Annotated in this window: 48 protein-coding genes (2 of these 48 running past the window's edge); 19 read left to right on the top strand and 29 right to left on the bottom strand. The window is 41.6% G+C overall.

Going from position 1 to position 57671, the window contains the following annotated elements:
• A protein-coding gene (locus K3T81_RS03175) for an AGE family epimerase/isomerase (RefSeq protein WP_238018185.1) crosses the window boundary here: on the top strand, positions 1-151 show its final stretch. It extends 1043 nt beyond the left edge of the window; the window shows 151 of its 1194 coding nt (coding positions 1044-1194); its start codon lies beyond the left edge, outside the window; the stop codon is at positions 149-151.
• A gap of 214 nt (positions 152-365) precedes the next feature.
• Here the strand turns inward: K3T81_RS03175 and K3T81_RS03170 are convergent, their stop codons facing one another.
• From K3T81_RS03170 to K3T81_RS03145, 6 genes are all read right to left on the bottom strand, one after another.
• The gene (locus K3T81_RS03170) at positions 366-1118 is read right to left on the bottom strand and encodes a carbohydrate ABC transporter permease (protein WP_379553672.1); all 753 of its coding nucleotides are present in this window, start codon (positions 1116-1118) and stop codon (positions 366-368) included.
• Positions 1119-1186: 68 nt separating this feature from the next.
• Entirely contained in the window at positions 1187-2125 is a 939-nt protein-coding gene (locus tag K3T81_RS03165) for a carbohydrate ABC transporter permease (protein ID WP_036576003.1), read from the bottom strand.
• A gap of 316 nt (positions 2126-2441) precedes the next feature.
• Positions 2442-3740, bottom strand: coding sequence for an ABC transporter substrate-binding protein (locus K3T81_RS03160; protein ID WP_420830772.1), 1299 nt, complete (start codon positions 3738-3740; stop codon positions 2442-2444).
• Positions 3741-3844: 104 nt separating this feature from the next.
• Positions 3845-5254, bottom strand: a complete 1410-nt coding sequence (locus tag K3T81_RS03155; protein WP_238018183.1) for a response regulator transcription factor — start codon at positions 5252-5254, stop codon at positions 3845-3847.
• The gene (locus tag K3T81_RS03150; protein ID WP_238018181.1) at positions 5235-6680 is read right to left on the bottom strand and encodes a sensor histidine kinase; all 1446 of its coding nucleotides are present in this window, start codon (positions 6678-6680) and stop codon (positions 5235-5237) included. Before K3T81_RS03150 ends, K3T81_RS03155 begins: the two co-directional genes overlap by 20 nt.
• Entirely contained in the window at positions 6677-7657 is a 981-nt protein-coding gene (locus K3T81_RS03145) for a sugar-binding protein (protein ID WP_238018179.1), read from the bottom strand. Before K3T81_RS03145 ends, K3T81_RS03150 begins: the two co-directional genes overlap by 4 nt.
• Positions 7658-7925: 268 nt before the next feature.
• Here K3T81_RS03145 and K3T81_RS03140 point away from each other — a divergent pair, with 268 nt between their 5' ends.
• From K3T81_RS03140 to K3T81_RS03095, 10 genes are all read left to right on the top strand, one after another.
• Positions 7926-8141 carry a DUF4037 domain-containing protein gene (locus K3T81_RS03140; protein ID WP_238018177.1) on the top strand — a complete coding sequence of 72 codons (216 nt, stop codon included), beginning with the start codon at positions 7926-7928 and terminating at the stop codon, positions 8139-8141.
• Between the two features lie 788 nt (positions 8142-8929).
• On the top strand, positions 8930-9439 hold the full coding sequence (locus K3T81_RS03135; protein ID WP_238018175.1) for a GNAT family N-acetyltransferase: 510 nt from the start codon (positions 8930-8932) through the stop codon (positions 9437-9439).
• A gap of 164 nt (positions 9440-9603) precedes the next feature.
• Positions 9604-10083: a YjdJ family protein gene (locus K3T81_RS03130; RefSeq protein WP_238018173.1), complete on the top strand. Its 480-nt coding sequence runs from the start codon at positions 9604-9606 to the stop codon at positions 10081-10083.
• Positions 10084-10340: 257 nt separating this feature from the next.
• A complete protein-coding gene (locus K3T81_RS03125; RefSeq protein ID WP_238018171.1) occupies positions 10341-10547 on the top strand; it encodes a hypothetical protein in 207 nt (68 codons plus the stop codon).
• 233 nt (positions 10548-10780) lie between these two features.
• Positions 10781-11227 carry a GyrI-like domain-containing protein gene (locus K3T81_RS03120; protein WP_238018169.1) on the top strand — a complete coding sequence of 149 codons (447 nt, stop codon included), beginning with the start codon at positions 10781-10783 and terminating at the stop codon, positions 11225-11227.
• Between the two features lie 161 nt (positions 11228-11388).
• Complete coding sequence (locus tag K3T81_RS03115; protein ID WP_238018167.1) at positions 11389-11757, top strand: VOC family protein; 369 nt, start codon at positions 11389-11391, stop codon at positions 11755-11757.
• A gap of 81 nt (positions 11758-11838) precedes the next feature.
• Positions 11839-12012 (top strand): hypothetical protein, encoded by a 174-nt coding sequence (locus K3T81_RS03110; protein WP_238018165.1) that lies wholly within the window; start codon positions 11839-11841, stop codon positions 12010-12012.
• Between the two features lie 13 nt (positions 12013-12025).
• Positions 12026-12331, top strand: a complete 306-nt coding sequence (locus K3T81_RS03105; RefSeq protein WP_238018164.1) for a hypothetical protein — start codon at positions 12026-12028, stop codon at positions 12329-12331.
• A 244-nt stretch (positions 12332-12575) separates the two neighbouring features.
• The gene (locus tag K3T81_RS03100) at positions 12576-13613 is read left to right on the top strand and encodes a serine hydrolase domain-containing protein (RefSeq protein WP_238018162.1); all 1038 of its coding nucleotides are present in this window, start codon (positions 12576-12578) and stop codon (positions 13611-13613) included.
• Positions 13614-13897: 284 nt separating this feature from the next.
• A complete protein-coding gene (locus tag K3T81_RS03095) occupies positions 13898-14773 on the top strand; it encodes an aldose 1-epimerase family protein (protein WP_238018160.1) in 876 nt (291 codons plus the stop codon).
• 99 nt (positions 14774-14872) lie between these two features.
• Here K3T81_RS03095 and K3T81_RS03090 read toward each other — a convergent pair whose 3' ends face one another.
• The 9 genes from K3T81_RS03090 to K3T81_RS03050 form a co-directional block, all read right to left on the bottom strand.
• Entirely contained in the window at positions 14873-19093 is a 4221-nt protein-coding gene (locus tag K3T81_RS03090) for a GH92 family glycosyl hydrolase (RefSeq protein WP_238018158.1), read from the bottom strand.
• 294 nt (positions 19094-19387) lie between these two features.
• Positions 19388-20875 carry a BCCT family transporter gene (locus K3T81_RS03085; protein WP_238018156.1) on the bottom strand — a complete coding sequence of 496 codons (1488 nt, stop codon included), beginning with the start codon at positions 20873-20875 and terminating at the stop codon, positions 19388-19390.
• A gap of 511 nt (positions 20876-21386) precedes the next feature.
• Positions 21387-22361, bottom strand: coding sequence for a LacI family DNA-binding transcriptional regulator (locus K3T81_RS03080; RefSeq protein WP_238018154.1), 975 nt, complete (start codon positions 22359-22361; stop codon positions 21387-21389).
• 50 nt (positions 22362-22411) lie between these two features.
• Positions 22412-24367 (bottom strand): beta-galactosidase, encoded by a 1956-nt coding sequence (locus K3T81_RS03075; RefSeq protein WP_238018153.1) that lies wholly within the window; start codon positions 24365-24367, stop codon positions 22412-22414.
• Complete coding sequence (locus K3T81_RS03070) at positions 24368-26623, bottom strand: alpha-galactosidase (protein WP_238018151.1); 2256 nt, start codon at positions 26621-26623, stop codon at positions 24368-24370.
• An 11-nt stretch (positions 26624-26634) separates the two neighbouring features.
• On the bottom strand, positions 26635-28359 hold the full coding sequence (locus tag K3T81_RS03065) for a glycoside hydrolase family 35 protein (RefSeq protein WP_238018150.1): 1725 nt from the start codon (positions 28357-28359) through the stop codon (positions 26635-26637).
• Positions 28360-28377: 18 nt separating this feature from the next.
• Positions 28378-29214 carry a carbohydrate ABC transporter permease gene (locus K3T81_RS03060; RefSeq protein ID WP_238018149.1) on the bottom strand — a complete coding sequence of 279 codons (837 nt, stop codon included), beginning with the start codon at positions 29212-29214 and terminating at the stop codon, positions 28378-28380.
• Complete coding sequence (locus tag K3T81_RS03055) at positions 29211-30065, bottom strand: carbohydrate ABC transporter permease (RefSeq protein ID WP_058951035.1); 855 nt, start codon at positions 30063-30065, stop codon at positions 29211-29213. Before K3T81_RS03055 ends, K3T81_RS03060 begins: the two co-directional genes overlap by 4 nt.
• A gap of 226 nt (positions 30066-30291) precedes the next feature.
• On the bottom strand, positions 30292-31569 hold the full coding sequence (locus K3T81_RS03050; protein ID WP_238018148.1) for an ABC transporter substrate-binding protein: 1278 nt from the start codon (positions 31567-31569) through the stop codon (positions 30292-30294).
• 560 nt (positions 31570-32129) lie between these two features.
• On the opposite strand from K3T81_RS03050, the gene K3T81_RS03045 reads away from it, so the two are divergent.
• From K3T81_RS03045 to K3T81_RS03030, 4 genes are read left to right on the top strand one after another with little or no spacing between them, the layout of a single operon-like run.
• The gene (locus K3T81_RS03045; protein ID WP_238018147.1) at positions 32130-33305 is read left to right on the top strand and encodes a galactokinase; all 1176 of its coding nucleotides are present in this window, start codon (positions 32130-32132) and stop codon (positions 33303-33305) included.
• A complete protein-coding gene (gene galE, locus K3T81_RS03040) occupies positions 33302-34303 on the top strand; it encodes a UDP-glucose 4-epimerase GalE (RefSeq protein WP_238018146.1) in 1002 nt (333 codons plus the stop codon). Before K3T81_RS03045 ends, galE begins: the two co-directional genes overlap by 4 nt.
• Complete coding sequence (gene galT, locus K3T81_RS03035) at positions 34300-35772, top strand: UDP-glucose--hexose-1-phosphate uridylyltransferase (protein ID WP_238018145.1); 1473 nt, start codon at positions 34300-34302, stop codon at positions 35770-35772. Before galE ends, galT begins: the two co-directional genes overlap by 4 nt.
• A gap of 15 nt (positions 35773-35787) precedes the next feature.
• Entirely contained in the window at positions 35788-36825 is a 1038-nt protein-coding gene (locus K3T81_RS03030; RefSeq protein WP_238018144.1) for an aldose epimerase family protein, read from the top strand.
• A gap of 54 nt (positions 36826-36879) precedes the next feature.
• On the opposite strand, the gene K3T81_RS03025 is transcribed toward K3T81_RS03030, so the two are convergent.
• Together K3T81_RS03025 and K3T81_RS03020 are read right to left on the bottom strand one after the other, a co-directional pair.
• Entirely contained in the window at positions 36880-37242 is a 363-nt protein-coding gene (locus K3T81_RS03025; protein ID WP_238018143.1) for a hypothetical protein, read from the bottom strand.
• A gap of 80 nt (positions 37243-37322) precedes the next feature.
• Positions 37323-38651 carry a 6-phospho-beta-glucosidase gene (locus tag K3T81_RS03020; RefSeq protein WP_238018141.1) on the bottom strand — a complete coding sequence of 443 codons (1329 nt, stop codon included), beginning with the start codon at positions 38649-38651 and terminating at the stop codon, positions 37323-37325.
• Positions 38652-38994: 343 nt separating this feature from the next.
• On the opposite strand from K3T81_RS03020, the gene K3T81_RS03015 reads away from it, so the two are divergent.
• The gene (locus tag K3T81_RS03015; protein ID WP_238018139.1) at positions 38995-39723 is read left to right on the top strand and encodes a MurR/RpiR family transcriptional regulator; all 729 of its coding nucleotides are present in this window, start codon (positions 38995-38997) and stop codon (positions 39721-39723) included.
• Between the two features lie 134 nt (positions 39724-39857).
• On the opposite strand, the gene K3T81_RS03010 is transcribed toward K3T81_RS03015, so the two are convergent.
• Positions 39858-40268 carry an Lrp/AsnC family transcriptional regulator gene (locus K3T81_RS03010; protein ID WP_106897871.1) on the bottom strand — a complete coding sequence of 137 codons (411 nt, stop codon included), beginning with the start codon at positions 40266-40268 and terminating at the stop codon, positions 39858-39860.
• A gap of 128 nt (positions 40269-40396) precedes the next feature.
• Between K3T81_RS03010 and K3T81_RS03005 the strand changes: the two genes are divergently transcribed.
• Positions 40397-41158, top strand: coding sequence for an MBL fold metallo-hydrolase (locus tag K3T81_RS03005; protein WP_238018138.1), 762 nt, complete (start codon positions 40397-40399; stop codon positions 41156-41158).
• Between the two features lie 470 nt (positions 41159-41628).
• Here K3T81_RS03005 and K3T81_RS03000 read toward each other — a convergent pair whose 3' ends face one another.
• Positions 41629-42777 (bottom strand): ROK family transcriptional regulator, encoded by a 1149-nt coding sequence (locus K3T81_RS03000; protein WP_238018137.1) that lies wholly within the window; start codon positions 42775-42777, stop codon positions 41629-41631.
• 255 nt (positions 42778-43032) lie between these two features.
• Here K3T81_RS03000 and K3T81_RS02995 point away from each other — a divergent pair, with 255 nt between their 5' ends.
• On the top strand, positions 43033-43650 hold the full coding sequence (locus tag K3T81_RS02995) for a YesL family protein (protein WP_238018136.1): 618 nt from the start codon (positions 43033-43035) through the stop codon (positions 43648-43650).
• Between the two features lie 372 nt (positions 43651-44022).
• Here the strand turns inward: K3T81_RS02995 and K3T81_RS02990 are convergent, their stop codons facing one another.
• The 3 genes from K3T81_RS02990 to K3T81_RS02980 all read right to left on the bottom strand — a co-directional run bounded on the left by K3T81_RS02990 (position 44023) and on the right by K3T81_RS02980 (position 47119).
• Positions 44023-44844 carry an ABC transporter permease subunit gene (locus K3T81_RS02990; protein WP_161464264.1) on the bottom strand — a complete coding sequence of 274 codons (822 nt, stop codon included), beginning with the start codon at positions 44842-44844 and terminating at the stop codon, positions 44023-44025.
• Between the two features lie 16 nt (positions 44845-44860).
• The gene (locus K3T81_RS02985) at positions 44861-45739 is read right to left on the bottom strand and encodes a carbohydrate ABC transporter permease (RefSeq protein WP_238018135.1); all 879 of its coding nucleotides are present in this window, start codon (positions 45737-45739) and stop codon (positions 44861-44863) included.
• 81 nt (positions 45740-45820) lie between these two features.
• Positions 45821-47119, bottom strand: coding sequence for an extracellular solute-binding protein (locus K3T81_RS02980; protein ID WP_106897877.1), 1299 nt, complete (start codon positions 47117-47119; stop codon positions 45821-45823).
• Positions 47120-47456: 337 nt separating this feature from the next.
• Between K3T81_RS02980 and K3T81_RS02975 the strand changes: the two genes are divergently transcribed.
• Positions 47457-49067 (top strand): glycoside hydrolase family 43 protein, encoded by a 1611-nt coding sequence (locus tag K3T81_RS02975; RefSeq protein WP_238018134.1) that lies wholly within the window; start codon positions 47457-47459, stop codon positions 49065-49067.
• Positions 49068-49143: 76 nt separating this feature from the next.
• On the opposite strand, the gene mmsB is transcribed toward K3T81_RS02975, so the two are convergent.
• The 7 genes from mmsB to araD form a co-directional block, all read right to left on the bottom strand.
• Positions 49144-50256, bottom strand: a complete 1113-nt coding sequence (gene mmsB, locus K3T81_RS02970; protein WP_238018396.1) for a multiple monosaccharide ABC transporter permease — start codon at positions 50254-50256, stop codon at positions 49144-49146.
• Between the two features lie 49 nt (positions 50257-50305).
• Entirely contained in the window at positions 50306-51841 is a 1536-nt protein-coding gene (gene mmsA, locus K3T81_RS02965; protein ID WP_238018133.1) for a multiple monosaccharide ABC transporter ATP-binding protein, read from the bottom strand.
• A gap of 77 nt (positions 51842-51918) precedes the next feature.
• A complete protein-coding gene (gene chvE, locus K3T81_RS02960) occupies positions 51919-52998 on the bottom strand; it encodes a multiple monosaccharide ABC transporter substrate-binding protein (RefSeq protein WP_238018132.1) in 1080 nt (359 codons plus the stop codon).
• A 233-nt stretch (positions 52999-53231) separates the two neighbouring features.
• Positions 53232-54362 (bottom strand): GntR family transcriptional regulator, encoded by a 1131-nt coding sequence (locus K3T81_RS02955; RefSeq protein ID WP_238018131.1) that lies wholly within the window; start codon positions 54360-54362, stop codon positions 53232-53234.
• Positions 54363-54440: 78 nt separating this feature from the next.
• Entirely contained in the window at positions 54441-55925 is a 1485-nt protein-coding gene (gene araA / locus K3T81_RS02950; RefSeq protein ID WP_238018130.1) for an L-arabinose isomerase, read from the bottom strand.
• A gap of 27 nt (positions 55926-55952) precedes the next feature.
• Positions 55953-57656 carry a ribulokinase gene (locus K3T81_RS02945; protein ID WP_238018128.1) on the bottom strand — a complete coding sequence of 568 codons (1704 nt, stop codon included), beginning with the start codon at positions 57654-57656 and terminating at the stop codon, positions 55953-55955.
• On the bottom strand, positions 57653-57671 hold the final stretch of the coding sequence (gene araD / locus K3T81_RS02940; RefSeq protein WP_238018127.1) for an L-ribulose-5-phosphate 4-epimerase. Its footprint extends 698 nt past the window's final position; 19 of the gene's 717 nt are visible here — the last part of the coding sequence; its start codon lies off the right edge, out of view — the gene reads right to left on this strand; it ends in the stop codon at positions 57653-57655. Before araD ends, K3T81_RS02945 begins: the two co-directional genes overlap by 4 nt.

Raw genomic sequence — 57671 nt, 5'->3', positions numbered from 1 at the left:
TTTCATTGATGAGAAGCATGGCGGTGGCTGGTTTAACATGTTGTTCCGTGACAACTTGCGCCAGAGCCCAATAAAAAGTGAAAAAGCAAAAGCCGATTACCATCCGATTGCGAATTATTATGAAACATTACAAGCAATGGATGTGGTTTGATAAGGAGTGGTGCATCACCTTGGGTGGTGCGCTTTTTTTGTGTGTGGTTTCACTTTAGGGTGTTCTGGTTTCACAATGGCGCGCTTTGGTTTCACTCTCAACCGATGTGGTTTCACTTTTAGGTGCTGCGGTTTCACTTTGGTGCCAAACTCAAGCCCCACTGAATGCTCACAACAAAAAACCTTCCTGCCCGAAAGCAGAAAGGTTTTTACTATTACCCTTTAACAGAACCTGCAAGCAATCCTCTTACAAAATATTTTCCAAGGAAAATATAAACGAGTAATGTTGGGAGGGCTGCGAGTAGTGCGCCGGCCATTTGGACGTTCCATTGCACAATTTGGCTACCTGATAAGTTTTGCAATGCTACCATGATCGGCTGTTGGTCGGATGTCGTGATGGTGACGGCGAATAGGAATTCATTCCAGATGTTTGTAAACTGCCAGATTGCCACAACGACAAAGCCAGTAATCGATAACGGGACAATGATATGGCGGAAGATGCCTAGAAAGCTAGCGCCATCTATTTTGGCTGCTTCGATCATTGTATCCGGAATGTTAGCGTAAAAATTACGGAACATCAACGTTGTAATTGGCAGACCATAGACAACATGTACCAATATCAGCCCAGGGATTGTATTATACAAATCTACTGTTCTCAGAAACTGAATTAATGGAATAAGAATACTTTGATAGGGGATAAACATCCCGAATAAGATAAAGGTGAAAATGGTATTGGCACCCCGAAATCTCCACTTAGATAGGACATACCCATTCATTGCTCCAAGCAGTGCTGAGATTAGGGTCGCGGGAATGACCAGATAGATACTGTTCATAAAGTTAGGTGCTAATTGTTGAAATGCCTCCGCGTACGAACTGAAATCGATCGCGGTCGGTAACGCCCACATGCTTTCTAACGATACTTCACTTAGTGGCTTCAGGCTCGTGACAATAATGACGTAAATCGGCATTAAAAATATGATAGCCAGCACGGAAAGGATGAGGTATTTAAATAGTTTTCCAATGTTAAATGTAGCCATTATTGCTCCCCCTTTCGATTGCTCCACAGATACGGAACAATGAATACTGCCACCAATAGAAGCATGATAATCGCAATTGCTGCCCCGTTGGCGTAATAGTTTCCACGGAAGGTTGTTTCAAACATGTAGACACCTGGAACATCTGTTACGAAGTTAGCTCCAGAGCCGGTCATGGCGTAAATCAGGTCAAAGATTTTCAAGGAGATATGTGCCATGATGATAACCACACTCACGGTAATTGGCATCAGCATCGGCAGCACCACTTTTCGATACACCTGAAATTCGCTTGCACCGTCCATGCGGGCCGCTTCTCGCAGTTCATCTGGAATCCCCCGTAAGCCGGCAAGGTACATCGCCAGAGAGAATCCAGTCATTTGCCAGACTGCTGCAATGACAACAGCGATGATGGCAACAGGTAATCCAAATTCAATGCTGCCCCACTCGAACCCGGCAAGAATGTTTGTGTCTGTATACCATTTGGGTTGGATTCCAAACACACTTAAAAATTGGTTGAAACCTGTTGATGGGTTAAGCAGCCATTGCCATACAACCCCTGTTACGACAAAGGATAAGGCCATCGGGAAGAGAAAAATATTTCGGAAGATCGATTCCCCTTTGAGTTTTTGGTCGATAAGGACCGCAATCCCCATACCAAGTACAATTACGAGGCCGATAAATAAAATGGTGAAAAATAAGGTGTTCCGCAGATCTGCCTGAAAACGGAAATCTTGGAACAAATAGATGTAGTTTTTTAATCCTGCGAATGAAAAATCCGGAACGAGTGAATTATAATTGCTTAATGATACATATCCCGTCCAACCGATAAAACCATAAACGAATACGAGAATTAATAGAAATGACGGGATTAGAAATGCAATGGCTGTCCAATGATCCTTGGATAAGCGTTTTTTTGTTCGCACTTGCAGTTCCTTCGCCATAGAAATCCCTCCTTGCGATTAAACAGCAAGAGGCCGCCTGCTTTCCTGAGGCAGCCTCTGCATTATAGTTTGGTGTTGATTAAATTTCTTTTAAGATTGGTGCGTTGAGCTGATGTGATGTGGGGCGGTGGTTTCACTTTGCGCCGCTTTGGTTTCACTTTGCGCCGCTTTGGTTTCACTTTGCGTCACTCTGGTTTCACTTTGCTCCGATTTGGTTTCAACTTGCGTCGCTCTGGTTTCACTTTGCGTCGCGTTGCATGAATCTCGCGCCACTTTGCGTGAAACCCGCGTCACCTCACACCCCACACATCAAATCTTACATCTCACCTGCTGCATTTGTTAAAGCTTGAATGAGGTTGTCGACATCACGTTGGGTTACGAAGATGTTGACTGCTTGATTTGCTTTTGTCAGGAATCCTTCTGATGCTGCAGAACCGTGAGCTAAGCTTGGTACAAGTCTGGAATTTTTGAAGTCTTCCATAGCGTCTGTGCCGTATTCATCATATTTGGATGGGTCTGCATCAACGCGCGCTGGAATGGATCCTTTTAATGGGTTGAATGCATCCTGCCCTTCCACTGAGCCAAGTACTGTTAAAAATTCTTTTACTTCGTCTGTGTTTTCTACACCTTTTGGTAAACCAAAGGTATCGGTGATGATGGTAAAGCTATCATCTGTAGCCGGGAATGGGAAGTACCCGAAGTCTTCGTTTGTTTTAAGATCTAAATCATTCGCAAAGTAACCTTTTGCCCAGTCACCCATATTGATCATAGCCGCTTCGCCATTGGCTACAAGCTGGGCGGAATCCTGCCAGTTACGAGATGCATGATCTTCGTTCACATAATCGAGCATTTTGCCGAAGATTTCAGCTGCTTCTACGACACGATCGTCATCAAAGCCAATTTCTCCTGCGAATAGTTTTTTATAATCATCTGGTCCAAGAACACCTAATAAGATGTTTTCAAAGACTTGCGTTGCTGTCCAAGATTCTTTATCCCCTAAAGCAACTGGTACGACGCCAGCTTCTTGCAGGGCATCTGCTGCTTCAAAGAATTCATCAAAGTTTGTTGGAACCTCGATTCCATGCTCTTCGAATACGGCCATATTATAGAAAAATACGTTACCGCGGTGGATGTTTACCGGTACGGAATAAATATTGTCATCTTGGCTTACAAGGTCAATCAGTTCTTCTGGGAATTTATCCATCCATTCGTTTTCTTCATACAAATCATTTAATGGCTCCATCTTATCGGCAGCCACCCAGCTTTTATTCAATTCTTCCCCGCCATGTACTTGGAATGTAGATGGTGGATCATTCCCTTGCATCCGTGTGGCTAGAACAGCTTTCGCGTTCGTACCTGCTCCGCCAGCAACTGCTGCATTTTCTACTTCAATATCTGGATGTTTTTCTTCAAACAAATCAATTAATGCTAATAAACCATCTTCTTCTCCTGCCCCTGTCCACCAGCTAAAGATTTCGACTTTACCAGCACTCTCCCCGCCGTCATCTCCTGATGAATCGCCGCCTTCTGCTTCGCCTGATGTATCTGAATCTGAATTACAGGCAGCTAGTAAAAGTACAAGTGCTACAAAAAGTAAGTAAAATAATTTCTTCACATGGATTCCCCCTTTATTTTTGTTACCGCTTTCAATGATTAGTATATAGTAGGTTACTGGGTGAATGACTAATCAATTTCTATACTATTTTACGGTTTTCTTCATTATTTACAGATTTGGCGTTGGTACTGGGTAGGAGAAAGGTCGCAGTGTTTTTTAAACACCCTACTGAAATAATTTGGGTCTTTATAACCAATCATGAAACTAATCTCTTTAAGGGTGTACGCATTATCCTTCAGCAACTCTTTCGCTTTTTCCAGTCTTACATGGGTCACATAATCGATAAAGGTCTCGCCTACCTCCTGCTTAAATAAATTGGAGAGGTAATTCGGGCTTAATTGCACGACACCTGCTACTTCCTCTAATGTGAGCGGATCCCGAAAGTGCTCCTGTACATACGCCTTTACCCGCATGATGGTTTGCCTTGAACTAAGATATTCCCCCATTTGCACACAGCAAAGATGGATGAACCGCTGCCAGGCTTCTTCTGTTTTTAATGTGGTGAACGAGCCATGTGGAAGTGGGGTATCGTATTTGGTTAGCAGTTGTTTTACCTGAATGTACAAATCCTCCCTTTCCCCATCAGCCAGGACCTTATTGATCTTTTTGAAAAATAATACCGCCTCTGTTGCGTTTCCTGCTTCAATATGGGACGTAATTTGTTCTACTAATCGTTGATTGGGGATGGCTTTTTGCTCGGCTTGATAAAATCCGTAATGCCTGCCATCTGTCCCTTCTAGCTGCATACACGCCGCATAGGCCTCCTGATAAGCGTCCGGCATTTTTTGTAGTGAAGTGCATGGCTCACTTATCCCGATAAACAGACCGGGCATCGCCTCCTGCAACTGTTTGGCCGCACGTAAAAGCACTGATTTTTCCAAAAGTTTATCTGATATGGCACCCATAATCCAGGCATGCTGCTGTTCTAACAGAATGATTTCACAAGCTAGCAAGTCGGAAAGCTCTTGCTCCACCTCTGTTATGGAGGAGGTCGCTTTTATCACAAAGAAGGCTGCACTTTTCATGGCTGGAAAGCATTGTTTTTGTAGCCGTACGGCATCCTGGGCAATTGGCTGCTGCATCATTTTCATCAGCAACTGTTCTTTCAAAAGCGCATCTTCCCTTGCATGATGCTCCCTTTCTGCCTTAATCTCTTTTGCCACGCGGAGGAGCGTTTTGACGATTTCCTCCTTGCGGCCAGGTTTTAGAATATAATCCTTAATGCCAAATCGCATCGCCTCTTTGGCATAGGCAAACGAGTCATAGGCGGAAACAAGGATAAAACGAATCGCAGGGTTATGTGCTTGAATTTTTTCGATGGCCTCCAGTCCATTAAGGCCGGGCATCTGAATATCAACGAACATAATATCCGGCTGTTTTTCCAAAGCCATCTCCACCGCCATTCGGCCATTTGCCGCCTCCCCCACTACTTCCATGTCCTGAAAATTCTCCTGCAAAAATTTCACCATCGCTTTGCGCTCAATCAATTCATCTTCAGCTAAGAGGATGCGCATTTGCCTCGCCCTCCTTTTTTGGTAATTTCAAACGGATTGTCGTGCCTTCTCCTGGGGTGGATAGAATCTCGACGACATCTTTTTTCTGATAGTACAGTTGTAATCTGCGTATCACGTTCGCTAAGCCAATGCCTGTTGAATGGCCAACATGCTCTTTTTCTGCTTCCATTTCCTCTGTTAGGTCGCGGATTTGCTCCTGGCTCATCCCTACACCATCATCTGTAACTTCGACGATTACCTCTGGGCCTTTATGATAGACGTTTAAGGATATCGTGCCACCTTCTTCCATTGTTTCAATCCCATGTATAAAAGCATTTTCCACAAGCGGCTGGAGCGTTAGGCTCGGTATCCGAATATCTAAGCAGGATTCATCAATCACAGTCTTGAAAGAAATTCGTTCTGAGAAGCGAACCTTTTGAATATGAAAATAATCGCGCACCACCTCTACCTCATCCCGGAGTGCTACCTGCTTATTAAGCTGCCCCAAGCTATGGCGAAGCAGTGTTGCGATCGAATCAATCAATTTCGATGTTGATTTGGCATCCTCTAAATAAGCAAGCTTAGATACAGTGTTTAATGTATTAAATAAAAAATGCGGATTGATTTGGCTTTGCAGATGCTTTAATTCCATATCTTTCACAAGCCGATCAAGCTCAGACTGATCCTTTATTTCCTCTACTAGTCCATGGATGTTGGACCGCATATTATTAAACGCATCCCCCAGCACTTTTAGTTCATCATTGGACTCCACATGTACCGGCTCTCCTGTCAGCTTCCCTTTCGCCACATCCCTTGCTGCATGAGAAAGATGCGCAATTGGCCTTGTAATCCCTTTGGAAAACCACAGCGCAAAAAAAATCGCCAGAAGAATGGTTGTACTAAATAGCAGGAGAATAAACAGGAAAAAATCCTCGTTCCGTTGTTGCATGTCGGTATAAAACGATTGATAATCGGTGAGCTCCACATCTAAAATTTCCAGTGCAGCGGCCTGAATATACTCTGAGGCAACCCTCGCTTCCTCTAAGTGTAACGTGTATTGTTCAATATCATCCTTTATGACAAACCCAGCCGTCAATTCACTCTCATATATGAAAGTATCGATTAAATTGAGGTAATTCTTCATTTCGATTTCATCCGGGTTTTCAAATTTATAGCTAAGGCGTTCCTTTTCATTCTCTAATTTCCGCTTTGCCACATAATATGCCATTCCGTCCTTGGATTTCGTGCCGGATACAAGGGCCTTTGTTTCGGTATAAAGCACTTCGGATTGATGGGAGATCGAATTTAATAATAAAAAGCGTTCAAAGCTATCGTGATAAATGGTGGTGAGCTGGTTTGAACTGACGAAAATAGAGATGGCGGTTATTTGAAATAACAGGACAAACACGAAGAAATAGATTAGTAGCTTTCCCCTGATCGTTTTCATGGTTGCCCCTCCCGAAATGCAGGAAGATTATCCTTGTCGATGATCCCTGTCTCCGTGTAAATTAAATTTTCCAGTAAGTCCTTCTCTTGCAGCCGAAGCAGCGATATTACGGACTCCTTCCCCATTTCCTCAGGGAACTGAGCAATCGTAGCATGGATCTTCCCCTCTTCAATGGCGTCCAATGTCTCGGGAATGAGGTCAAATGCGGTGATATACACATCCTTATTCGGGGCGATTTCCTCCAGCCCTTCTACCATCCCTATACCATCAAGCGCACTTGTCCCGACCAGTGCGGTAATTTGAGGGTATTCTTTTAAAAGGGAATACGTTGCCTGGGTTGCACCAATTTCCGTGATACCGGATTCTTTCACACCGACAATCTGGATGCGCGGATGTCCTTCGAGTATATGTTTTAACCCAGCGATTCTTTCCTGCTGGTTAATCGCATCAAACCGCCCCGTTACGATGCCGACAAACTGCTCTCCCTCGGTATTTTCCAAAATACTCTTGCCCGCAAGCTCCCCGGCATGATGATTATCCGTCCCAACATAAGCCTTTCGCTCACTACTTTTCACATCGGTATCGACCGTGACTACTGGAATTCTCCGTTCTGTTGCTTTATGTACCAGGTCAACAAACCGCTTGCCTTCAATGCCCTGGACAATAATTCCATCCACCTTTGCGGCTATCATTCTATCAAACAGCTTGAGCAGCTCATCATTATCCGCTCTCTGTGGCGCAACATATTCCAAGTAAACATCCTGCTTGGCCGCTTCTTTCCTGGCCCCCTCCTCAATCAGACGCCAGTACTCGTTATCTGTCTCCTCCGCTATTAAAGCAAAATGATAACGATATTCCTCAGAGGCAGCCAGCTCTTTTTCTATGTAGAAGGTCTTGTACCCATAGATCAGCATGCCAATGAAACTAGTGAGAAATAGTAGTATGGCTGCACCATATAAATATTTCCTTTTAATCATGACCGTCGCCCCTTTGTTTGTAAGCGCTTTATAGTATTGTAGCATGAACAGTTAGGTTGCGTAGATTTTTTTGGGCATAAGAAGGGCGCGGTGGCACGCGACTTTAATTAACTTCTTAAACTATCAAGTATGGACAACCAAACAAGAAGGAAATTGGCTATCCATGTCGAATTAATTATTAATGATTTTCTATAAAACCAATTATAATATTCTTTTAGATTAATTGTGATAAAGCAGTACACCTGACTAGAGAAAGAGGGAAATTAACTTGTTATTAGCAACGATACATAATGGGGTTACGCTTAGTGGTGATTCGATTATTAAAAGGATGAAAGAATCGGTAAATAAATATCCTAACGAATTAAGTGTAGCAATGATTAAAGAAAATATTTACTTAGGAAACAGGTGGAATAATCGTGAAGCGCTACTTAACCGCAAGGACTGGTTAATGCTCTATAAAGTAGGTGATCGATGTTCAAACTAAAATGGTGGGAATATTGTTTGGCTTGAACCGTCAGTACGTTCATCACCCTGCTTTCAAGTGACAAAAATACACACTACAATCAATGGCTATTATTCCAGAAAATTTTGATGATCGTTTAGAATCTATTTTTCTAGAGAATCCATCAACTTCCATAGGAGAATTAGAATTAATCATTCAAGAAGTATATGAACTCATACAACGCGAGCATCCTCAAATAGATTTATCTTCCGTTATTGAGAAATCAATATTTGTAAGATCGAAAAATATAATTAAATAGACTCTTCGTGAAGTATAAAGTGTAAGAGTTAATCAAGGCGAAGAAGATATAAAAAAGGAATGATAAAAATATTAGGAGTGATACAGTTAAGTAAGAAGGCATTTCATATTTATAACTTTTTTATTTTTCCTTTTGGTTTGTCGTTTAACGCATTAACCCTGTTTGAAGCTGGAATGAGTGAAGGTGGCGTACATCCATACATGTGGTTTGGCGTCGGGGCTTCGTTTGTGATTTTATACAGCCCAACAAGGCTCTACTAATTTCTAGGTTCCTCATTATGGTAATATTAATGTTTTTTTGGGAAACAGGCCTTGGTTCAACTATTGGTTTAATGTTAGTTGATTAAATTAGGATTCATTTATTAAAGGTGAAGAAATGTACTTAAAGTATCGGGGCAGGATTGTTTAATAAGAAAAGGTATTGTTAGGTATTTTGTCTAATTAGTTCGCTAATCGAATACATAGGTTTCTATTAAATTAAGTAAGTTAATATATTTAGTGAGGTGATTCTGTTGGTTAATAATGTGCAGATTGAACAAGTGAAAATAATTGATAAACACGTTGATGAACTTTCCGAACTTCTAGTAAAGGTAGTAGAAGATGACGCATCCATTGGCTTTTTACCACCACTGCAATTTTCAGATGCTAATAGATATTGGTTGAATGTCTTAAATTCCGAAGTGCTTTTATTTGTAGCAAAAATAAACAATCAGATTGTTGGAAGCGTACAATTACAGCTATGTACTAATCAGAATGGTGGTCATAGAGCTGAAATTGCAAAGCTAATGACAGATCCTAATTATCGACGTAATGGCATTGGTCGTTATCTTATGAACAAAGCTGAAGAACAAGCCAAGCAGGAGGGCAGGTCATTATTAATTCTCGATACAAGAGAAGGAGACCCTTCTAATCTTCTTTATTCTTCTATTGGTTATATTCAGGCTGGTAAAATCCCTTATTATGCTAAATCGGCAAATGGACAACTACATTCTACCGTTCTCTATTATAAACGCTTAATATAAGCAGAGCCATTTTCAATTAAGTAGATACCTTTTTCTAATTCAGTAACGGGTGCTTTAACACATCTATAAGGTGGTCTAATTTAATGAAAACAGAATATTTTAATTGTTTAAAACTATCTCCAGCAACTTTCTATTTAACATGGCTATCCGTTGGAGGGATGAATATGAAATATATTGTACAGTATCTAGTGGCATTAATGGTACTGGTTATTTCAACATTTGCTGCGTGGTATGAGGGCAGTGCTATTAGAGAAAACTTTTTTGAATGGAAGTACTCAGCATTCTTTTCAAAATGGTTTAATGGCGAAATCAGAAGTGTTGCCGATATCTCACAACTGGACCATTTCATTTATGCAGCGAAATTCACCCCTGTCTTTCCTGTGCTAATGGTATGTAGCGTGTCCTATCTTATAATTCTTGGCCTCTACACCTTATTTAGAAAGAACTCAAAGGCTATGATTATTTTATCGTTAGTGTTAGCCACGTTGTATGTATTCTTGGGAATTCTCATTTCAAAATCACCAACAATAGGAGGTTCTGTTTTCACCATTGTCTTTACAGTTATTGGTGCTCTTCACCTTATTCTCTCGCTTCTATTCTTCATTAAAATTTGTAAAGAGAAAGAAATAGTAGAATCCTTTTAGGCTATTAGATGCGGTATTAAAAAAGTGAGGAGGGCCTAATTTTCTTACTTCATACTAGTTATTTCACACCAATGAAAACAATCTCCCCTCCCCCTACTCGCCAACTAGGTTAAAACATCATTTCAAATAAGGGTTTAATACACGTCCCTTCTATCCTTTATCTCACCCCTAGATTATTTCAGATAGCAACTCAAATGAATTGGATAGTGTTTTGAACTACTAGAGTAAATTAATAAAGTATGAAATGGGGATTAACAATGAAATTGAAGAACCATACGACGTTTGGGAAGATACTTGGTTGGTTAGGTTTTTTATTTTTTATTTCTGGATTGTTATTTTTTAATAAGAGTGGGCTGATGGCAGAAGATATCCCAGCTGCCCTCTACCCTTTTTCCTTACCAGCAACCATTATAGGGATAATCCTCATGCTTAGTTCTCATTTCTTTAAAAAGAAGAACGTTTAGTTATTTTCACTACTAACCACCCCGTAAACATTTAATAGTTGTTACGTTAGGAATGGAAGAAATAGGTCCTGAACTGGATGGGAAAGTTATTAGAATGAAAGAAAATCTGTGAAATTCTTCTTTTGCTAACGGGGAGGTTTGTTTTAAAAAAAGAATGCGTCAGGAAGGAATTCTCTTATTTGAAGAGAATTAATAATATTAAAATCTAATTAATCTAATTTGGGGGGATAATGATGGAGTGTTATAAGGTTAATACAATATTTAGAGTGGTATGTCTAAAAGGTGTTGGTGCTTATGCTGATTTTGGCACCGATGTTCCAAAACTTGCTCAACAATTTCTCACTCGTGTAGATGAAATTGAAAATCATTCGGGTACTGAAATAGCTCTTTTCGAACCTAAAAGAGATACTAACCATCTGGAAGGTCACTATTATGTAGGATTAATTGTTAATGAGACCTCAATAAACGTCCCAGTTGGGATGGAGTTTATCGAAACAGCTCAGGTCTATGTCACAACTAGGGGGAATATACTTCATATCGAAAACCTACATAAAGATTTATTAAAGTGGTCAGATGATCAGGGTTATAAAAGGGATTTAGAATCTCATATTGTCGAAACCTATCACCCACTGGAAAATGGTGAAGAGGAAGTAGAGATTTATTTGCCAATCCATATATAAAATCCGTTACATTAATCCCCAAATTAGAAACATATAGTGGCTTTTCATGAACGGGCGAGTATGTACTTATGGTGTTTTCTAGGAGCTGTAATTTATCATAAAAGAGGATGGAGTATTTTAAACTCCGAGCATCAGTCGTTATTTCCAAGGAGAAGAAAAAAATGAAACTAAGAATAGAATTGTTCGTGGAAAACTTAGAAAGGTCAATGGAATTCTATAGTGACGTGTTAGGTTTTAGCTTGCCTAACGATACAAATAATAGTTACATACCTGTTAGAAAAGGTAATGTGGTTTTTGGCTTGGGTGAAATGAAAGAATTACCCGAAAGTCACCCTCTTAAAGGTTCTGATGATCAAAGAATAGGTTTAGGCGTTGAAATAGTCTTAGAAGTGGAAGATGTAAAAGCTATTTATAATAAAGTAGTTGCAAAAGCGTATCCAATTCAGGCCGAATTGACAAAAAGACCTTGGGGGTTGGAGGACTTTAGGATAGTTGACCCAGACGGATACTATCTAAGAATAACCTCATAAACGGCAAATGACTAGAATCCAATGTTGGGCTAATAGGGCAATTAGTAGATCATTAAAAAGATATGAATATATGCAAGAGTAATGTCATCATTATCAGCTGCTCCTTACGTGAAAGATATATTAGGACATACAGTCGACCAAACTTCACTTGAAGGAACGATTAATTTTATTGAATTTGTTATCGAACAAGAAAAATTAGGAAAGCAATATTCAAGAGTCGTTCTGAATGAAAATGATGTCCTTTTCTTGAAGTAGAGGAGATATTTATATGGAGAATATAGTAAAACAGGGAATGGCAAATCTATTTAAAGGAAAGGAAGGCGTTGGAGGCAAGCTGTACTTAACTGATCAGCAATTAATACATAAGGCCCACAAGGCAAATATACAACGCGGGAAAGTTGAAATTAATTTAATTGATATTGATCATTTGGAATTATATACGAATAAAATTTTTGGGATTTCGCTGATAAAAAACGGTTTAATGGTTGTGGCCAAAGACGGTAAGCAATATAAATTTGTTGTGAATAAAAGAGAAGATTGGAAAAGGGAGATTGAGAGATTACTAGAAAATTAGTTTGATATAAATAAATGGAAACAAGGGCTGTATGGACAACCCTTGTTTTTATTTGCTCTTATGGAAAGTTAGAGGTTTCTCTTTCGTTTCCTTCCTTTTGTTTCACTTTGCCCTCCCCTCTTTTCGCATTCTTCCAGCACACTCCTCGCTTGGCTTGCCCCACATTATATTTTACCTCGTAACAGAACGCACATTCGTGTTATAATTATTTTAATATTATAACATCAATCATCGGGGGATTTATATGAATTTAAAAGATATAGACATTCCAAAACAAATGAAGCACTATAACGTGCCGGGTTTAAGTCTGACCTTAATTGAAAATAACCAAATTAGTATCACAGAAAATTACGGTGTCTTGGAGGCAAGAGAGAATAAAAATGTAACTACAGACTCTATTTTTAGTGCCTGTTCCATTAATAAATTCCTTACAGCAATGCTTGTGGTAAAATTAACGGAACAAGGTCTCCTTGATCTAGATGAGGATGTAAACGAAAAACTAGTATCATGGAAAGTACCTCGTAATGCGTTTTCTAAAAATAAAAAAGTTACATTACGAAACTTGCTTAGCCATCAATCAGGGATTATCGACCCTAAAGGTAGTTTTACAGAACTTGATTCAACTATAGGATCTCCTTCGATGTTTGATCTATTAGCGGGGAACACTCCTTGTTGTAAAGAATCTATCGAAGTGACTTACGAACCTGAAAGTGAATTCCACTATTCAGATGCAGGTTACTGTATCATCCAGCAACTAGTAGAGGATGTAACGAAAAAATCCTTTCAGCAAGTTGTTAACGAATTCCTGTTTAAACCATTAGCAATGGAAAACAGCACATTAGACATGAAACGAATAGCAACGAACAGTGAAGATTTTTCTTGCGGACATTACAAATACGGCGAAGTAGTAGAAGGAAAATATCCTATATATCCTTACCCAGCCGCTTCAGGACTATGGACAAATTCTATCGATTTAGCAAAGTTGGCGATTGAATTAATGAATGCACTAAAGGGTGAAAGTAAAATCGGAATTTCTGCAAGGAGAGCAAAAGAAATAATCTCTCCACAGGGAGGAAAAGCTTGGAGTGGACTTGGTGTATTTTTGGAAGGATCGGAAAAAGAATTTGAAATAACATCACTCGGTTGGGGAATAGGCTTTCAATGTATGATGGTACTTTTTCCAAATATGGAGAAGGGCGCGGTCATCATGACAAATGCAGAATTAGGTGTTCATCAAATGGAAGGCATTATTGGGGAAATATATACATCTCTGAAAATATAACACTGTTAATATGGTCGTGCAAAGGCGCTTAGGCTGAGGGGCGGGAGTTAGTGGGATTGGTGCGTCACTTCTAATAACCGAGGCGCCACTTTCCTGGAGTGGTGCCTCACTCTGTGTGGCTCCTCGCGCGACTTTGTGTGACTTTCACGCGACTCCCCCGAGATACCCACGCGACTTCAAATGGTTCACTTTCCATTGCCCTCCATTCAATCTCCCTCAACAGCTTGCTGGGCGAAACTTTGCTATAATGTAAGCCATGACAACAACGGAAATGAGGTATAGCCATGCAAGTAATTGAAAATGAACACCTGAAAGTGAGCATCAGCCCTGAAGGTGCGGAGCTTCGGGAAGTATGGAGCAAACAAGAGGAAATGCAATATATGTGGGAGGGCGATCCTGCCTATTGGGGGCGCGTTTCGCCTGTGCTTTTTCCTATTGTGGGACGGTTGAAAGATGATCGCTATTTTGTTGACGGCAAGGAATATGCCATGAATCAGCACGGCTTTCTACGTGACATGACGTTCGAGCTTCATGACCATCGCGCAGACCACGTAAGCTTTTCCTTTTCATCAAATGGGCAGTTTACGGCTCAATATCCTTATGAATTTCAGGCAATCATCTCCTATACGTTAAAGAAGGACAAACTCTCTGTCAGCTGGAAAATCATCAATGAAAATGAGGAGAGCATGTACTTTTCCATTGGAGGGCATCCCGCTTTCCAGGTTCCTTTACTTGAAGGGGAGACACTTGCTGATTATCGTTTGGAACTCGTAGGTGATGGCAATGTGAAGCAGTATGAACTGGAAAATGCGCTGATACATGTGAAAGAAAGCAATCTGGAAACTCCAATCACCCCTGTTCTTTCGGATAATCTATTCAAAAATGATGCGCTCATCTATAGTAATATCAAGCAAGTGAAGCTCCAATCAACAAAGTCCGGAAAAGGTATCCAAGTTGACTGTGCGGGGTTCCCGTATCTCGGTATCTGGAGTAAATTCAATGAAGAAACTGGCAAGATCGCCCCGTTCCTCTGCATTGAACCATGGCATGGTATTGCTGATATGCATGACACAACAGGTGAACTTAAAGAAAAAGCTGGGATAAACAAGCTGCCTGCTGGGGAAGCATTTGAAAGTACGTACGAGATTACGTTTAAATAAAGCCAGTTAGACAAGCTGACTCGCAACGTCGTTTTCACTCGTCTACAAACAACAAAAAACCTAAATTGGTGCACGCGCACCAATTTAGGTTTTTTCACTTTATTCCCAGCGTTGTAACATATAAGCTGCATTGCCTTTTAGTAGCTTGTAAGCATCCTCTGAGATCAATGCCGTTTTATGTTGCTGGTCAAGCAACTTTTGGAAGCCTTCCATATGTTTTACAACCTTGTCTTCATCTCCCTTTTCTTCAAATCGTTCGACTGCTGTTAGGTGCATCAATAGGGAACGACTTGCCCCATTATTTTTAAATTCCCCTTCTTCAGCTAGTTGGTCCACGACATCTTGCATGCCAGCAGCCAGGCCAATAAGCTGTTCGCCATATCCTAGCAATTCTACTTCAGCCAAGGCTGTTGTTTGGTGGCCAGCGTTATCGGTTATTTCTAACTGATAGTAGGAGTAGGCTTCAGGCTCCGCAATTTCAAATGCGCGGGTGTATTTTCTCCATTTGAAGGATTCATTTTCCCGTTCATCCAGTACTGTCCAATTTTCTCCGTCATCAGATCCTTTCAGCACCCAGCTTTTCGGGTCGGCCGCTTGCGGATCTGAGCCATCCGGTGCGCTTGCTGAGGTTAGGGTGTACATGTTTGCTTTCTTCTTTTCTTCTGTAAACTGATACTGAATCCAAGGTGTTTTCCCTTCTAACTCCAGTTGTGTTCGCGACGTGTTATCAAACAGTTTACTTGTATCGCTGCCATCACTATCCGTCGCGATGCCTGCATCCTCTTCTACTGCCTGATCTGTCACATCGCCTAATGATTCTGGTGCAAAGAGTCCATCGGTTGCAGCAGGGGTAATCGATTCAGGTAAATCAGTTAGCTTACTGCCCCAATCTGAAGGCTCTGGCCCCATGTCAAAGTCCAGTGTGCCTCCTTCGGCTATGTCTTCATGTGTGATGTAATTTTTCGTATAAGCTTCTCCATTCACTTGAAGACCTTGGACATATTTATTCTCTTTACTATTATTTGGTGCGTTAATGACAAGATCTTTTCCATTTTCTAAATGAATTGTTGCCTTTTCAAATAATGGTGCGCCAATTGCGTATTCTGGGCTGCCCATTTTAAGTGGATAAAATCCTAGCGCACTGAAAATGTACCAGGCAGACATCTCACCATTATCTTCATCACCTGCATAGCCCTGGCCAATCTCACTGCCAATATACAGTCTGTCTAAAACCTCACGCACTTTTTCCTGTGTCTTCCAAGGCTCGCCCGCATAATTATACATATATGCGATATGGTGGGCCGGTTGATTACTATGTCCGTACATTCCCATTCGGACATCTCTGGCTTCCCGCATTTCATGAATCAGTCCGCCATAACTACCTGGGTAAGCTGCCTTTTCTGGTGTGGTAAAGAAGGTATCAAGCTTTTCAGAAAGCCCTTCTTTTCCACCATATAGGTTTGCTAGTCCTTGCCCATCCTGTGGCGCGTGGAATGCCATGTTCCATGCATTTGTTTCGGTATAGTCATGTCCCCATTCAGCTGGGTTGAAATTCTCTAACGTTGAGCGCCATTCTCCGTCTGGTGTTTTTCCATTAAAGAACCCAAACTCAGAATTAAACATGTTGTCATAATGCTGTGCGCGGCTTAAATAATAGTTATAGTCCGAACTGTACTCGGATTGATAAGGGTCGTCTTTGTTTTCTTTTTCAGCGAGTGCTTTCGCCAAATTCGCAATTCCATAATCATTGATATACCCATCAAGTGCCCATGACATTCCTTCATGAGTCGATGTGTTCGTATAGCCATCAAAGACGGACGTTTCCGTTCCCTTTCTGCCCACATTCGCATTTGGTGGCACGACGGAAGCATCCTTCACGGCAGATTGGTAAAAGCTTTCGACATCAAAGTTGGTAACCCCTTTTAAATAGGCGTCAGAAAACGCAACATTGGCACTCGTCCCTGCCATTAAATTCGCATAGCCTGGGGATGACCATCTGGCAATCCAGCCTCCATCCTTATAATGCTGGACAAAGCCATCAATCATGTCCCCAGCTTTAGAAGGCGTTAACAGAGCATATGCCGGCCACGTTGTTCTGTAAGTATCCCAGAACCCATTATTTACATAGATTTCGCCGTCTTCTATTGAGGCACATGTTTCAGTCGCGGTACTATTCGTACATGGCGATATTTCTAGTTGGCTTGCATATTTATATTCCGGTTCTTCCACTGTACCAACATTTTCATAAGCCGAATTTGGGTATAAGAATAAGCGGTACATATTGGAATAAAGGGTTGTGAGTTGATCATCTGAAGCCCCCTCCACTTCAATAATTCCTAGCTTCTCATTCCATGCATTTTCTGCTCGGTTTTTTACCGATTCAAATGTGTCGTCAGCATTGATCTCTTGCTCCAAGTTTTTCTTGGCTTGGTCTACACTGATGAGGGACGTGGCCATTTTCATCGTAACTTCCTTCGTGTCTTCTGTATCAAACTTGTAATAAGCAGAAACGTTATCTCTGCCTTCTCCTGTTAACATGCCACTATCTATAACAGGCTTATCAAACGTGGCATACACAAACATACGGGTAGCCCCTGTTGATAGGCCGCTTTTTTGATCGGTATAGCCTGAAATGATCCCATTTTCCGCATCAAGCGTAATACCGCCATTGTTACTGACATTGTCAAAAATAATATTCGCATTCTCGTCATCAAATGTGAAGCGCATCATCGAAGCATGATCTGTTGGTGTCATTTCTGTTTTGATGCCATTTTCAAACTCCACACCATAGTAATGTGCTTTTGCCACTTCATTATCATGGTTGAAGGCTAATGCACGTTCGTTACGATCTGCACTCGGTTCCGCTTCTGCATTGGATGGCATGACTTGGAATGTCTGTCTATCTCCCATCCATGGACTCGGTTCATGGCTTAAAGAGAAAGCCTGAAGCTCAGGGAGGTTCTCCTCGTTATTGCTTTCATTATAGGAATATAACCAATTCGAACCGGCATTGGTTACAGGTGCCCAAAAGTTAAATCCATGCGGAACAGCAACTGCCGGGAAATTATTCCCCCTGGAAAAGCTACCATTTGATTGTGTACCGCGTAGGATGTTTACGTAATCAGACGGATTTGTAAAGGTACTCTCCTCTGTCTGTTCTTTAATTTGAATATCATCAATATGCCCCGTAAAGGTTGCTGGGCCAGTTGGATTGTCATAGGCAATCAAAATTCGTTCAATCGTTTTTCCTTCTGCCACATCGCCAATTGCTGCTTTTTTAAGATTCCATTGATTAGCATAGAGTGTCTTTGAATCACCTTGCGCTTGTGGATCCAGTTTGATACCATGCTGGTCATATGCTTCAAGGTCATGTAGATAGGTACCATCCGAAAATGCTAAATCAACTGATGCATATGTGCTGGCATAATTCGTATGGTCTTTGTCTGTAAATGCTGGAAAAATATAATAGGATAGTTCCGTATGCTCTGTTACATCAATATCCACATCAAGAATTTTATTATAGGAATATGCCCTTCCCTCTTCAAGGTGAGAGCCTAAATAGGTTACCGTATTCAGTCCAGACCAGCCGACATTTGTTTTTGACGTGTACGCACTTGTCGGTCCGTTCGTTACGGTTGTTTTCATATCGGATGCGGGCGGGGCTGGCTTGTCAATTCCATTGGAAATCGCAAGCTCTGCAAGTTGGATAATGGATTCCCCATGGTTCTTCGTTATATTGAGGCGATAATACTGATAAGCTGTGTCGTTATCAAACTCGTACAGCTTTCTTTCATAACGGTCCTCAAATGATTGCTCACTCCTATTGTCCAAGGCTGTCCAGTTCTCTCCATCATTGGAGCCAAGTAACTCCCAATCCTGTGGGTCCCTGCCAGCATAATCATTCGCTGAGGTTAGCGCATATTTTACAACAGTATCTGCCTCTTCCAGCTCGAACTCAATAAAAGCCGTATCTTCAAAGGTTAGCCATTTTGAAGTCGAATCGCGGTCAATGAGCTTGTTTTTTGTCTCACTTGGCGGATTTTCACCTGACACCTCAATATTTACTATTCTTTCGGTAATATCACCTTGAATTCCGTCAAAGGGGATATTCCCATCAATACCGGAGGACATCTTATTTCCATCAGCATCTGTTTCCACTGTGTTTTCCCAATCAAGATCTGGATCATTCTCTTCAAAAGAGGTAGAAAAATCCTTTGCAGCGGCTGATACGGTTTGTTGCGGTGGGATTTTTACAAATGTCCCGATTAGCGCAACACAGCATAGAATAGGAAAAACCTTTTTCCATCGTTTTCTATTCACCAATTAAACCCTCCTTGTTTACTGTTTTTTGGTAAGGAAAGCTGCCGTTCCTCATCCTATCCCCCCTTCTCTTCTGCACATAAAAATACAGTACAGCACCTCCCCAACCTAGCAAACGCTTACATGCAGTATATAAAATATATTCTGATAATAATAACAGCAAATACAGCATTTGTTTACGATTTTCTGCATTATTTACAGATGTTTTTTTCATAACAAAAAAACTGTAGAAAAAGCACTAATACTCTTTTCCTACAGTTTTCATATACGCATTTTTAGGGGGGACCTTTTCTCCTAGTGCACTTTATCTTTTCTCAAGGCTTTGTAAAAGGACAAGCACATTAAAATCAAAATGATGGAAAATGGAAATGCTGCCGATATGAGCACATTTTGTAATGCCTGTAATCCACCAGTGTAAAGTAAAACTGCTGCAATTAACGATTGCGCAATCCCCCATGTAAACTTAACCACCGTGGATGGTGACAAAGATCCGTTCGTTGTTTGCATTCCTAACACAAACGTTGCGGAATCCGCCGAGGTAATAAAGAAAGTGGAGATCAATAAAATCCCTAATATGGAAAGAATAATTCCCATAGGAAGTTGATCGAACATACCGAATAATACCTGCTCGTCCGGCAATCCAGCTAAATCCGCACCACTATTTTGAATGTCAATACCAGACATACCGAATGTTGCAAACCACAGGAAGCACACAATAGTTGGAACAAATAGCACACCTGAGAGAAATTCTCTTATCGTTCTTCCACGAGAGATACGGGCGATAAATATCCCCACAAATGGTGACCACGCGATCCACCAGGCCCAGAAGAACACGGTCCAATCCATAACCCATTGTCTCTCGGACTCACTATTAGGCGCAATTCGTAAAGCTTCAATAGGCAGACTCATCACATAAGTTCCGACCGTATTTGTGAAGGAGTTGAGAATATACAGGGTTGGCCCAAGTATCAATGTTCCTAAAAATAAGATCCCTGCCACACCCATGTTTGTATTACTTAAATATTTAATTCCTTTTCCTAGACCAGAGTATGTGGAAAGCATAAATAAAATAGTTACAATAACAATGATTAAGAGTTGGACCCAAAAACCACTGGCCACTCCAAACAGGTACGTAAGACCACCATTGATTTGCGTCGCACCAAAACCTAATGTTGTAGCGACCCCAATAATCGTTGCAAACACGGCAATTACATCGACCGCCTTGCCCCAGCCTTTTTTCATATGGTGTCCAAATAGCGGCTCTAATGTTGCACTGACTAAAGCCGGTTTTCCATGGCGGAAAGTAAAATATGCCAGTATTAGGGCGATGGTAGCGTAAATTGCCCATGCGTGAACTCCATAATGGAAAAATGTGATACGTAGTGCATCCTCTAATGCCGCCACCGAACCTGGCTCTGCAGTAGGCGGTGTTTTAATATAATGGGACACTGGCGAAGCTACCCCATAAAACACAAGTCCTATTCCCATTCCGGCACTAAACAACATAGCAAACCAGGAAGCATAACTAAACTCGGGACGTTCATTTGGCTTACCAAGCCTTATTTTGCCAAAGCGGCTAAATATTAAATAAATACAAAAGAGCACAAAAAACGTTACCGCAAGTAAATAATACCAGCCAAAATGCACGGATATAAAATTCATTAAAACTCCTGAATATCTTTCAAATAAACCAGGAGCCACCGATCCCCAAATTGACATAGCTATTGTTATTGCTAGTGTAATCCAAAATACGGATGTTACCTCAGCTGTAACTTTCTTCATTTTTCTCTTCCTTTCCACTTCCGCTAGTTCAATACAATACTCTAGTTGTCCTTTTAGTATTTAAACTGCGGCTTAAAATATACAGGGTTATAATTTTACTTTCTGGTGGTGAGATGGGGCTTGGGTTTGTGAGGAGCTGGTGCGTCTCTTCTTGGGACTGGTGCGTCACTTCGGTTGGTTGGTGCGTCTCTTCTTAGGGTGCTCGCGTCTCTTGGGATGCGGGGCGCGCCACTTTTGGTGGATCCTGCGTCACTTCGTAAGGTTGGCGCGTTTCTTTTTGTAGCTGGCATGCAACTTTACGTGGTCCGCACGCGACCTTGTGGAGCTGGCACGCGTCCTCGGTTGGATCCCACGCGACTTCACGGAGCTTACACGCGACTTTTCGAAGTTGACACGCGACCTCGCGAAGCTGGCACGCGACTGCCCACAGCTCACATTCTCTACATAAACGCCCGCTACTTATCAGAAACAGAAAAGCAGCTATTCACAATGAATAGCTGCCTTCCAGGTCTTATGTTTGTCGTATAATTAATTTATTTGATAAATATACTTTCTTTGGCACTTCTCGTTTGTCGTCAATTCGCTCTAAAATCAGGTCTACTGCTGTTTCTCCCATTAATTCGGTATAAATTTTAACCGTGCTTAGAGAGGGGTAAACATACTTGGAAACACTGATATCATTGACACCGATGACGCTCACTCTGCCAGGTACAGGGATTCCTTCCTCATGAAGCGCTCGCAGGCCGCCGATTGCAAGGGGGTCATTTGCCATATAAAAGGCTGTCGGCAATTCCTCGCCCAGGTCGTGAATCGCTTGCTTCATGAGTTCATAACCATCGTTCACTGCAAAGCTATCGAGAAAAATAAACCGCTCATCAAGCATATTTCTTTCTTGTAAGTAGTTACGATAATGCTTTTCGCGCATGTCCTGAATAGGAGCAATCTTTTCTTTAAATGTTTCATACCCACCAATAAATCCAATCGATGTATGCCCTTTTGCAATAAAATGGTTCATTACGAGTTGGGTGACCCGTTCGAAATCGACTAGAACGGCATCAAACGCTGCTTCGTTTGGATTAGAATCGACGAATACAATCTGCGGAGAAATAGCTTTTAACTGACGTACTTGTTTTTCACTAAAGCGACCAACAGCTATAATCCCATCGATATTTGTATCAATCGTTTCCCCTTCGACGTATTTTACAAGCTCAACGTCTAACGCCTCAGCACGCCGCTCAATCCCATAACGTATGCCCATATAATAAATATCATCTAATTCTTCTGCTTCTGTGACCCAATGCAGAAAGGCAATCTTTCTACTAATTGGTTTTCGGTGACGTCGCTTGTAGGATAGTTCTTCTGCGACTTCAAATATTTTCTTTTTTGTATCAGCTGCAACGGAAAGGCTTTGATCGTAATTTAATACCCTTGAAACGGTTGCGGCCGAAACGCCTGCTTTATCAGCAATGTCCTTTATTGTTGCCAACATGGCCACCTCTACTTTTTTCAATCATCTCTTTTAACTATACCATTTTCTTAGGCATTTTCATCACTCTTACGTACAATTTTACAAGCGTATGGCGCAAGCTGTACATCATTATAATGGCCTTCCTGACCGTTATGGTTCATGATGAATAAATAACTGCTTCCATCCTCTGTTGTTCGTTCCATGATTTCAATTCCAGCACTTGTTTGTGTAGTATTTAGTTCCCTTTCATCTGCCACACGATTTGCGATTTCCTGCATGACCTCTTTATCTGCACCTGTACCGATATAGTAGGCATTGCCTTTCCCAAATGTATTGACTGTCACTGCAGCATAGTCGCGATATGCGTCTGTATAATGGTAAAGCCCTGTAGCATCAAAAGGCTTGATCAGGTCCCGCCAAACCTTGCTCGATCCCTTTTTCCCTTTATCGGTTTGAAGTTCGATTTCTATGCCATCAGGCAGAGATTCCACCTCTTCCACCTTGACACCAAGTAACGGACTTAGCTTACCTGGTTGCTGTTCTCCTAGCACTAGATTGTTGTTACGGTCGCGAACGCCAGCCCGATAAGAGAAAATAACAGTCCCTCCGTTTGCTGTGAATGCTTCTAAGCGTTCCACCAGCTGCTCATCTATTATTTTCATTACAGGAAGCAGCAGCACACGATAGTTCCCGAAGTCCACATCCGCTCGTATAACATCGATCGATTGATTCTGGTTATAGAACGGTTCATACAAGCGCATTACTTCCTCTGTAAAGTCAAAGGCTGCACTTTCTTGTTGTATTTGCCACGACCAGATCGTATCAAAATCATAGACCAGTGCAATATCCGATTTAATTGGAAAATCAACGACCTCTTTATAATTGGAAATGTCCTTAAAAAAGGACTGTACTTCCTTGTATTTACGGGTTAAACGGTTATCTGTATCCAGAATGCCCAGACAGTTCTGCTCTGCTCCATGTGTCACGCCACGCCAGCGAAAGAATAGCATATCCGTTGTACCATGAGCAAAGGCGTGATATGCCCAGAGTTTTGCCTGATTTGGCCTTGGTAAATAACCGATGACATCATGCCCCTGCGCTCCCATCAGTTGTTCCACAATCCAGAAGTTTTCCTGCTTCAGTCCCCGAACGAAATCAAGAGTCATAGAAAGCATTGCTGGCGACACCGGTTCAGCTAAACCGCCCCATACTGGGTAATTATCATAGGAAACAAAATCAAGGTCTCTTGAAAATTCATTATGGTCAAACTTCTTCTCGAAGAATCCACCAGGAATATTGGTGGTAACCGTTTGGTGTTCGCCTTTAAACTTTCTTATCTGTTCCATGTGCTTTTTTGCAAATTGACTAAGGGAGTAAGAACGAAACCGGAGCCATTCCAGTCGCATGCTCGGATTGTGAACCGTGATCGTGCGGGTTGGCATCGGGATCTGATCAAAGGATTGATAGGTTTGCCCCCAAAAAATGGTGCCCCACACCTCATTTAGTTCATCAATTGAGTCGTAGCGATGCTTTAAGTATGTCGAAAAAGCCTCCTTGCAATTGGAACAATAACAATCATCGCTTCCCTCATGACCTAGTTCGTTATCCACTTGCCAAGCGAACACTTGGGTTTCCTCCCTATAGTGCTGCACCAACTCTTTTACAATCCTTAACGAATAATCCAAATATGTAGCGGAATTATAACAGTATTGTCTTCTGCCACCGAAGGAAATCCGTTGTCCATCTTCCGCCACATTAAAAATGTCAGGCTGTTTCGTTGCAAGCCAAGCAGGAAATGTGGCTGTCGGTGTCCCAAACATGACTGATAGCCCGTATTCCTTACACTTTTCAATCACCCTATCAAAAAAGGAAAAATCGAATTCTCCTTCTTCCTTCTCCATCAGGTTCCATGCGAACTCGCCAATTCTTACAGTGTTGACTCCCATTTCCTTCATTCTCGTCAAATCTTCGTCAATTAAGCTAATATTCCAATGTTCCGGGTAATAATCTACACCAAGATGCATTTAAACCTCTCCCTCTTCCTTGGAAATATAAAAAATCTCGGATTGAAAATCTCCTATTTGCATCGGGATCGAGAGCCCACCATTTGCTCCATTAAATTCGGCTTTAAGTGGGATCCCTCTATACATCAATTCACTCCCATAGTAATGACGCACAACACCTTCTGTATCCTGACAACGATAATACGCATCCGTTTCCAGTCCCTTAAGGCGAAGGAATTTCATCTTACCAGGATTCGATTCAGCTAAAATTCGATAATGACTGACAAGCGCTTCCTCTCCTGTCTCACTCACCATCATCCAGGCAGCCTCATTCCCATCAGCAGGGTTTTTCAATCGAATGAAGTCCCCTGTCAGCATGAGATGCTGATGTTGTTTGTAAAGCGCAACCTGCTTGCGTATTTCCACTTTCTCTTCGGCCGAAAAGCCCAGTGGATTTAGTTCATATCCAAACGTGCCGAACAAGGCAACATGCGCCCGGAAGCTTAACGAGGTTGTTCTTCCTGTCTGATGATTCGGTGTTGCCGATACATGGGTACCAAAACTGCTTATCGGGTAGGCAATCGAGGATCCATATTGGATATGTAGGCGTTCGACTGGATCGGTATTATCGCTAATCCATCCTTGTGGTGCATAGAAAAGCATCCCAGGGTCAAAGCGTCCGCCCCCACCTGCACAGGATTCAAACAGTACATCCGGAAATTCACTTGTTAATTTTTCATAGAGCTGGTATACCCCGAGAATATAGCGATGATAAAATTCCCCCTGCTGCGCTGCAGGCAATGTGGATGAATATGCTTCTGTTATGTTTCGGTTCATATCCCACTTTATATAGGAAAGCTGTGTTTCTTCGATCAATACGCACATCCGCTCATATAAATAAGTCACGACCTCTTTATTACTGAAATCTAATACCCATTGGTTACGGCCATACGAAGCTGACCTTCCAGGAGTTTTCACCACCCACTCTGGGTGTTCACGATAAAGGTCACTGTCTGGACTGACCATTTCTGGTTCAAACCAAAGGCCAAAATCAAGTCCAATCTCCCGTATGTTTTGTGCGAGTTTCCCAAGTCCATTCGGCAGTTTTTCCTTGTTGACGAACCAGTCTCCCAGTGATGTCGTGTCACTGTTCCGTTTGCCAAACCAGCCATCATCAAGCACAAACAGATCTAGGTCCAAGTCTACAGCTTCTTTCGCAATTGCTAGTATTATTTCTTCATTAAAATCATGGTAGGTCGCTTCCCAGTTATTGAGCATGACAGGGCGTGGTGTATCAAGCCATTTTTGATTAATTAAATGGTTGCGGTATACATCATGGAATTGCTTACTCAATCCATTCAGGCCGTTCGGTGAAAACGCCATGACAACTTCAGGCGCTTGGAACGACTCTCCTGGTTCAAGCTTCCATTGAAAGCCAAATGGGTGAATCCCCATGGACACTCTTGTTTGCTCATAATGGTCGACCTCCACCTGTGCCAAAAAGTTGCTGCTATACACAAGATTAAAACCATACACATCCCCTGTGAATTCTGTCGCATCTGGTTCTTTTAATGCTAGAAATGGATTCTGACTATGAGAGCTGGAACCTCGTAAGCTAGAGATAGACTGGATTCCACTTTCAAGCTTACGTTCTTTTAGATGCCTTTCCCGTGACCATGCCCCTGAAAGCTGGAGCATGTCAAAATCAGCGTGCGGGAAATCAATGCTGCCACTCAGCAATCGATCCAATATCAAGGTGGCCTCTCCCCTGTTCGTAACCCGCGCATGACGGGTAATTACCGCTACATCTTTGAAAATCGTGTAGCTTAGTAAAAGTTCCATATCGGTTATCGCATCATACAGAGTAATTTCTACTGTTTCGGCTTCTTCTTCGCTCGTAACATAGGTAGCTGGCAAGCCTTCCAGCATCGGTTTACCTTTCACTACACGGTATGAGTTAAACACGAAATTGCTTATATGACTCCCATTAGCCTGATGAATTCCGAGAGCTGGTTCGCGAAAATCTGTTGAGCCAAAGACAGGGAATTCCTGCCTCGTTGTTTCCATTGTAAATGCCGGATCGTTTGCCTCAAGATGGGTCGTATTTGGTGTCGGAATATCATAGCGTTGGAAGTCGGCTGTCTGCCCTGCTGTCTTAATTGCTTTTCCGTAATACAGATGACCAAGCTGTCCATTTTTCATCACATGGAATAGGTAGCTTATTTTTCCGTTTGTTAAATGAAATTGTTTTCTGTTGTCGTCAATTGTAATCATCATCATAATCCTTCCTATCCCAAGTCAGGCTTATTGGCAAATAGAACTTCCTGCTGTTTCGTTCCTTCAAGTTCTAGAATTTGGATCGTGTTTTCTCCTACATTTAAAAAGGGTGCAGGCAGGTATAGCGTTTTCTGTGGTCCAATCTCCCAATATCGTCCCAGGTTAAATCCATTGATAAACACATTGCCTTTTTTCCAGCCTTCCATGTTAAGAAAGGTGTCCCCTGTTTCAGCTAATTCAAATGTACCTTCATAAAACTGCGGAAAACGCTCTGTAGTTGCCCTTGAAAAGTCTAGGACTACTTCCTCAAGCTCGATACTGAACATCTCCCAATGGAACATATATTGATTATCAATCCATAGATTTTCGATTATTCCTTTGCGATCCCTCAAATGCTTCCCATAATTAACCCGGCCCATATTTTCTACGAATATTTCAAGCGTGTTTATCTCTTCAGGGAAGGAGAGGGTAATTTCTTTTTTCTCATCATTTCGGTAAACGGTTTGGACATATTCTCCGTTAATATATAAGAAAGCTCTATCACGGATCATAGAGGTATCCATTTCCATATCGGCTTTTCGGTCAATCGTCGTGCGATACAGGACATAGCCATATGCTTGATCCATTTCCTCCATGGACATCGGAACCACATGCTTATGATAGTTGGCTATCGTCGTTAACGTATCAAACAAGCTAACAGAGCGATCGAGCTGCACCTTTTGCTCTGGCAGAATTGGTATATTCGGAGGCTCAACTGGCTCTGGGATAGTCCCGAATTCCTTGAGGACCTTTTGGACTTCTTTGTATTTTTCCGTTATCTCACCAGACTCTGTTAGCAAGGAATCATAATCATAGCTGGTAATGGTTGGATCATATGTCTCGTATTGATTGGCACCATTATAAAACGCGAAATTCGTTCCACCATGGAACATATAGAAATTGACGGATCCACCCTTTTCTAGCATGACACGCAGTGTAGCTGCTGCATCTTTAGGATCTCTTGTGTGATGTTCCTTTCCCCAACTATCAAACCAACCAATCCAAAATTCCGCACACAGCTTCGGACTATCTGGCTTGTATGCATCCAGCATCGCATAAGAATCTTCCACACGAGAACCAAAGTTTAAGGTTGTAAGAACATCTGGTAAGGAGCCATCTTCAATCATATCTGGGCCATCTGAAGTGAAAAGTAACACATCAATGCCTTTTTCTTTATATATCTCTCTGGTTCGCTCCAAGTATTGCTTGTCATTCCCGTATGCACCATACTCATTTTCAATTTGCAGGGCAAAGACGTTTCCACCATTCGTTATTAAATGCGGTACGAGCTTAGGAAGGAGCACATCATAGTAATCTTCTATATGTTTAAGAAAGTTCGGATCTGCACAACGCAGCGCCATATTACGATCTTTAAGCAACCATGCCGGTAACCCACCAAACTCCCACTCTGCACAAATATACGGAGCTGGCCTGAGGATGATATACAATCCTAGACTTTCTGCTGTTGCAATAAACTGCTCAATGTCTGCCATGCCTTCAAAATGAAATTGCCCTTTTTTCGGTTCATGAAAGTTCCATGGAATGTATGTCTCTACTGTGTTGAATCCACAGTTTTTTAATTTAATTAAGCGATCCTCCCAATATTCTTGGGGGACACGGAAGTAATGGATACTCCCTGATAAAATTTGAAACGGCTGTCCGTTTAACATAAATTGGTCGTCTTTCACTGTAAGCATATCGTTCACGCACCTTTTCTATTTTATTGCACTGCCAAGCATTCCCGAGATGAAGTGGCGTTGTAAGACCAAGAAAAAGATCATAATTGGAATAGTTGCGATCGTAATTCCTACCATTACTTGACCATAATCTGTAAAGGAAACGCCGTTTAAAGTAGATAATGCAACCGGGAAGGTATACATATCCTGTGATGTAATGGCAACTAGAGGCCACATAAAGTTATTCCATTGGAACATAAACAAAAAGATGGATGTTGCAGCTAGTGCAGGTTTCATAGAAGGGAGCACTATTTTCATGAAAATTTTCAGTTCACTTGCACCATCCAGTCTTGCAGATTCCATTAACTCTGTAGGAAATGCTGCAAAGTTTTGCCGCATCAAGAAAATGGCAAAGGGATAACAAAGCTGTGGTGCGATTAACGCAAAATATGTGTTTAATAGATTGTAACTAGACATCATTTGGAATAAAGGGATCAATGTCGCTTGATAGGGAATCATCATCGACAGAATGAAAATCGTGAAAATTACATTTTTCCCTTTAAAGTCATATTTGGCAAAGGCATAGGCAGACGTCGCACTCACTGCCAAAGCAATCACGACATATACTCCTGAAACAAGCAAGGAGTTAAACAACACCCGCCAAATCCCTACTGTCGCATCAAGATTGTTTAAGTTCGTCATAAACTCAGACCCTGGAAGCAAGGTTGGTGGGCTCGTAAACATCTTGTCAGAAGTGTTGGTTGACCCAACTAACATCCAATAAAAAGGAAAAATGGAGATAACTAAAAACAGAAGCAACAACGCATACATGCCAACTTTGCCGAGTCCACGTTTCGATTTGTTTGTATTCATCATGATTTTTCCCCCGTAACCTTAAATTGAAAGTAAGATAGTATAGCCACAAGTACAACGACTACATAAGCAACCGCACTTCCGTAGCTAAAGTCAAAGTACTCAAACCCATTTTCATAAATGTATAATCCTAGTGTCATCGTAGAATCTGCGGGCCCGCCCTGCGTCAGGTTAAATGGCTCATCAAACAACTGTAAGGTACCAATCGTTGATAGAATTCCGGCAAATAGAATAATAGGCTTCAAGTTTGGAATCGTAATGGAAAAGAACTGTCGTATCTTTCCTGCACCATCGATCGAAGCCGCTTCATACATGTGATCCGGGATGTTCTGCAATGCAGCAAGGAAAATGATCATGTTGTATCCTGTCCATCTCCACATCATCGCCATTACAATCGATATTTTTGCCCAAAATGGGTCGGAAAGCCAAGGAATATTCTCGATCCCAATCGCGTTTAATAACGTATTTAAAATTCCATTGTCCTGTAAAATAATCGAAAAAAGCAGGGAATAGGCAACAAGGGATGTTACCGCTGGTAAAAAGAAAGATACCCTAAAGAAGCCTTTTAATTTAAGCAATTGACTGTTCAATACGCTTGCAAGTGCCATCGCCATCAATAACATAATCGGGACCTGCAAAATGAAAATGATAAACGTGTTCCCTAACGCTTTCCAGAAAATCGAATCCTCTAGTAAACGCGTATAATTACTTAACCCAGCAAAAGAATAACTTCCTCCTTCATAGGTCTGGAAGCTTAAATAGAGGGAAGCAATAATGGGGTAGGCCGTAAAAACAATAAATAGAATAACGGCTGGGGCTATGAATAAATAAGGAAATTTTTTAGACTGCTTCATGCGTTTTCCATCCTCTCTCCAGAATAGAGTGATTCTCTAAAATGACAGAATAAAGGGTGCATATTTCCCCCCTTTATTCTTCATTTGTTTAAACTATTTGTTTACTAGTACGTCGAGCTGTATGGACTCCTCATGGGAGATGCCTTCGCAAAATTAAAACAGGGGCGCTTCCCATGATGATAAATCTATTAGACTAAAATCTATACTTCTCCAACGTTCATATTGTTTACTTATTTAATCTGTTTTCTAATTGTTTTGCGGCTTCTTCTAATGCCTCTGCTGGGTCGTTCCCATCAGCTGCTCGTGATTGCGCCTTAGTCGCTTCGTCTCTAGCAAGAGAATAATCTCCCGTATAGTTAGCATACGGAACGTCCTCAATTAGGTCTGCAAACATCGTCCAGATAGGCTGATCATTAAAATAAGCTACTTCTTCACTAAACACGTCTTCCGTGTAGATAGTATTTAATGATGGAAAAAGTCCATTTTCCATCGCATAAAGCTGGACCTCATCAGATGTTGAGAAAAACTCCATAAATTCATAAGCAAGGTCAACCTTCTCGGAGTTAGAAGAGATCATGTAGTTACTTCCCCCAAGGTTCGCTGCTCTGTTGCCGCCCTCTTCCATGGCAGGAAGTGGAAATACGCCCCATTGTCCTTCCATATCAGGAGCCTGCCCAGTTAATGAACCAGAAAGCCACGCACCAGATGGAGCAGTTGCTACTGTACCGTTGGCCAGACCACCAATCCAAGCATCCCATCCAACAAGATTTTCATTTAATCCTTCTTCGCTCAATTGTTGGATTACATTCATCGCTTTCACAGATTCTTCAGAAGTAAGGTCAACGTTTCCTTCCTCATCAAAGTAGAACGTACCTTGTTGGTTTAACATTAAACGGTATACTCCATCATCGTTATTAATGTCGATTCCAGTTAAGGCAACATCCAATTCATCTCTAAGTACTTTTCCTGCCTCAATAAAGTCGTCCCATGTTTCAATTGCGTTAGCATCGATTCCTGCTTCCTCAAATAAATCAACACGGTAAAACACGCCTGCAGGACCTGAATCAAATGGGAAGCCATACATATCGCCATCTTTAGATAATAATTCCGTCTTGTACTCTGGGAATTTATCCATATGGTCGTCGGCAAATCCTTTTTCAGATAAGTTTACGAATGCTTCAGGGAACGAGTTAAGATAACCTTGAAGTCGATCATCTTCCACAAGCATGACATCTGGTAATCCTTCCCCATTTGCTTGTAATCCTGTAGTAATTTTTTGATATACATCCGGTGTTCCAGTTTCCACTATATTAAGTTCAAATCCAGGGTGATCCTCTGCAAACATTTCCGCAGCCTTTTCAATAACAGGCACATTAATATTCCATGCCCATACCGACAATGTATTATTGTCACCGCTTTCATTTTGTTCACTACTTCCGTCATTTCCACTACATGCAGCTAAAGCAAAAAGTAATAATGCAAAGATAATTGAAGCTCTTTTCATTCTCTTTCCCCCTAAAAAATTGGTTTTGAAAGCCTTACCAATACCATAGCTTGATTTTAAATAATTAGCAATAGTTTTAGTAAATATTTTAGTAAATATATTTAGTTAATAGGGTTGGAGGCTTTCGTGGCGCAGGTTTGGGAGTTAGGTGGGTCTCTTTGTGGGGGTGTTGCGTCGCTTCGTGGGAGGACTGCGTCAGTTCTGGGGAGTGGTGCGTCTCTTCTTGAGGTGCTTGCGTCACTTTTGTTGGTTGACGCGTCACTTTTTGAGATGCTCGCGTCACTTCTTAAGATTCTCGTTTCACTTTTGGGGTTTTCGATTCACTTCTCTGGTTCTCGCTTCACTTCTTGAGGTTTTCGATTCACTTCTTGGGGTTCTCGATTCACTTCTTGGGGTTCTCGATTCACTTTTGAGATTCTCGTTTCACTTTTTGAGGTGTACTCGTGTCCTCCAAAACCTCCTTCATTTTATTCAAGAAAGCGCTTGAAAGATTACGAGAAACAAGGTAAGCTTAACTTAATTAATTAAATTAATAAACTAAAAAAAACAAGGAGGATATCATGAATTTAGTTACGGATTTTAAAAGGGTTTTTCCTACATCAAGCCAGCCACGTATGTTCTTCGCCCCGGGGCGTATCAATTTGATTGGGGAGCATACGGATTATAATGGCGGGCATGTTTTCCCTGCTGCCATCTCGTTTGGTACGTATGCGGTTGCCAGCAAGCGTACGGATCAAAAGCTACGTTTTTACTCGATAAATTTCCCAGAAGCTGGGGTGATTGAATCTGATATCCATGCCCTTGATTACAATGAGGCTGACAGCTGGGCCAACTATCCAAAAGGCATGATCCGCGCCATCATCGAAAAAGGTCACCAACTAGAAACAGGGGCTGATATCCTATTTTACGGAAACATCCCGAATGGAGCGGGATTGTCTTCCTCAGCCTCGATCGAAATGGTGACAGGTGTGCTTGTTGAGGAGTTATTCGACGTAACACTTGACCGAATTGACATGGTAAAGCTCGGACAGCATGTAGAAAATAACTACATTGGAGTAAACAGTGGCATTATGGATCAATTTGCTATCGGCATGGGCAAGCAGGATCATGCGATTCTATTAAACTGCCAAACGTTGGAATATCACTATGCCCCGCTCGTACTGGAAAACCATTCCATCTTAATCATTAATACGAACAAACAACGTACATTGGCCGGTTCAAAATATAATGAGCGCCGCAGTCAATGTGAAACAGCACTTGCTGACTTGCAGGAGGAGCTTGACATCACAAGTTTAGGAGAACTTTCCAAAGAAGCATTTGAGCAAAACAAACACCTTATTAAAGACCCGATTCATGCAAAGCGTGCAAAGCATGCCGTTTATGAAAATGCGCGTACTTTAGAGGCAAAAGCAAAGCTAGAAGAAAACGACATACAAGCTTTCGGTAAGTTGATGAACGCTTCCCATGTCTCCTTAAAAGAGGATTATGCGGTGACCGGGGAAGAACTCGATACGATTGTGGAGACAGCATGGGAATTAGATGGCGTTGTTGGCGCAAGAATGACAGGGGCAGGATTTGGTGGATGTGCGATTGCGATTGTTGAAAACGGGAAGCTAGATACTGTAAAAGAACAAATCCAGTCCACCTATAAAAAGAAAATCGGCTATGAAGCCACATTTTATACTGCAAACATTGGTGACGGGGCAAAGGAAATAACGGAAGGAGTGATGAGATGAGCATTCTTGTGTTAGGTGGAGCGGGATATATCGGTTCCCATGCGGTCTATCAATTAATTGAAAGTGGTAAGGACGTAGTGGTTGTAGATAATTTACTGACAGGTCATAGGGCTGCTGTCCATCCGAAAGCTACCTTTTACAAGGGGGATATCCGCGAGCGCGACTTTTTACACGAGGTTTTTTCCAAGGAATCAGTTGAATCTGTTATTCATTTTGCCGCAAGCTCACTTGTCGGAGAATCGATGGATAAACCATTACAGTACTTTGATAACAATGTGTATGGCACCCAGATCTTACTCGAGGAAATGGTCGAGCATGGTGTAAAAGAGATTGTCTTCTCCTCTACTGCTGCGACATACGGAGAACCAGAAGCCGTCCCGATTACCGAGGCAATGCCGACGAACCCAGCAAGCACGTATGGCGAGACGAAACTAACGATGGAAAAAATGATGCGCTGGGCTGCTCAGGCTCATGATATCCGCTATGTCTCCTTGCGCTACTTTAATGTAGCTGGCGCCCGCGCGTCAGGGGAAATCGGCGAAGATCATCGTCCGGAAACACATCTCGTTCCAATCATCTTACAAGTCGCCCTTGGCCAGCGCGACCATATTACCATCTTTGGTGAAGATTATGACACTGATGATGGTACGTGTGTCCGCGATTATGTGCATGTCGAGGACTTAATCGATGCCCACCTGCTTGCACTGGAGTATTTAAAAAAAGGCGGAAGTAGTGACATTTTTAACCTTGGCAGCAGTCAGGGCTTTTCCGTCAAAGAAATGATTGAGGCTGCACGTAAGGTAACAGGGAAAAAGATCCCAACCCAGTCTGGCCCACGCCGTGCTGGAGATCCAGCTGTTTTAATCGCGAGTCCAGAAAAAGCCAAGCGCATCCTAGGCTGGAACCCAACACGCACTGCCATCCATACTATTATGCAGGATGCCTGGAACTGGCATACATCACGCCCAAACGGGTACGAGGAGGCTGACAGCAAATGATTTATGAAGACATCGCTGCCCTCGTTCAGCAAGCCATCAGCGAAAAATTAATCGAGCCTGCTGACGAGATTTATGCACAAAATCAAGTGATGCAGCTTTTGCAGCTCCCATCCTTTCCGGAAATAGAGGCAGTAGCTACAGAACGCACCATACCCGATATCCTGGAGAACATCACTTCCTACACCATAAAGGAAGGCATCATTGCCGATGTGCTAGAGGAAAAAGAAATGCTATCCGCCAACATCATGAATTGTTTTATCGCGCGCCCCTCTGTGGTGAATGAACAGTTTTATAAAAAATATAATGTCTCTCCAGTTGAGGCGACCGACTATTTTTATAAGCTCAGTAAAGACAGCAACTATATTCAAATGAATCGGATAAAGAAGAACGTTCATTTTAAAACCGTAACCAAATACGGGAACTTGGATATTACGATTAATTTGTCCAAACCAGAAAAAGACCCTGAACAAATTAGGCGCGAGCGGGAAATGAAGCAGGCGCTCGATTATCCAAAATGTGTGCTTTGTATCGAAAACGAAGGCTATGCAGGACGTACAGGGCACCCGGCAAGGGCTAACCACCGGATGATTCGGGTGCCCCTTGGCGGAGAAACATGGTATTTCCAATATTCTCCTTATGTTTACTATAACGAGCACAGCATTTTACTTGCAGAAGAACATCGTGACATGAAAATTAGCAAGGAAGCCTTCGCCCGCTTGCTCGCATTCACGGATATTTTTCCGCACTATTTTATTGGTTCCAATGCAGACCTGCCGATTGTTGGCGGTTCAATTCTTAGCCACGATCATTACCAGGCAGGGCGTTATGAGTTTGCGATGAGCAATGCGGCAGAAGCATTCCCTGTTACGCTCGGCGATTTTCCAGATGTTCATGCAGCGGTCCTAAAATGGCCCCTATCCGTAATTCGCTTAAAAAGTGAGCAAAAAGCACAGCTGCTAGATGCTGCTGATCACGTTCTCCAAACATGGAGCGGGTATTCCGATGAGCGTGCAGCCATTCAAGCTTTTTCTGGTGATGATGCCCATAACACCATCACCCCGATTGCGCGCATGCGTGATGGCAAATACGAGCTAGATCTTGTCTTGCGCAATAATCGAACGTCAGCGGAACATCCAATGGGAATTTTTCATCCCCATGCTGATGTTCACCATATTAAAAAGGAAAACATTGGCCTAATTGAAGTAATGGGTCTTGCCGTTCTCCCTGCACGTTTGAAAGAAGAGATTGTTGAACTAGAAAAAGAACTGTTGGGACAGGATGCTATAGTTAACCCGATTCATCAGCATTGGGCAGCGGAGTTAAAAGAATCATATGGTACGATAGAGTCAGCATCAGAAGCGAAAAACATCATCCAGCACGAGCTTGGTAAAAAATTCGTCCGGGTTCTCGAGGATGCCGGCGTCTTTAAAGAGAAGGATGCTTTTCAGCGCTTCCTTCACACATTATAGAAAGGTGGGATCAAGTTGAAAATAGAAGTTAGGGATTTGGAGAAATCATGGAAGGAATATACCCTTACGAATGATAATGGGATGCAAGTTAACGCACTAAACTTTGGTGGCATTATTACAAAAATGCTCGTTCCTGATAAAGCTGGCAACCTAGAAAACGTTGTGCTTGGCTATGCCGATTATAAGGAGTATCAAACCAACCCCAATTACTTCGGTGCCATAATCGGACCAGTGGCAGGGAGAATTGCGAACAGCCAATTTGTGCTGGATGGCCTGGCATATAAGCTGGAAAATAATGAGGGCGTACATCACCTGCATGGTGGCTCAACAGGATTTCATCAGGTTATTTGGGATGTAGAGCCCTTTGAAAAGGCCGATGCTGTGGGACTTGTTCTTTCTTATACAAGAGCCGACGGGGAAGGTGGCTATCCGGGAAAGGTAGACGTTCAGGTCACCTACACCCTTCATCAAAGCAATCAATTTGAGATCAACTATACGGCGTCAACTGACAAGACAACACCGCTCACGCTGACGAACCATTCTTATTTTAACTTGAGCGGGGATTTACGGCATACCTTGCATGAGCAACATGTATCAATCGATAGCGATTATTTTGTAGAGCTTGATGAAAAGCTTATCCCGACAGGTGAGCTGCTTTCCGTAGATGGAACGACCTTTGACTTTCGTAAAGCCCGTGCCCTACAGGATGGTTTTAATGGAGATACGGAACAAAATCGTGTCGCTGGGCAGGGCATTGATCACTATTTTATTTTTAACGAAAATAATAAGGAAACAAAAGCAACAGCAGCTGACCCGGTCTCTGGCAGAAAAATGACGGTGCAAACAGACCAGCCCGGCATGGTGATGTATACATCGAATAATTTGCCTGAAGGATTGCAGCTACAGGAAGGGATTTCACGGCAGTATCTTGGTGTCTGCTTTGAAACGCAAGCCTCCCCCGCTTCCTTGCATCACGAAGGATTTCCGGGAGTAGTGTTGAAGCCAGGAGAAGTTTATCAGACTAGGACGTTGTTTGATTTTGGAGTTTTGTAAGAAGGATTAGTTAAAAGTAAACACCAGCTCTCCATGTAGAAGCTGGTGTTTTTATTATATGCTTGTCTCATGGCTAATATGGACGGAGTAGTCGAAGAGAAGTTCTTCTAATTGATTGGAGAGCGTTCGTGATTGATTGGAACACTCTTCTGTTTGATTGGAGAGCGTTTGTGATTGATTGGAACACTCTTCTGATTGATTGGTGGGCGTTCGTGATTGATTGGAACACTCTTCTGATTGATTGGCGGGCGTTCGTGATCGATTGGAACACTCCTCTGATTGATTGGCGGGCGTTCGTGATCGATTGGAACACTCCTCTGATTGATTGAACCGCTTTTCTGATTGATTGGCCTCATTAATTGATAACCTTGCTATTATCAAATAGAACCCCGCCTTTATGGTCAATACAGTAGTCATTAAAAATATATAATCTCCTCATCACCAATATCCAATCCGAAAAAGGAGTAGCAATATAATATCACTACTCCCTTCACTACCTATTTTCCAACAGCTTGGAAAAACTGTGGCAAATGTTCTTTATGTGCTTCCAGCATTTCGTCCAAGATTACCTTTCCTACTTTGTCAGACGGAACGAGTGGGTTGATTGTCATAGCAAGTAACGCTGTATCATAGTTACCCGTTACGGCGGCCTCTGCCCCTACACGTTCAAATGATTTAATTTGTTGTACTAAACCTCTAACTGCAACTGGAAGGTCCCCATTTACAATCGGCTTAGGCCCTTCTTTGGTAATGACACAGCTCACTTCCACTGCTGAGTCATTCGGGATGCTTGCGATCGATCCATTATTTTTTGTGTTAACCGGTTGAATATCTCGCTTATCATTATACATAGATGAAATCAATCGAACTGCTGCATCACTGTAATACGCCCCGCCTCGCTCTTCTAACTGTGGTGGTTTGATGGAGATGTTAGGATCTTTGTATAGCTCAAATAATTCCGCTTCTAATTTTTTCACTACTTCTGCTCTTGTCGTACCCTCTTTAAAGTTTTTCAGCTCTTTTTCCAGCATTTCATTACGCTTATAGTAGTAAAGATGATAAGGACAAGTTAGAGCATTTAACGCACGAATAAATTCTGGCTCCCATCCTAGTCCGTCTATATTCTTCACAAAACTACTATTCTCTGGAGCAGCTAACAATTCTATAACACGATCTTTGACACTTACACCGTCCAAATACACGTCTAATCCGTATACCATGTGATTTAAACCAGCGAAATCAATTCGAATACGGGAGTGATCTACATCCAATAGCTTTGCTGTTCCCATTTCCATTCCAATTGGCACATTACATAAACCAACTACTTTTTCGTGATCTGTATAGCGAAGAATGGCTTCTGTTACCATACCAGCAGGGTTGGTGAAGTTAATTAACCAAGCATCTGGGCAAAGCTCTTTCATGTCTTTTACAATGTCTAAAATAACGGGGATCGTACGCAATCCTTTAAAAAGTCCACCAGGGCCATTCGTTTCCTGACCTAACACACCATGCTTTAACGGGATTCTTTCATCTTTAGCACGTGCGTCCAACTGGCCGACACGAAACTGGGTTGTAACAAAGTCTGCGTCCTTTAATGCGGCTTTTCTATCTAATGTTAAATGAACTTCAATTGGCAGTCCTGCTTTTTCAATCATTCGTTTTGCAAGGTTTCCAACTATTTCTAGCTTTTCCTTCCCTGCTTCTATATCCACCAGCCATAATTCACGTACTGGTAACTCATCGTATCGTTTTATAAAGCCTTCTACTAGTTCTGGCGTATAGCTTGAGCCTCCACCGATCGTCGCAATCTTCAATCCTTTGCTCATAATTCATCCTCCTAAATAGATAATGAACGTACAAACCCAATTCTATAGAAGAATAAAAGATTCTGATAGGCTTATGAAAGCGTTAGATTTTTGTTTCAACGAAAGCAATTTGTTTCGCATTCGTCACACAGTGTTTCCTATTTAGTTTATCCCGGTGCAAACGTCCGTAAGACTTCCACTTCATAACATGAAGTGAAACAATGATGTTCAAGTGGAAGTAAACGGACGCTAACACCCCGATTGGTTCAACTAACAATCAGTGGGGAAGAATGAAAACCCCCACTGATTGCAGTTTTACTTTATACTAAACAAATAGACTACTATTTCGGGAGGAGCTGAGCCTTTGTTTACAAATGAGGTTATTGCATCGTTTAATGATCTAGAAATGCTTCTATATAAATATGTCATGCAGCATAAAGAAAAAGTCGTTTATATGCGCATACGCGATCTTGCGGATGAATCACATGTTTCCACTTCTACTATTATGCGTTTCTGTAGAAAATTACATTGTGATGGTTTCTCAGAGTTTAAAGTAAAGTTAAAGCTCTTACTTGATGAAAAACCTAACATGAAGGTTAAAAGCGGCCAACACGTGTTAGCGGAGTTTTTTGAGCGCACCCAAAATGAGCGCTTTACTTCCAAGCTAGAGGATGCTGCAGAAGCTATTTCTAAAGCGAATCATGTATATTTCATAGGGATTGGCAGTTCAGGGGCACTTGCAGAATATGGGGCTAGGTATCTATCGAGCTTAGGAACCTTCTCTACGTATTTAAAAGACTGGTATTTTCCAATTCACGCCGACTTACATGACTGCGTTACCGTTGCTTTGTCCGTTTCTGGTGAAAGCGGGATTACCTTATCTCACATTCATAAGCTTAAAGAAAAAGGTAGTGAAATTTTAAGTATCACGAATAACATGCAATCCACGATCGCAAAAGCCTCTGATAACAATGTATCCTATTATGTGACGGAGGAATTTTTTGCAGAGTCCAATGTGACGACACAAATCCCTGTTATTTATATATTAGAAGAGTTAGCAAGAAAAGTGTATGAAATACGAACTAGGAAGTAAATTTGAGTTTATGGGCTTCCTTTTAGCAATTGATGCTACTCTTATAATAAAACCTTTCAACTTATGACCAATAGAGGATTTTTGGTATGGAAATTATCGATTTTTACATATGTGCCGTTCCTCTCTAATGCCCGCTACTTCCCAATAACAATTGATAATTTGTAGTTTGCGTGCTCGTTTAACTCTTCCAAAAAAGTATTTAGTATTTCATTCGAAGGGAACTTACATTCAAGAAGGTAACAGCCATCCCCACTAATTTTATAGTTACGGACTATGTTACCTTCTTGTGTTTTGAGGAACGATAAATACGGAGCATGGTGAGTACTTTTCGTAATGATTGTTATAAATGCATGTACAAAATATCCTAGCTTAGCTTGATTCAACTTAATAGAATATCCCTCAATTACACCCTCATCCTCTAGCTTCATTACCCTGGCTGATACAGCAGGCCCAGTCAAATGGACTTTTGCACCTAGTTCCTTCATGGAAAGTCTACTATTATTACTTAATTCCTCCAAAATACGCATATCGGTATGATCCAGCATTTATTGAACTCCTTTCAAAAATAAAGCGAAAGAGGCAAAAGACTTTATTTTATCTGTTTATCTATAAGTTCGTTCTATTATAAACTATACAGGCTTACTAATAATCTCAAAATAAGGGAGTTCAAAACATGGATATAAAGTTAATTCGTAATGCAACCCTCGTGGTAGAATATGCAGGGAAAAAGTTTTTAATCGACCCGTATTTAGGGGAAAAAGGCGCTTATGCTCCTCTGCCGAATTCACCTAGACAGGATCAAAACAATCCTTTGGTAGCCTTGCCGGTATCTGTGGAAGAGATTGTTAAAGATGTAGACGCTGTGATTGTCACACACCTGCACCCTGATCACTGGGACGAAGAGGCAGTAAAACTATTGCCGAAAGGAATCAAATTATTTACCCAAAATGAAGAAGATGCCAAAGAAGTTAGAAACAGCAATTTCCATAATGTCGAGGTATTACGAGAGGACACTGTTTTTGGAGGAATCCAATTAAGTAAGACCAAAGGCGAGCATGGGCGCGGAGAAATTTTAAAACTTTCTGGTCTCGTTTGTGGCATTGTTTTCAAGCATAGTTCAGAAAAGACATTATATGTAGCTGGAGATACGGTTTGGTATGAAGGGGTTCAGGAGGCAATCGACACGCATAACCCTGACATTATTGTCGTCAATGGCGGTGATAACCAATTTTATGAAGGCGGTTCTTTAGTAATGGGGAAAGAGGATATTTACGAGGTACACAAGGCAGCACCTAATGCTCAAATTGTTTCTGTTCATATGGAAGCAGTAAATCATTGGACATTGTCGAGAGAAGAATTAAAGAGCTTTGCGAAGGAAAAAGGTATCGCATCTCATGTATTAGTGCCAAATGACGGGGAAAGTTACACAGTTTAATAAACAAGGACTGCTTGCCGTTTTATGGCACGAAGCTTTCTCATTTAAATGATTTTTAATGAGGCTGGGACAAAATTATATTATTGCTGTTTAAACACGAATAATACTTTCTAGCGTCGCTTGGCAGAACACTTCGCTTTCCACGGGCACGGCCTCGGGCCAACAGGATGTTGGTCACGAAGGCGTTGCCACAGGACGTGGCGCTCTTAGCCTTTGTTACTCTCCCAAAACTGTGGGGTCTTCGGACTCGCGCTATTCCCGTTGGACAAGAAAGGCTACGTCAGCAACACGTCGCACGCAGAAAATGTTATAGCATTTTCAAGGAGTCTCCGCATTCTGCCTACGCTAAAACAAGAAAACCCGAACTAGGCAAACCTTTATACAAGGAGTTGCATGATAGTTCGGGTTTTCAATTGTTTAGAGAACTTTTGTCCCAACCCCTACATTTTTTCTTATAATTTTTGCTTTTCTCACCCTACCGGATCAAACAACTCCACAAGCAAAAGTGCTACAGCTCCCAGTAATGTTGCATGATCACCAAGCTTTGTAACAGATACGTTGGTTTCTTTGGCATCTTGAGTAAGGCCTCTGGCTGAAATGGTTTCTTTAATCGCTGGCAGGATGAACTTCTCGCTTTTCATCACCCCTCCACCAAGTACAATCTTCTCTGGGTTAACCAAATGAATGAGGTTAACTAATCCAATACCGATCAGCTTGCCCGTTTCCTCTAGGAGGGAAGTTGCTTCCTGGTCCCCACTCTTGGCCAGTTTGGCAATGTCCTCACCAGTTAGTCCTTCCTTTTGGGCCCTGGCTGCTATAGCAGGTCCTGATACAAAAGCCTGTAAGCATCCGGTATTCCCACATGTACATGTAGGGCCATGCAAATCGATCGTCATATGGCCGATTTCCCCCGCGATATCCCGATCACCGTGGTATAATTTTTCATTTATTACGAGCCCTGCACCGACCCCATGGCCAATATTTACGGCAACCATACTGGCTGAACCATGCCCACCAAACCATGATTCGCCTAATGCCATGGCCCGCGCGTCGTTTTCTACTTTTACATCAAGCTCGAATTCTTTCTCTAATTCTTCTTTGATCGGAATGTTTTTCAGGTTTAAGTTCGGCGCAATGAGCGAGGTGCCTGTTTCCACATTGACTACCCCATGCATGGCAACACCAATACCGACCATTTCGCGTTTTTCCCTGTTCGAGGCTTCAATTGTTTCGCTTATCGTATCCTTTAAAACTCCCATGAATTGCTCATTTGTTATAGGTGTAAACAGCTCCTTATCAGCACGGTGGATGATATTCCCAGCCAGATCTGTCAATATACTTGTTACCCTCTGTGGCCCAGCGTCCACCCCAATGACATAAAAAGCATCTAAATTAATATGTAGCATGGTTGGCTTCCGGCCACCTTGTGATTCTCCAAGACTGCTTTCTCTAATAATTCCCTCTTCCAGTAGTTCCTTCACAATACTGCTGACAGTGGGAGGTGTAAGCTTTGTCTCTTTCGCAATTTGCGCACGTGAGATTGGCTCGGCTGTTCGTACTTTATTTAAAATGATCGATTTATTTACGGATTTCATTAATTGGAAGGTACCGCGTTGCATTTTACCGCTCCTGTTCTCTATGAATTCTATCAAATTTTATAAGAATATATACCGTTAAGTATATCATATACAAGATGTGCGGAGGCTCTGTTCACACACTAGTTTTGGTGGTGAATAGAGAGGTTAAACAGTTAGGATGATTAATCAAAGTCTTCTTTTACTAACTTGTAAGTCCAACTACCTTTTTGCAGAATGTATTCGCTTTCAGTTATAATAGAGACAGGTAACGTGATACATACTTTGGGGGCCAGAATGATGAATAATGCAGGAAATGTTCTATATACGATAATGGAATGGATTACTAGATTTGCTTATGTTCAACTTCTCTGGATCTTCTTTTCCTTGATAGGCGGAATCTTCCTCGGTTTTTTCCCGTCGACAGTAGCTATGTTTGCTATTATGAGAGATTGGTTGAGAGGGAAAACAGAGCAGCCACTCTTTAAGACATACTTAAGCTATTATAAAAAAGACTTTTGGAAAAGTAACCTTTTCGGAATGCTGCTTATGGGAGTGGTAGTATTAATTGGTGCTGATATTTGGTTCGTTCGTTTTTATGGAAGCATTTTGCCCACATGGACTTTCTCCCCCTTATTTGCATTTATACTCTTGTTTTCTATCTATCTTTGCTATCTTTTCCCTGCATTTGTACATTATGATTTAAATCTTGGTAATCTATTTAAAAATGCCTTCCTCATTATGCTCATTCATCCATTACATAGCCTGCTTATGGCAGTATGTTTTCTTTCCCTTTACTTTGTAATGGATTTTCTTCCAGCATTAGCCTTCCTCTTTGGAGCACCCTCCTCCGCTTTTATTACAATGTGGCTTTGCCTTCATGCATTTGATAGAATCAAAAAAAAGCAACGTGTTTAAGAACAAAGGCGGAAGCGCCCGTTCAGTAACGTACAAGCTGGAGCACTTCGCAATGAGATAAAGGAAACATGCCCCTGCAAAAGGGGTATGTCGACGTTGGCCGACAAGGCCGGTTTTAGTCGACCAACAATATTTCTAGGAAATCGATGTTGACTTTCACCACAAGGGTATAAGGGAGGCTAGGCCTCTGGTTTAACCCAGTCGGCAAGTCTGCTTTATCGTATTGGAGAAGTGTGAAGCTTTCTAGTTGCTGGGCGCTGGAGCCGGACGTGGCTGTTCAAGTACACTAAGTTACCCACAGCTAAATAATTTATAGTTTCCTAGAAATTAAAAAAACATCCCCTTGTGTCATTGAAACCAAGGGGACGTTGCTTATCCTTTTATTGCACTCGAAGAGATCCCTTCCACCACTTTATTACTGAAAAAGAGGAAGGCGAGTAAAATGGGAACGACACTTATAATTAAGGTTGCGCCAATCGCCCCCCAATCTGTCATATATTGGCCAATAAAGTTCTGAATCCCTACAGTAAGGGTTTTGTACTTATCAGAGCTGATAAAGGTATTCACAAACACAAACTCATTCCAGTTATAAATCATGTTAATAATGACGGTAGTAGACATAACCGGCATCGTCATCGGAAGAATGATTCTAAAAAACATGCGATGAATGGAACAACCATCAATAATAGCTGCCTCCTCTATTTCACGTGGTAGTGTGTAATAGAATCCTAGCAAGATCATCATGGTTATGGGTAGATTGTATGCCGTGTATGTAATGACAATTGACCATGGATTATCAATTAACTCGACATTTAAAAACATACTGAATAAAGGGATAATCGCCGAATGGATTGGGATCATTAAACCAATCATAAACAAACCTAATACCAGTTTACTAAGCTTCCAGTGCATTCTTGTAATAACAAAGGTAGCCATGCTTGCCAGTAATACAGTTAAAATAATCGCAATCCCTGTAATCCAAATGCTATTCCAGAAGTAAAGTCCAATCCCGCCTTCCCAAACCTTCACGTAGTTTTCCCAGCGAAATTCTGCTGGCAACGCAAAAGGTGATCCGGAGAATATTTCTTTATTATCTTTTAAAGAAAATAAGAATAACCAGATGATCGGGAATATCTGAAATAATGCAACAAGCCCTAAGCAAAAGTAAAGTATAATATAACCAATTCGCCCCACTATATAACCCCCTTTTTTAATATTGGATTTCTTCTTTTGTTGCTGTAGCTTTTCGCACAATAACCGTTACAATCAGGGTGATGATGAGTAACAAAAAGCCGATTGCACTCCCGTAGCCGAATTCATTACTAGAAAATGCAAGTTTGTACATATAGGATGCCATTACTTCACTAGCACCATTTGGTCCCCCACCTGTCATAACATAAATAAGATCAAAATATTTTAAAGACCCGACAATCGCTAACACAATGGTTACTTTAAATACAGACATAATCAATGGTAATTTAATTTTGTAGGCTATTTGCAGTGGTGTCGCACCATCGATTCTAGCCGCTTCTACTAAAGGTTCTGGGATATTTTTTAAAGCCGCGTAGTAGATCAAAATGTAAAACCCTGCATACTGCCACAAAATTGGGATAAAAATTGCGTACAATACAATAGAAGGTTCTGCCAGCCAGGCGGGAGGATTATCTACACCCAATGCCATTAAAATACTGTTTAACATTCCATTTGAAGGATTAAACACTTTTATCCATAGTTGCGCAATTGCAACAGATGAGAGAAGCATTGGAATGAGATAAATTTTCCTCAACAGATCAGATCCCTTAATTTTTGAGGCTAATATTAACGAGATTGCTAGATAAACAAGTAAACTGAGCGTGGAAAATAAAGCGAGTAAGAAAGAATGTAAGGCGCTTTCCCAGAATTTCGCATCCTGGATCGCGTTAATATAATTTTCAAGCCCAATAAACTCCATAGTGGCAATGCCATTCCAATCCATCAACCCATAGTATCCAGTCAAAATGAGTGGAATAAAAATGAGCACAGCAATTAACAAGAGCGCTGGGAGAACATACAGTGCTATTATCCATTTGTTGGACATTACTTTATTCATACCATTCAACCCCATATCTATTATGTAGAAAAGGACATTCCACTTGATGGAGATGCCCTTTTCTTTTATTAAATCAATCTATTACTCTGCTGAAAGTGCTTCCTCATGCTCTTTAGCGAAATCTTCAGGAGATATCTCCGTGCCGAAAAGTGATTGGATCATGTCCAAATGAACCTGCGCTACATCCGCGCTCATCTGTACATCGGCAAACAATGTGATATTAGTAGCCTCATTTAGGTCATCCAGCACATCAACATACATATCAGGCAAATCCAATGACCCAGCATCTACCTTAGTAGCCGGAATAACACCCGCCTCTGTCACAGACTTTTCTCCCCATTCCTGAACAAAGAAGGATGCAAACTCTTTCGCCTCTTCTTTCACCTCAGAATCTTCAGCGACAAACAATCCTACACCAGGTCCACCAACAAAGCTGTTCATGTCTCCTTCACCTTCCACTGTTGGGAAAGGAAAATATCCTACAGAATCTCTAAATTCCTGTGGAACATCTTCATTTGTTGTATAATTCGGTAAATCCCATGTGGCGATAAGGTACATGGCAGCCTGCTCGTTCATAAACATGCTTTTGGCTTCCTCATCTGAAAGGCCGTTAAAGCCCTTTACAAAACTATCCATGTCTACTAATTCCTGTACTTTATCAGCAGCTTCTACAAGAGCTGGATCTTCAAAAGAACCGGAGCGATTAATAGCATTTGTTAAAACTTCAGCCCCTCCGATACGATCTGCCAAGTACATATACCATAAGGAACCAGTCCAGCGGTCTTTATTTCCAAGGGCTATTGGAGCAACATCATTTTCATTCAACGTCTTCACGACTTGTTGGAGTTCCTCATATGTCGCAGGGGCTTCTAGTCCATACTGATCAAATATAGCTTTATTATAAAAAACCGTAGCAATATTTAATTCCAATGGAAGCCCGTATGTGCTACCGTCTATTTCATAAGCTTCTGCTGTTCCGGAAACGAAGCTATCATTTAAGTCTCCTTCTAGTAGATCATCTAGCGGGGTAAACATCTCCCCGTCCACATATGGCTCTAAAAATCCTGCCGCCCATGTCATTCCCACATCTGGTAGTTCATTAGATGTAGATAATACCTTTAATTTGTCCTTGTACTGCTCATTACTCAGAACTTCCAAATCAATGGTTACACCGTCATGCTCACTCTCAAAATCTTTAATGATATCGCTTACAATTTTGTTGTGCTGTGCAGAACTACCTTCCGGCCATAAGTGCATAAACTCGATCGTCTTGTCACCACCAGAACTTGAATTTGCCTCTTCATCAGAAGAGCACCCCACCATGACCAAAACAGAAAGGAAAATAACAAAGACACCTGCAAACGCTTTCCTTTTAAGCATGTGTTAACCCCCATTAGTTTATTTTAAAAAATTTTCCTGTCAAAGCTTACACATAGAATAACACGTGCTACATCGTTTGTCTAGCGGATAAACAAAGATTTTTTTGAGGCTTTTTTTCGGAAATATAGCGGGTAGCATCCCATTTTGCTACTTCCCAACTTCTATTTCCTATGTTATGCTCCTAAATAATAAATGAGGATTCGTCGTTTATCGGCCCCTTAGACAAAGTTGTTGCTGACCATTTATTTTGTAAGCGCATACTAGCAGATGTTCTCCTCGTTAATGTCAGCTCTTTATCTTTGTAAAATCTATGAAAATACTAAAGGAGTGAGTAACATTGTCAACAATTCAAAACCCTATTTTAACAGGCTTTAACCCGGACCCAAGCATATGTCGGGCTGGTGAAGACTACTACATTGCCGTTTCGACCTTCGAATGGTTTCCAGGTGTAGGTATTTATCATTCTAAGGACCTTAAAAATTGGCGGCTTATCTCAAGACCGCTCCAGCGCGTTAGCCAATTGAATATGCTTGGAAACCCTGACTCGGGCGGTGTCTGGGCACCAGCGCTCTCTTACAGTGATGGGAAGTTCTGGCTCATTTATACGGACGTAAAAGTAGTAGATGGCAGTTGGAAGGATTGCCACAATTACTTAGTAACCTGTGACACAATTGATGGGGAATGGTCTGAGCCAATCCATATGAACAGTTCGGGATTTGATCCCTCCCTTTTCCATGATGAGGATGGCAAGAAATACTTTGTTAATATGGTGTGGGATCATCGGGCACATAATCATAGTTTTTACGGCATAGTCCTACAGGAGTATGATCCTGAACAGCAAAAGCTTGTTGGAAAAAGAGAGATTATCTTTAAAGGGACAGATGTGAAATTAACAGAAGCCCCCCATCTGTATAAAAGTAAAGGGTATTATTATCTTCTCACTGCAGAGGGGGGAACGAAATACGACCATCAGGCAACGATCGCTCGATCTCGAAACATCAACGGTCCATATGAAGTCCATCCAGACAATCCGCTCATTACATCGTTTCCATATCCAAGAAATCCGCTACAAAAAGCGGGGCATGCCTCTATTGTTCATACCCATACCGATGAATGGTTTCTTGTGCATCTGACAGGGCGGCCCCTGCATGAAGAAAATAAGCCATTGTTGGATCCACGTGGGTATTGTCCACTTGGAAGGGAAACCGCTATACAACGTCTGGAATGGAAAAAGGACTGGCCGTATGTCGTAGACGGAAATGAGCCTTCGCTTCATATTGAAGGACCAAACATACCAGAGGTCACATGGGATAAAGATTTTGACGAAAAGGACGATTTTAACAAAGAAACGTTAAATCACCATTTTCAATCCCTGCGCATTCCTTTAGGTGATTCCATTCTTTCTCTGAAAGAGAATCCAGGGCATTTACGGCTCTACGGAAAAGAATCATTAACATCCAAATTCATCCAAGCACACGTAGCACGACGCTGGCAAAATTTTGAGTTTACTGCAGAGACGAAGGTAGCCTTTCAGCCCACCTCTTTTCAGCAAGCAGCAGGACTGGTGAATTACTATAACACGGAAAATTGGACAGCATTACAGCTAACACACGATGAAGAGAAAGGGAAAATACTAGACTTAACCATTTATGATAATCAACAAATGGAGCAGCCTTTACTGGGGAATGAGATTACCGTACCTGAAGAGTTAGAGGCTGTATATCTACGAGTCAACGTTCGTACCAATACCTATGAATATGCCTATTCCTTCGACGGGGAAACATGGACAACGATTCCGGTTACATTACCATCGCATAAACTTTCAGATGATTATATTAAGGGAGGCGGCTTCTTTACGGGAGCTTTTGTAGGCATGCAGTGTCAGGATACTTCTGGCCAGAATCTTCATGCAGATTTTGACTATTTTCTTTATCGGAGTGAAAGCTGAAGAGTGAGGTGAGAGCACGAGTGGATTTATAAAAAAACCGGTTACGCCTTTAATTCGCGTAACCGGTTTTTCATCCCTACTTATTTTTATTCAATACATCAAAGGCAACAGCTGCTAGTAGTACAAGCCCTTTAATCGCTTGCTGCCAGTCGATGCCGATTCCCATTAAGGACATTCCGTTATTCAGAACACCCATAACGAGTGCACCGATTACGGCACCAAATACGGTTCCGACTCCTCCTGTGAAAGATGCACCACCAATTACTGCTGCTGCGATGGCATCTAATTCGAAAAGGTTACCTGCTTGTGGTGTTGCTGCATTCAATCTTCCTGCAAAAATCATTCCACAAAGTGCAGCAAGAACACCCATGTTTACAAATACCCAAAACTTCATTTTCTTCGTTTTGATACCGGAAAGCTGTGCGGCATTAGCATTACCACCTACTGCGTAGATATGCCTTCCAATTACCGTTTTGTTCATCACAAACGTATATCCAATAATAAGAACAAACAATACAATCAGCACATACGGTATTCCTTCGTATTGCGCCAGTACGTATGTAAACAGATTGATAACGATGGTAAAGAGAACAAGTTTTACGATAAATAACGGAAAAGATATGGTTTTGAAATCATACTTTAAATCCGTTCTTCTAATCTTTAACTCTGATAAAATATAAACAACCGAAAGAACAATTCCCACTACTACTGTAAATAATTGAATTTCTCCCTCTCCACCAAACACATCTGGAACAAAGGCTGAGCTTAAACCTCGAAACCCATCTGGGAACGGTGCAATGGTCTGCCCTTGCAGAACGACTAAGGTTAATCCTCTGAAAATAAGCATTCCTGCAAGTGTAACAATAAAGGAAGGAATATTCACATAAGCCACCCAGAAACCTTGCCATGCTCCAATAATTGCTCCAATCGCAAGACAAATTAAAATGCCAGCAAACACCGGGAAGTCCATGGTAACCATTAAGACTCCGGCGACAGCCCCAACAAAGGCTGCTACGGAACCAACAGATAAGTCAATTTCTCCCGTAATAATGATAAGCATCATCCCAATAGCGAGGACGATAATATAACTATTTTGCATGATAATATTCGTAACATTTAGGGGGGTTAGCAAGATCCCGTCTGTTAGGATTTGGAATAATAAGGCGATACCTATAAGTGCGATAATCATTCCAAACTTTCTTACGTTGTTGCTAAGAAGCTGTTTTAATCCCTCCACGTTAAGACCTCCCTTTCTGTGTCATATAGGTCATTAATGTTTCTTGTGTCGCATCTTTGGCAGCGATATCTCCTGTGATTTCTCCCTCACACAATGTGTAAATTCTGTCACACATACCCACCAATTCCGGTAACTCTGAGGAAATCATAATAATGCTTTTTCCTTTTTCCGCTAGATCATTAATAATCTTATAGATTTCAAATTTGGCCCCCACATCAATTCCTCTTGTTGGCTCATCCAAAATAAGGACGTCAGGATCGGTAAAGATCCATTTTCCTAGTACCACTTTTTGTTGGTTTCCACCACTTAGATTCACTACTTTTTGCTGAATAGACGGGGTTTTAACGTTCATCCTTTGCTTCATGTTTTCTGCTTCAACCACTTCTTTACTCGTGTTCAAGACATTGTGTTTAGAGATTCTATCCAAGTTCGCTAACGTCAAGTTGTTCTTCACATCATCTATTAAAATGAGCCCAAATTCTTTTCGATTTTCCGAAACGTAGGCAACACCATTTTTTATAGCTTGATCTACTGTCTTAAAGGAAACTTCCTTACCATTTTTAATTATGGTTCCGGTAATTTTTTTACCATAAGACTTTCCAAATAAACTCATTGCAAGCTCTGTTCTGCCAGCCCCCATTAATCCCGCAATCCCGATTATTTCGCCTTCTTTAACGTGGAGGTTCACATTATGAAGTATTTGCCTTTCCACATCCAGAGGATGATACGCCGACCAATCTTTCACCTCGAACACGACTTTGTCCTTCACGTTATAAACTCTATCTGGAAATAACTCTGTAAGATCTCGTCCTACCATTTCCTTTATAATCATAGACTCGGTAACTTCTTCTTCTGTTCGACGATATGTACGTATCGTCTGTCCGTCACGTAGAACCGTGATGCTATCGGATACTTTAAGAAGTTCCTTTAATTTATGGGAAATTAAAATAGAGGTCATGCCCTGTTCCCTAAACTCTTTCAATAATTGTAAAAGGTTTTCACTATCTTCTTCATTTAAGGCTGCTGTCGGTTCATCCAGAATAAGCAGCTTTACCTTTTTAGATAAGGCCTTCGCAATTTCTACTAATTGCTGTTGACCTACCCCAAGGTTCTTAATTTTTTCCTCGGGATCTACGTTAAGGCGCACCTTTTTCAGTAATGCTCGCGTCTCGATAATGGTTTTGTTCCAATTAATAACACCTTTTGTAGCCTGTTCATTGCCTAGGAAGATGTTTTCCGCAATCGATAGTTCTGGAATCAACGCTAATTCTTGGTGAATAATAACGATGCCTAGTTCTTCACTTTGGTTAATGTTTTTAAATTCACAGCGGTTATCTTGAAATAGAATGTCTCCCTCGTACGTACCATAGGGATGCACGCCACTCAACACTTTCATTAGCGTTGATTTTCCTGCCCCATTTTCTCCAATCAGTGCATGTATTTCACCTTTTCTTACATCCAAATTGACGTCATCTAATGCCTTCACGCCGGGAAAAGTCTTTGTAATACTGTTCATTTCTAGTATTCTTTCAGACATTCTGAGACCGCCCCTTTCCTTTAAACAAACAAGGTCGTTTGGCAGCACCACATGTAACGTGCTGCCAAACGGAATGATTAGTTAAGTTCTTCTTCGGTATAATACTCCGTATCTACTAATTCTTCCTTGTAATTATCAGCATCAACAGAAATTGGTGCTAGCAAGTAAGATGGTACTACTTTAGCTCCGTTATCATATGTCTCTTCATCGTTCACTTCTGGCTCTTCCCCACTCAAAACAGCTTCTGCCATGTTAACTGCCTGCTTCGCCAGCTCTCTTGTATCCTTAAAGATTGTTTGCGTCTGCTCTCCGGCAATAATTGATTTAACAGAAGCAAGCTCTGCATCCTGGCCAGTTACCAATGGCATTGGCTTGTCACCAGAACCATAACCTACCGCTTTTAATGAAGAAATGACTCCTCTACTAATTCCGTCAAATGGCGAAAGGACTGCATCCACCTGCTCACCGGAATAGTGGGCACTAAGTAGATTATCCATACGTTCTTGCGCTTTCGCTCCATCCCATCTTAATGTTGCTCCTTGTTCAAACGTTTCTTGGCCACTTTGAACAACAAGGGTTCCTTCATCAATATAAGGATGAAGTACTGACATTGCCCCATCCCAGAAGAAGTAAGCATTGTTATCATCTGGAGATCCTGCAAATAGCTCGATGTTTAAAGGCTCTTCTGCATTGTCTAAATCAAGCTTCTCGACCATATATTCTCCTTGCAATACTCCAACCTGAAAATTATCGAAAGTTGCATAATAACTTACATGATCACTGTTCATAATTAAACGATCATATGCAATAACCGGGATTTTCTGATTTTTTGCTTTTTCAAGAACATCAGATAACGCTTCTCCATCAATGGAGGCGATTACAAGAATATCCACGCCTTTTGTAATCATGTTTTCAATCTGTGAAAGTTGATTTTCCACTACATCCTCTGCGTACTGTAGATCAACCTTGTAACCTAATTCCTCAAATTGACTTTGCATATTTTCCCCATCTTTCACCCAACGTTCAGATGATTTAGTCGGCATTGCAATCCCAACTGTTTTATCCCCTTCACCATCTTTTCCACCAGCACTACTACTACAAGCACTTATGGTTAAAACAATCAGTGTTAAGACTACAAACCAGAAACCTTTCTTCATCAACGTCATCCCCCTTGTTTTATGTACTAGCTTCAAACCAAAATAGGTAACGCTTACATTTCCAATTTGATTTCACCGCCAATACTCAAATTCATCTGCACGAGTTGCAAATTACTTGCAACTTGTACGTACATATTATTATAAGCTAAGCATATTCCAATTACAATACAATTTTCAAAATAATTTTACAATATTTTAGGCCTCTCCAATTTTTATAAAGAGGCCTAATCCTTTTAAGAAACTTCTACTCCACCGACTTTTACAGTAGAGCCTCTCACAATCAATGATGGGTCATAAACAATAGGCTCTAACTGCTTTGACACATTTACTTTATTACTATTTTTCCTTTTGATTAGATCAAGGATTGTTTTGGCCGCAGCTTTTCCCATATCGCTCTTTGGATGTGCAACAGACGTAAGCTTTACCTCAGATACTTCTGTAAAGAAGGAATCATCGTACCCAACAATCGATAAATCACCCGGAACTTGCATCCGCTTATTCCGTAAAAGATTCAATACATTCATGACTAGTTCATCATTATAGGAGACTAATCCTGTGATGTCTCTAGCTTCCTCAGAGAATAACATTTTCTCCAGCTCCTGGACGGGCTTGGTCTCCTTTTCTTCTGTATGATAGGTAATAATATTTTTCGGATTTAGTGGAATGCCATAGCGACGATGGGCTTTTAGAAACCCTTTCATTCGCTGTGTTCCTTGTAAATCATCTGTCTTAAAAATACCGGCTATTTCCGTATGCCCTAGTTGAATAAGATGCTCCGTCTGAATAAAACCACCCTTTTCATCATTCATGACTAGACTCATGGGCTCCAGCTCATCATAATAAGCATTTATCATAATATACGGAATCGATAGCCGCTCCAAATTAAGATAATAGTTAATATTTGGGTTGGAAAACGCACTCTTTGTCGGCTCCACAATTACCCCGTCAAATGGCTGACTAAGAATTTTTTCTAGAATTTCACGCTCTTTTTCATGATCGTTATTTGTACTAAAAATACTAACTTGATAGCCTGCTTGGCTTAGAATAGACTCCGCGCCTCTAATAATGGACGGGAAGATATAATCTGAAATATAGGTTGTAATAATCGCGATATTTTTTCGTTCCACTGCTTGTATGGTATCCTGCTCTTCTTCTCTATCAGCACAGAATGTACCTGAACCCTGTTCACGGTATAGCCAGCCCTTTGCTACTAAGTCACCAATTGCTAGCCTGACGGTATGTCTACTGACCTTAAATTGCGCCATTAATTCACTTTCCGAACTTATTTTCTGATGGGGCAAATAGGTGCCGTCCATAATATCGGATTGAATTGCTCTTTTCACCATGTTGTATTTCGTTTCCACGCAACCACCTCAACTTATTCGTATAAGTTAAGGATACCATATAAACAACCGCTTTCCTATGCTCCTATTTCCCTGGACTTATTGCCAATACGCCTTTCCATATCGTAATTGTTGCCTAATATTGCGAACAGTGGAAGAACTGTCAATGAACACACATTCTATTTCTGCCAGATCCGCAAAATCCATTAACTGTTCTACCGATACATTATAAGAAAACACGGTATGGTGGGCTCCTCCTGCATAAATCCAGGCCTCTGTTGCTTCACTTAAGGACGGTTCAGGCTTCCATAATACTTTCGCCACAGGTAGATTTGGAGTTTCTTCCTTTACTGACTCCGCTTGTACTTCATTTACAATCAAGCGATATCTCCCACCCATTTCTACTAGAGATGCAACAAGCGCCTTTCCTTCTCTTCCGTCAAAGACTAGTCTTGCCGGATCAGCTTTATTTCCGATTGAAAGCGGGTTTACTACAATAGCTGGTTTTTCGGCTGCAATGGTCGGACAAATCTCTAGCATATGAGAACCTAATATCATTTCATTTCCTTCTTCAAGATGGTACGTATAATCCTCCATAAAGGAGGTCCCTTTGTTGTCCGACATAATTTTCATGAGACGTAAGAGTCCTGCAGTACGCCAATCCCCCTCCCCAGCGAATCCGTAGCCTTCAGCCATTAAACGTTGGGCCGCAAGTCCTGGGAGTTGTTTCATACCATGCAAGTCTTCAAAGTTAGTCGTGAAGGCGTTGTAATTGTGCTTGGTTAAAAATGCTTTTAATCCTAGCTCAATACGAGCCTGCTCACGTATGGATTCACGTACCGCCCCATCTTCAGTTGCTTCTGCTGGTAACGTATAACTAGATTCATACGCTTTATACAGCTCATCCACCGCTTCCTCTGACAACGCATTAATCTCTTCTACCAGGTCACCGATCCCGTAATAATCCACGGTCCAGCCAAACTTAATCTGCGCTTCAATTTTATCCCCATCCGTAACAGCTACATTGCGCATATTGTCACCAAATCTAGCTACCCGAATAGATGTCCCTTCAGTCACTGCAACCGCAGTATGCATCCAGTCGCCGATTTTCTGTTCTACATCAGCATTTTGCCAATGCCCCACTACAACCTTTCGGGCAATATTCATACGAGAGCCTATGAATCCATACTCCCTATCCCCATGCGCTGACTGGTTGATATTCATAAAGTCCATATCAATTTCGTTCCATGGAATCTCTCTGTTGTATTGAGTATGCAAATGCAACAAAGGCTTCTGCAGAGCCTTAAGACCTGCAATCCACATTTTTGCTGGGGAAAAGGTGTGCATCCATGACATAATGCCAGCACAATTTTCATCATTATTAGCCTCTAACATAAGTGCTTTGATGTCATTGGCATTGGTTAACGTTTGTTTAAATTTAATCTCATAATTCAAACCGTCTTTTTCGTTTAATCCTTTTACAATTGCTTTAGCATGCTCTTCCACTTCGAGAAGTGCTTCTTCGCCATATAAGTGTTGGCTTCCAGTTACAAACCAGAATTGATATTTCTTTTGAGTCAGCATATCGTGTCCCCCTAAATTTTTAGTATTCTATGAAACTGGTAATGAGGAATGAAGACCATCTATCTTATTCACTCCATCTCGGATACCACGTAGTCGTTTCATTACATTGTTTTCGCCTCTACCAAAATAGTCATGGAGTTGGTCATATTCCTGGAAGAGCTTCTCATAGATCGCTACATGTTCTGGAATAGGTTGAACTACCTCCTCCTTCACCCTTCCCATTTGTTTCGTTGCATCTAATATATGGTCAAATCCACCATTTTCTGATCCTGCGGCAAGCGCCCCGAACATGGCTGCACCTAATGCAGGAGTTTGTACAGAGTCAGCAATCCTGATAACACGATTCGTCACATCTGCGTAAATTTGCAACAAGAGCTTATTTTTTTGTGGTAGTCCGCCACAGACATAGAGCTCCTCCACTTCTACTCCATTATGGTGGAAAGCGTCTATAATTTTTCTCGTGCCAAATGCCGTTGCTTCAAGTAAGGCGCGATACATCTCCTCCGGCTTTGTCTGTAAAGTCATTCCAAGCATTACGCCACTGAGTTCTGTATCGACAAGCACTGAACGGTTGCCATTCCACCAATCAAGTGCTAGAAGGCCTGTTTCACCAGGCTTATATTTGGCTGCCTTCTTCTCTAAAAATTGGTGGATATTCTCGCCTGCTGCTTCTGCTGTTTTCTTAACAGAATCTGGCACAGCCTGCTCTACAAACCAGGCAAAAATATCACCAACCGCTGATTGACCAGCCTCATACCCGTAATATCCAGGGATAATCCCATCCTCAACCACACCGCACATTCCTTCAATTTCCTTTTCTTCCTCCCCGAGGATCATGGAACAAATGGACGTCCCCATCGTCATCACGAGTTTACCTGGTTCTGCTACACCCATTGCTGGGACTGAGACATGTGCATCCACATTTCCTACAGCCACCGATGTTCCAGGTAGTAAACCTGTCTGCGCTGCCATTTCTTCAGTAAGTCCACCAGCTCTCGTCCCAAGTGGTACAATGTCTCCCCGTAGCTTCGTTTCTTCTAGATTTTCCAGACGAGGATCTAATGCGGCAAAAAATTCCTTGTCCGGGTAGCCGTCCTGTTTATGCCAAATTGATTTATAGCCGGCAGTACAACTGTTACGTACAAAACGACCTGTTAGCTTAGATACGACCCAGTCCGTTGCTTCAGAAAAACGGTCTGTTTCCTCATAAATGTCAGGTGCCTCGTTAAGAATTTGCCAGATTTTTGCGATCATCCACTCCGAAGAAATCTTCCCACCATACCTCGCAAGAAATGCTTCTCCTCTTTGTTCTGCAATTTGATTAATTCGAGTCGCTTCCTCTTGTGCTGCGTGATGTTTCCAAAGCTTTACCCAGCTATGTGGATTCTCTTTAAGCAACGGATCAAGGCTGAGTGGTTCTCCTTTATGGTCCAATGGAAGCATCGTGCATGCAGTAAAATCGATTCCAAGCCCGATGACATCTTCTGGATTAACCTTAGATTCTTTCAACACTGCAGGAATAGATTGTGTCAACACATCTAGATAATCCTCAGGGTGCTGTAAAGCCCATTCGTTCCCGAGTAGCACATTCGATTCCGGTAATTTGTCATCAATGACACCGTGTTTATATGGGGTTACATGATCGGCTATCTCCTGCCCATCAGCAACACGAACTAATACAGCCCTTCCTGATTCAGTTCCATAATCTACTCCAATTGCAAATTTTGTCATGACCTTCTCACCTCA

This window comes from Oceanobacillus jordanicus (assembly GCF_022095695.1).
Taxonomy (GTDB): domain Bacteria; phylum Bacillota; class Bacilli; order Bacillales; family Amphibacillaceae; genus Oceanobacillus_B; species Oceanobacillus_B jordanicus.
This window is presented reverse-complemented; position numbering and strand designations above follow the sequence as displayed.

Coding starts and splice junctions, on each gene's coding strand:
- K3T81_RS03170 (WP_379553672.1), bottom strand. CDS start 1,118: ATGCCGATTTACGTCATTATTGTCACGAGCCTGAAGCCACTAAGTGAA.
- K3T81_RS03165 (WP_036576003.1), bottom strand. CDS start 2,125: ATGGCGAAGGAACTGCAAGTGCGAACAAAAAAACGCTTATCCAAGGAT.
- K3T81_RS03155 (WP_238018183.1), bottom strand. CDS start 5,254: ATGCGCATCCTCTTAGCTGAAGATGAATTGATTGAGCGCAAAGCGATG.
- K3T81_RS03150 (WP_238018181.1), bottom strand. CDS start 6,680: ATGAAAACGATCAGGGGAAAGCTACTAATCTATTTCTTCGTGTTTGTC.
- K3T81_RS03145 (WP_238018179.1), bottom strand. CDS start 7,657: ATGATTAAAAGGAAATATTTATATGGTGCAGCCATACTACTATTTCTC.
- K3T81_RS03130 (WP_238018173.1), top strand. CDS start 9,604: ATGAAATATATTGTACAGTATCTAGTGGCATTAATGGTACTGGTTATT.
- K3T81_RS03125 (WP_238018171.1), top strand. CDS start 10,341: ATGAAATTGAAGAACCATACGACGTTTGGGAAGATACTTGGTTGGTTA.
- K3T81_RS03120 (WP_238018169.1), top strand. CDS start 10,781: ATGGAGTGTTATAAGGTTAATACAATATTTAGAGTGGTATGTCTAAAA.
- K3T81_RS03115 (WP_238018167.1), top strand. CDS start 11,389: ATGAAACTAAGAATAGAATTGTTCGTGGAAAACTTAGAAAGGTCAATG.
- K3T81_RS03110 (WP_238018165.1), top strand. CDS start 11,839: ATGTCATCATTATCAGCTGCTCCTTACGTGAAAGATATATTAGGACAT.
- K3T81_RS03105 (WP_238018164.1), top strand. CDS start 12,026: ATGGAGAATATAGTAAAACAGGGAATGGCAAATCTATTTAAAGGAAAG.
- K3T81_RS03100 (WP_238018162.1), top strand. CDS start 12,576: ATGAATTTAAAAGATATAGACATTCCAAAACAAATGAAGCACTATAAC.
- K3T81_RS03095 (WP_238018160.1), top strand. CDS start 13,898: ATGCAAGTAATTGAAAATGAACACCTGAAAGTGAGCATCAGCCCTGAA.
- K3T81_RS03085 (WP_238018156.1), bottom strand. CDS start 20,875: ATGAAGAAAGTTACAGCTGAGGTAACATCCGTATTTTGGATTACACTA.
- K3T81_RS03075 (WP_238018153.1), bottom strand. CDS start 24,367: ATGCATCTTGGTGTAGATTATTACCCGGAACATTGGAATATTAGCTTA.
- K3T81_RS03070 (WP_238018151.1), bottom strand. CDS start 26,623: ATGATGATTACAATTGACGACAACAGAAAACAATTTCATTTAACAAAC.
- K3T81_RS03065 (WP_238018150.1), bottom strand. CDS start 28,359: ATGCTTACAGTGAAAGACGACCAATTTATGTTAAACGGACAGCCGTTT.
- K3T81_RS03060 (WP_238018149.1), bottom strand. CDS start 29,214: ATGATGAATACAAACAAATCGAAACGTGGACTCGGCAAAGTTGGCATG.
- K3T81_RS03055 (WP_058951035.1), bottom strand. CDS start 30,065: ATGAAGCAGTCTAAAAAATTTCCTTATTTATTCATAGCCCCAGCCGTT.
- K3T81_RS03050 (WP_238018148.1), bottom strand. CDS start 31,569: ATGAAAAGAGCTTCAATTATCTTTGCATTATTACTTTTTGCTTTAGCT.
- K3T81_RS03045 (WP_238018147.1), top strand. CDS start 32,130: ATGAATTTAGTTACGGATTTTAAAAGGGTTTTTCCTACATCAAGCCAG.
- galE (WP_238018146.1), top strand. CDS start 33,302: ATGAGCATTCTTGTGTTAGGTGGAGCGGGATATATCGGTTCCCATGCG.
- galT (WP_238018145.1), top strand. CDS start 34,300: ATGATTTATGAAGACATCGCTGCCCTCGTTCAGCAAGCCATCAGCGAA.
- K3T81_RS03025 (WP_238018143.1), bottom strand. CDS start 37,242: ATGACTACTGTATTGACCATAAAGGCGGGGTTCTATTTGATAATAGCA.
- K3T81_RS03020 (WP_238018141.1), bottom strand. CDS start 38,651: ATGAGCAAAGGATTGAAGATTGCGACGATCGGTGGAGGCTCAAGCTAT.
- K3T81_RS03010 (WP_106897871.1), bottom strand. CDS start 40,268: ATGCTGGATCATACCGATATGCGTATTTTGGAGGAATTAAGTAATAAT.
- K3T81_RS03005 (WP_238018138.1), top strand. CDS start 40,397: ATGGATATAAAGTTAATTCGTAATGCAACCCTCGTGGTAGAATATGCA.
- K3T81_RS03000 (WP_238018137.1), bottom strand. CDS start 42,777: ATGCAACGCGGTACCTTCCAATTAATGAAATCCGTAAATAAATCGATC.
- K3T81_RS02995 (WP_238018136.1), top strand. CDS start 43,033: ATGAATAATGCAGGAAATGTTCTATATACGATAATGGAATGGATTACT.
- K3T81_RS02985 (WP_238018135.1), bottom strand. CDS start 45,739: ATGAATAAAGTAATGTCCAACAAATGGATAATAGCACTGTATGTTCTC.
- K3T81_RS02980 (WP_106897877.1), bottom strand. CDS start 47,119: ATGCTTAAAAGGAAAGCGTTTGCAGGTGTCTTTGTTATTTTCCTTTCT.
- mmsB (WP_238018396.1), bottom strand. CDS start 50,256: ATGATTATCGCACTTATAGGTATCGCCTTATTATTCCAAATCCTAACA.
- mmsA (WP_238018133.1), bottom strand. CDS start 51,841: ATGTCTGAAAGAATACTAGAAATGAACAGTATTACAAAGACTTTTCCC.
- chvE (WP_238018132.1), bottom strand. CDS start 52,998: ATGAAGAAAGGTTTCTGGTTTGTAGTCTTAACACTGATTGTTTTAACC.
- araA (WP_238018130.1), bottom strand. CDS start 55,925: ATGCTGACTCAAAAGAAATATCAATTCTGGTTTGTAACTGGAAGCCAA.
- K3T81_RS02945 (WP_238018128.1), bottom strand. CDS start 57,656: ATGACAAAATTTGCAATTGGAGTAGATTATGGAACTGAATCAGGAAGG.